The organism is Pseudonocardia broussonetiae (assembly GCF_013155125.1).
Taxonomy (GTDB): Bacteria; Actinomycetota; Actinomycetes; order Mycobacteriales; family Pseudonocardiaceae; genus Pseudonocardia; species Pseudonocardia broussonetiae.
This window is the reverse complement of record NZ_CP053564.1, coordinates 2,032,385-2,087,221: the sequence shown is the minus strand read 5'-3', so window position 1 is coordinate 2,087,221 and position 54,837 is coordinate 2,032,385. Positions and strand designations below refer to the sequence as shown.

Annotated in this window: 59 protein-coding genes (2 of these 59 only partly in view); 27 read left to right on the top strand and 32 right to left on the bottom strand. The window is 76.0% G+C overall.

Going from position 1 to position 54,837, the window contains the following annotated elements; all coding sequences use genetic code 11:
* From HOP40_RS10295 to HOP40_RS10275, 5 genes are all read left to right on the top strand, one after another.
* A protein-coding gene (locus HOP40_RS10295) for an SDR family oxidoreductase (protein ID WP_172157081.1) crosses the window boundary here: on the top strand, positions 1-621 show its 3' portion. Its footprint begins 198 nt before the window's first position; the window shows 621 of its 819 coding nt (coding positions 199-819); its start codon lies beyond the left edge, outside the window; it ends in the stop codon at positions 619-621.
* 52 nt (positions 622-673) lie between these two features.
* Positions 674-1,510 (top strand): mycofactocin-coupled SDR family oxidoreductase, encoded by an 837-nt coding sequence (locus HOP40_RS10290; protein WP_172157080.1) that lies wholly within the window; start codon positions 674-676, stop codon positions 1,508-1,510.
* Positions 1,511-1,522: 12 nt separating this feature from the next.
* On the top strand, positions 1,523-2,335 hold the full coding sequence (locus HOP40_RS10285; RefSeq protein WP_172157079.1) for a mycofactocin-coupled SDR family oxidoreductase: 813 nt from the start codon (positions 1,523-1,525) through the stop codon (positions 2,333-2,335).
* A complete protein-coding gene (locus tag HOP40_RS10280) occupies positions 2,332-3,273 on the top strand; it encodes an AAA family ATPase (RefSeq protein WP_240157612.1) in 942 nt (313 codons plus the stop codon). Before HOP40_RS10285 ends, HOP40_RS10280 begins: the two co-directional genes overlap by 4 nt.
* 179 nt (positions 3,274-3,452) lie before the next feature.
* Positions 3,453-4,232, top strand: coding sequence for a VWA domain-containing protein (locus HOP40_RS10275; protein WP_240157611.1), 780 nt, complete (start codon positions 3,453-3,455; stop codon positions 4,230-4,232).
* 6 nt (positions 4,233-4,238) lie between these two features.
* On the opposite strand, the gene HOP40_RS10270 is transcribed toward HOP40_RS10275, so the two are convergent.
* Complete coding sequence (locus tag HOP40_RS10270) at positions 4,239-4,469, bottom strand: hypothetical protein (protein ID WP_172157078.1); 231 nt, start codon at positions 4,467-4,469, stop codon at positions 4,239-4,241.
* A gap of 4 nt (positions 4,470-4,473) precedes the next feature.
* A complete protein-coding gene (locus HOP40_RS10265; protein WP_172157077.1) occupies positions 4,474-5,283 on the bottom strand; it encodes an alpha/beta hydrolase in 810 nt (269 codons plus the stop codon).
* Positions 5,284-5,422: 139 nt separating this feature from the next.
* Here HOP40_RS10265 and HOP40_RS10260 point away from each other — a divergent pair, with 139 nt between their 5' ends.
* The 5 genes from HOP40_RS10260 to HOP40_RS10240 are packed head-to-tail and all read left to right on the top strand — an operon-like array spanning position 5,423 to position 9,266.
* Positions 5,423-6,640 (top strand): PucR family transcriptional regulator, encoded by a 1,218-nt coding sequence (locus HOP40_RS10260; RefSeq protein WP_172157076.1) that lies wholly within the window; start codon positions 5,423-5,425, stop codon positions 6,638-6,640.
* A 45-nt stretch (positions 6,641-6,685) separates the two neighbouring features.
* Positions 6,686-7,618: a Rieske (2Fe-2S) protein gene (locus HOP40_RS35835; protein ID WP_172157075.1), complete on the top strand. Its 933-nt coding sequence runs from the start codon at positions 6,686-6,688 to the stop codon at positions 7,616-7,618.
* Between the two features lie 8 nt (positions 7,619-7,626).
* Complete coding sequence (locus HOP40_RS10250; protein ID WP_172157074.1) at positions 7,627-7,983, top strand: Rieske (2Fe-2S) protein; 357 nt, start codon at positions 7,627-7,629, stop codon at positions 7,981-7,983.
* Positions 7,984-7,996: 13 nt separating this feature from the next.
* The gene (locus HOP40_RS10245) at positions 7,997-8,779 is read left to right on the top strand and encodes a class I SAM-dependent methyltransferase (RefSeq protein ID WP_172157073.1); all 783 of its coding nucleotides are present in this window, start codon (positions 7,997-7,999) and stop codon (positions 8,777-8,779) included.
* A gap of 28 nt (positions 8,780-8,807) precedes the next feature.
* On the top strand, positions 8,808-9,266 hold the full coding sequence (locus HOP40_RS10240) for an NUDIX domain-containing protein (RefSeq protein WP_205347147.1): 459 nt from the start codon (positions 8,808-8,810) through the stop codon (positions 9,264-9,266).
* Between the two features lie 19 nt (positions 9,267-9,285).
* Here the strand turns inward: HOP40_RS10240 and HOP40_RS10235 are convergent, their stop codons facing one another.
* Positions 9,286-9,498 carry a hypothetical protein gene (locus tag HOP40_RS10235; RefSeq protein WP_172157070.1) on the bottom strand — a complete coding sequence of 71 codons (213 nt, stop codon included), beginning with the start codon at positions 9,496-9,498 and terminating at the stop codon, positions 9,286-9,288.
* 147 nt (positions 9,499-9,645) lie between these two features.
* Between HOP40_RS10235 and HOP40_RS10230 the strand changes: the two genes are divergently transcribed.
* Positions 9,646-10,635 carry an AIR synthase related protein gene (locus tag HOP40_RS10230; protein ID WP_172157068.1) on the top strand — a complete coding sequence of 330 codons (990 nt, stop codon included), beginning with the start codon at positions 9,646-9,648 and terminating at the stop codon, positions 10,633-10,635.
* Positions 10,636-12,054: 1,419 nt separating this feature from the next.
* Here the strand turns inward: HOP40_RS10230 and HOP40_RS10220 are convergent.
* A complete protein-coding gene (locus HOP40_RS10220; protein WP_172157065.1) occupies positions 12,055-13,254 on the bottom strand; it encodes an MSMEG_0568 family radical SAM protein in 1,200 nt (399 codons plus the stop codon).
* Positions 13,255-13,308: 54 nt separating this feature from the next.
* Here HOP40_RS10220 and HOP40_RS10215 point away from each other — a divergent pair, with 54 nt between their 5' ends.
* Genes HOP40_RS10215 through HOP40_RS10200 form a run of 4 tightly spaced genes read left to right on the top strand, consistent with a single transcriptional unit; the run spans position 13,309 to position 16,428 of the window.
* Complete coding sequence (locus HOP40_RS10215) at positions 13,309-14,715, top strand: YlbE family protein (protein WP_172157063.1); 1,407 nt, start codon at positions 13,309-13,311, stop codon at positions 14,713-14,715.
* Positions 14,716-14,768: 53 nt separating this feature from the next.
* Positions 14,769-15,437: a nitrile hydratase subunit beta gene (nthB, locus tag HOP40_RS10210; protein WP_172157061.1), complete on the top strand. Its 669-nt coding sequence runs from the start codon at positions 14,769-14,771 to the stop codon at positions 15,435-15,437.
* Complete coding sequence (nthA, locus tag HOP40_RS10205; protein ID WP_172157059.1) at positions 15,434-16,036, top strand: nitrile hydratase subunit alpha; 603 nt, start codon at positions 15,434-15,436, stop codon at positions 16,034-16,036. The genes nthB and nthA overlap by 4 nt, the downstream gene beginning before the upstream one ends.
* A complete protein-coding gene (locus tag HOP40_RS10200; RefSeq protein ID WP_172157057.1) occupies positions 16,033-16,428 on the top strand; it encodes a nitrile hydratase accessory protein in 396 nt (131 codons plus the stop codon). The genes nthA and HOP40_RS10200 overlap by 4 nt, the downstream gene beginning before the upstream one ends.
* Before the next feature lie 7 nt (positions 16,429-16,435).
* Here HOP40_RS10200 and HOP40_RS10195 read toward each other — a convergent pair whose 3' ends face one another.
* The 3 genes from HOP40_RS10195 to HOP40_RS10185 are packed head-to-tail and all read right to left on the bottom strand — an operon-like array spanning position 16,436 to position 20,108.
* Positions 16,436-17,575, bottom strand: a complete 1,140-nt coding sequence (locus HOP40_RS10195) for an MSMEG_0565 family glycosyltransferase (RefSeq protein ID WP_172157055.1) — start codon at positions 17,573-17,575, stop codon at positions 16,436-16,438.
* Positions 17,576-17,595: 20 nt separating this feature from the next.
* Entirely contained in the window at positions 17,596-19,131 is a 1,536-nt protein-coding gene (locus HOP40_RS10190) for a protein FdrA (protein ID WP_240157610.1), read from the bottom strand.
* A complete protein-coding gene (locus HOP40_RS10185; RefSeq protein WP_172157053.1) occupies positions 19,128-20,108 on the bottom strand; it encodes a carbamate kinase in 981 nt (326 codons plus the stop codon). Before HOP40_RS10185 ends, HOP40_RS10190 begins: the two co-directional genes overlap by 4 nt.
* Positions 20,109-20,229: 121 nt before the next feature.
* Here HOP40_RS10185 and HOP40_RS10180 point away from each other — a divergent pair, with 121 nt between their 5' ends.
* Positions 20,230-23,406, top strand: coding sequence for an ATP-binding protein (locus HOP40_RS10180; protein ID WP_172157051.1), 3,177 nt, complete (start codon positions 20,230-20,232; stop codon positions 23,404-23,406).
* Positions 23,407-23,438: 32 nt separating this feature from the next.
* Here HOP40_RS10180 and HOP40_RS10175 read toward each other — a convergent pair whose 3' ends face one another.
* The 5 genes from HOP40_RS10175 to HOP40_RS10155 form a co-directional block, all read right to left on the bottom strand.
* Entirely contained in the window at positions 23,439-23,942 is a 504-nt protein-coding gene (locus HOP40_RS10175) for an MSMEG_0567/Sll0786 family nitrogen starvation N-acetyltransferase (RefSeq protein ID WP_240157609.1), read from the bottom strand.
* On the bottom strand, positions 23,939-24,568 hold the full coding sequence (locus HOP40_RS10170; protein ID WP_172157049.1) for a hypothetical protein: 630 nt from the start codon (positions 24,566-24,568) through the stop codon (positions 23,939-23,941). Before HOP40_RS10170 ends, HOP40_RS10175 begins: the two co-directional genes overlap by 4 nt.
* Before the next feature lie 67 nt (positions 24,569-24,635).
* Positions 24,636-25,121, bottom strand: a complete 486-nt coding sequence (locus HOP40_RS10165) for an MSMEG_0572/Sll0783 family nitrogen starvation response protein (protein ID WP_172157047.1) — start codon at positions 25,119-25,121, stop codon at positions 24,636-24,638.
* Between the two features lie 43 nt (positions 25,122-25,164).
* On the bottom strand, positions 25,165-25,425 hold the full coding sequence (locus tag HOP40_RS10160) for a hypothetical protein (RefSeq protein WP_172157045.1): 261 nt from the start codon (positions 25,423-25,425) through the stop codon (positions 25,165-25,167).
* Between the two features lie 5 nt (positions 25,426-25,430).
* On the bottom strand, positions 25,431-26,759 hold the full coding sequence (locus HOP40_RS10155) for an FAD-dependent oxidoreductase (RefSeq protein WP_240157608.1): 1,329 nt from the start codon (positions 26,757-26,759) through the stop codon (positions 25,431-25,433).
* 149 nt (positions 26,760-26,908) lie between these two features.
* Here HOP40_RS10155 and HOP40_RS10150 point away from each other — a divergent pair, with 149 nt between their 5' ends.
* A complete protein-coding gene (locus tag HOP40_RS10150) occupies positions 26,909-27,493 on the top strand; it encodes a helix-turn-helix domain-containing protein (protein WP_172157041.1) in 585 nt (194 codons plus the stop codon).
* A gap of 37 nt (positions 27,494-27,530) precedes the next feature.
* Here HOP40_RS10150 and argH read toward each other — a convergent pair whose 3' ends face one another.
* From argH to HOP40_RS10120, 6 genes are read right to left on the bottom strand one after another with little or no spacing between them, the layout of a single operon-like run.
* Entirely contained in the window at positions 27,531-29,042 is a 1,512-nt protein-coding gene (gene argH / locus HOP40_RS10145) for an argininosuccinate lyase (RefSeq protein WP_172157039.1), read from the bottom strand.
* Positions 29,039-30,001, bottom strand: coding sequence for a 1-aminocyclopropane-1-carboxylate deaminase/D-cysteine desulfhydrase (locus HOP40_RS10140; protein ID WP_172157037.1), 963 nt, complete (start codon positions 29,999-30,001; stop codon positions 29,039-29,041). Before HOP40_RS10140 ends, argH begins: the two co-directional genes overlap by 4 nt.
* The gene (locus HOP40_RS10135; RefSeq protein ID WP_172157035.1) at positions 29,998-31,335 is read right to left on the bottom strand and encodes a class-II fumarase/aspartase family protein; all 1,338 of its coding nucleotides are present in this window, start codon (positions 31,333-31,335) and stop codon (positions 29,998-30,000) included. The genes HOP40_RS10140 and HOP40_RS10135 overlap by 4 nt, the downstream gene beginning before the upstream one ends.
* Positions 31,320-32,246 carry an XcbA family protein gene (locus tag HOP40_RS10130; RefSeq protein WP_172157033.1) on the bottom strand — a complete coding sequence of 309 codons (927 nt, stop codon included), beginning with the start codon at positions 32,244-32,246 and terminating at the stop codon, positions 31,320-31,322. The genes HOP40_RS10135 and HOP40_RS10130 overlap by 16 nt, the downstream gene beginning before the upstream one ends.
* Positions 32,243-33,028: a phosphosulfolactate synthase gene (locus tag HOP40_RS10125; RefSeq protein WP_172157031.1), complete on the bottom strand. Its 786-nt coding sequence runs from the start codon at positions 33,026-33,028 to the stop codon at positions 32,243-32,245. Before HOP40_RS10125 ends, HOP40_RS10130 begins: the two co-directional genes overlap by 4 nt.
* Before the next feature lie 53 nt (positions 33,029-33,081).
* On the bottom strand, positions 33,082-33,426 hold the full coding sequence (locus HOP40_RS10120) for a hypothetical protein (RefSeq protein WP_172157029.1): 345 nt from the start codon (positions 33,424-33,426) through the stop codon (positions 33,082-33,084).
* A gap of 77 nt (positions 33,427-33,503) precedes the next feature.
* Here HOP40_RS10120 and HOP40_RS10115 point away from each other — a divergent pair, with 77 nt between their 5' ends.
* Positions 33,504-33,902, top strand: coding sequence for an OsmC family protein (locus tag HOP40_RS10115; protein WP_172157027.1), 399 nt, complete (start codon positions 33,504-33,506; stop codon positions 33,900-33,902).
* Here HOP40_RS10115 and larC read toward each other — a convergent pair.
* From larC to HOP40_RS10095, 4 genes are read right to left on the bottom strand one after another with little or no spacing between them, the layout of a single operon-like run.
* On the bottom strand, positions 33,895-35,046 hold the full coding sequence (larC, locus tag HOP40_RS10110) for a nickel pincer cofactor biosynthesis protein LarC (RefSeq protein ID WP_172157025.1): 1,152 nt from the start codon (positions 35,044-35,046) through the stop codon (positions 33,895-33,897). The two genes, HOP40_RS10115 and larC, sit on opposite strands and share 8 nt — an antisense overlap.
* Positions 35,043-35,741 (bottom strand): nickel pincer cofactor biosynthesis protein LarB, encoded by a 699-nt coding sequence (gene larB / locus HOP40_RS10105; RefSeq protein ID WP_172157013.1) that lies wholly within the window; start codon positions 35,739-35,741, stop codon positions 35,043-35,045. Before larB ends, larC begins: the two co-directional genes overlap by 4 nt.
* Positions 35,738-36,583, bottom strand: coding sequence for an ATP-dependent sacrificial sulfur transferase LarE (larE, locus tag HOP40_RS10100; RefSeq protein WP_172157001.1), 846 nt, complete (start codon positions 36,581-36,583; stop codon positions 35,738-35,740). The genes larB and larE overlap by 4 nt, the downstream gene beginning before the upstream one ends.
* Positions 36,584-36,633: 50 nt before the next feature.
* Positions 36,634-37,437 (bottom strand): carbon-nitrogen hydrolase family protein, encoded by an 804-nt coding sequence (locus tag HOP40_RS10095; RefSeq protein ID WP_172156999.1) that lies wholly within the window; start codon positions 37,435-37,437, stop codon positions 36,634-36,636.
* A gap of 92 nt (positions 37,438-37,529) precedes the next feature.
* On the opposite strand from HOP40_RS10095, the gene HOP40_RS10090 reads away from it, so the two are divergent.
* Entirely contained in the window at positions 37,530-38,393 is an 864-nt protein-coding gene (locus tag HOP40_RS10090; protein ID WP_172156997.1) for an alpha/beta fold hydrolase, read from the top strand.
* Positions 38,394-38,397: 4 nt separating this feature from the next.
* Here HOP40_RS10090 and HOP40_RS10085 read toward each other — a convergent pair whose 3' ends face one another.
* Positions 38,398-40,887: a SpoIIE family protein phosphatase gene (locus tag HOP40_RS10085; protein WP_172156995.1), complete on the bottom strand. Its 2,490-nt coding sequence runs from the start codon at positions 40,885-40,887 to the stop codon at positions 38,398-38,400.
* A 67-nt stretch (positions 40,888-40,954) separates the two neighbouring features.
* Here HOP40_RS10085 and HOP40_RS10080 point away from each other — a divergent pair, with 67 nt between their 5' ends.
* From HOP40_RS10080 to HOP40_RS10055, 6 genes are all read left to right on the top strand, one after another.
* Positions 40,955-41,347 (top strand): hypothetical protein, encoded by a 393-nt coding sequence (locus tag HOP40_RS10080; protein ID WP_172156993.1) that lies wholly within the window; start codon positions 40,955-40,957, stop codon positions 41,345-41,347.
* A 3-nt stretch (positions 41,348-41,350) separates the two neighbouring features.
* Positions 41,351-42,004: an RNA 2',3'-cyclic phosphodiesterase gene (gene thpR, locus HOP40_RS10075; RefSeq protein ID WP_172156991.1), complete on the top strand. Its 654-nt coding sequence runs from the start codon at positions 41,351-41,353 to the stop codon at positions 42,002-42,004.
* A gap of 62 nt (positions 42,005-42,066) precedes the next feature.
* Complete coding sequence (locus HOP40_RS10070; protein WP_205347146.1) at positions 42,067-42,597, top strand: DUF1772 domain-containing protein; 531 nt, start codon at positions 42,067-42,069, stop codon at positions 42,595-42,597.
* On the top strand, positions 42,594-43,052 hold the full coding sequence (locus tag HOP40_RS10065; protein ID WP_172156989.1) for a hypothetical protein: 459 nt from the start codon (positions 42,594-42,596) through the stop codon (positions 43,050-43,052). The genes HOP40_RS10070 and HOP40_RS10065 overlap by 4 nt, the downstream gene beginning before the upstream one ends.
* On the top strand, positions 43,049-43,864 hold the full coding sequence (locus HOP40_RS10060) for a phosphotransferase (RefSeq protein WP_172156987.1): 816 nt from the start codon (positions 43,049-43,051) through the stop codon (positions 43,862-43,864). Before HOP40_RS10065 ends, HOP40_RS10060 begins: the two co-directional genes overlap by 4 nt.
* Entirely contained in the window at positions 43,861-44,373 is a 513-nt protein-coding gene (locus HOP40_RS10055) for a cupin domain-containing protein (protein ID WP_172156985.1), read from the top strand. Before HOP40_RS10060 ends, HOP40_RS10055 begins: the two co-directional genes overlap by 4 nt.
* A gap of 8 nt (positions 44,374-44,381) precedes the next feature.
* On the opposite strand, the gene HOP40_RS10050 is transcribed toward HOP40_RS10055, so the two are convergent.
* Both HOP40_RS10050 and HOP40_RS10045 read right to left on the bottom strand, forming a co-directional pair.
* A complete protein-coding gene (locus HOP40_RS10050) occupies positions 44,382-45,050 on the bottom strand; it encodes a response regulator transcription factor (protein WP_172156983.1) in 669 nt (222 codons plus the stop codon).
* The gene (locus HOP40_RS10045; protein WP_172156981.1) at positions 45,047-46,183 is read right to left on the bottom strand and encodes a sensor histidine kinase; all 1,137 of its coding nucleotides are present in this window, start codon (positions 46,181-46,183) and stop codon (positions 45,047-45,049) included. Before HOP40_RS10045 ends, HOP40_RS10050 begins: the two co-directional genes overlap by 4 nt.
* 111 nt (positions 46,184-46,294) lie before the next feature.
* Here HOP40_RS10045 and arsC point away from each other — a divergent pair, with 111 nt between their 5' ends.
* Complete coding sequence (gene arsC / locus HOP40_RS10040) at positions 46,295-46,645, top strand: arsenate reductase (glutaredoxin) (RefSeq protein ID WP_172156979.1); 351 nt, start codon at positions 46,295-46,297, stop codon at positions 46,643-46,645.
* Between the two features lie 10 nt (positions 46,646-46,655).
* Here the strand turns inward: arsC and HOP40_RS10035 are convergent, their stop codons facing one another.
* Complete coding sequence (locus HOP40_RS10035) at positions 46,656-47,621, bottom strand: alpha/beta fold hydrolase (RefSeq protein WP_172156977.1); 966 nt, start codon at positions 47,619-47,621, stop codon at positions 46,656-46,658.
* 426 nt (positions 47,622-48,047) lie between these two features.
* On the bottom strand, positions 48,048-48,482 hold the full coding sequence (locus tag HOP40_RS10030; RefSeq protein WP_172168146.1) for an Hsp20/alpha crystallin family protein: 435 nt from the start codon (positions 48,480-48,482) through the stop codon (positions 48,048-48,050).
* A gap of 168 nt (positions 48,483-48,650) precedes the next feature.
* Here HOP40_RS10030 and HOP40_RS10025 point away from each other — a divergent pair, with 168 nt between their 5' ends.
* Positions 48,651-49,076: a hypothetical protein gene (locus tag HOP40_RS10025; RefSeq protein ID WP_172156975.1), complete on the top strand. Its 426-nt coding sequence runs from the start codon at positions 48,651-48,653 to the stop codon at positions 49,074-49,076.
* A gap of 8 nt (positions 49,077-49,084) precedes the next feature.
* Here the strand turns inward: HOP40_RS10025 and HOP40_RS10020 are convergent, their stop codons facing one another.
* The 5 genes from HOP40_RS10020 to HOP40_RS36370 form a co-directional block, all read right to left on the bottom strand.
* The gene (locus tag HOP40_RS10020) at positions 49,085-50,407 is read right to left on the bottom strand and encodes an MFS transporter (protein WP_240157607.1); all 1,323 of its coding nucleotides are present in this window, start codon (positions 50,405-50,407) and stop codon (positions 49,085-49,087) included.
* Positions 50,408-50,507: 100 nt separating this feature from the next.
* Entirely contained in the window at positions 50,508-51,749 is a 1,242-nt protein-coding gene (locus tag HOP40_RS10015) for a PucR family transcriptional regulator (RefSeq protein ID WP_172156973.1), read from the bottom strand.
* Positions 51,746-53,374, bottom strand: a complete 1,629-nt coding sequence (locus tag HOP40_RS10010) for an AMP-binding protein (RefSeq protein WP_172156971.1) — start codon at positions 53,372-53,374, stop codon at positions 51,746-51,748. Before HOP40_RS10010 ends, HOP40_RS10015 begins: the two co-directional genes overlap by 4 nt.
* A 268-nt stretch (positions 53,375-53,642) precedes the next feature.
* Positions 53,643-54,287 (bottom strand): response regulator transcription factor, encoded by a 645-nt coding sequence (locus HOP40_RS10005; protein WP_172156969.1) that lies wholly within the window; start codon positions 54,285-54,287, stop codon positions 53,643-53,645.
* Positions 54,278-54,837, bottom strand: partial view of a GAF domain-containing sensor histidine kinase gene (locus tag HOP40_RS36370; RefSeq protein WP_172156967.1) — the end only. 1,387 nt of this gene lie beyond the right edge of the window; the window shows 560 of its 1,947 coding nt (coding positions 1,388-1,947); the start codon falls outside the window, past its right edge; its stop codon occupies positions 54,278-54,280. The genes HOP40_RS10005 and HOP40_RS36370 overlap by 10 nt, the downstream gene beginning before the upstream one ends.

Below are 54,837 nucleotides of genomic sequence, written 5' to 3'. Positions count from 1 at the left end.
GTCCGCGCCTGCGGGCGGCGCGCGCTCCCGCTCGTGGCCGACGTGCGCGACCCCGCCTCCGTCGAGGCCGCCGTCGCCGCGGTGGAGTCCACGCTCGGGCGGCTCGACGTGCTGGTCAACAACGCCGCCGTCGTCACCAGCGCACCGTTCTGGGAGCTGTCGGAGCAGCAGTGGGGCGCGGTCGTCGACACCAACCTGTCCGGCGTCTGGCGCACCACGAAGGCCGCGTCGGCCCTGCTGCGCCGCTCCCCCCGCGGCCGCGTCGTGCACATCGGCTCCACCGGCGGGGTGCGCGCCGTCCCCGAGTTCGCGCACTACGTCGCGGCCAAGCACGGCGTCGTCGGGCTGACGCGGGCGATGGCGATCGAGCTGGCCGCCGACGGCGTGACGGTCAACGCGATCCTGCCCGGCGCCGTCGACTCGCCGATGCTCGCCGGCCTCGCCGACGAGCTGGGCCTCACCCCCGACGACGTCCACAAGCGCTGGCTGCACGACCAGCTGCTCATGCAGGTCATCACGCCCGACGAGGTCACCGGCGCGCTGATGTGGCTGCTCAGCGACTCGGCCCGGCACGTCACGGGCCACTGCCTGGCCGTGGACGGGGGCGCGCTCGCCCGCTGACGGCCGAACCACCTGGCGTTCGAGTCCGACCACCGACGTTCGAGGAGGAGCGATGGGGAAGTTCGACGGCAAGGTCGTCCTGATCACCGGAGGGGCCCGCGGTCAGGGCCGCTCGCACGCAGTGGCGTTCGCCCGCGAGGGGGCCGACATCGCGTTCTGCGACATCGCGGCGCAGCTCGACTCGGTCCCGTACCCGATGGCGCGGCCCGAGGACCTCGACGAGACCGTCAAGCTGGTGGAGGAGCTGGACCGGCGCTGCGTCGCCGTCACCGCCGACGTGCGCGACCCCGGCCAGGTGCAGGGGTTCGTCGACCGGGCGCTCACGGAGCTCGGGCGCGTCGACGTCCTGCTGGCCAACGCGGGCGTCTTCACGTTCTCGACCATCGCGGAGATGAGCGACGACGTCTGGCGGGAGATGATCGACGTCAACCTCACCGGCGTCTTCCACGCGATGCGCGCGGTGCTGCCGGCGATGATCGAGCAGGGCTCGGGCCGCATCATCGCGACGTCCTCGACGGCCGGGAAGATGGGGTTCCCGAACGTCGGCCACTACGCCGCGACGAAGTGGGGCGTGATCGGGCTCGTGAAGTCGCTCGCGCAGGAGGTGGGCGGCAACGGCATCACCGTGAACGCGGTCTGCCCGACCGGCGTCGACACCACCATGATCCAGAACGAGGCGGCGTACCGGCTCTTCCTGCCCGACCTGGAGAACCCGACCCGCGACGACGCCGCCCCGGCCTTCCAGACGCTGAACGCGATCCCGGTGCCGTGGATCGAACCGGTCGACATCTCCAACGCGATGCTGTTCCTGGCCTCCGACGAGGCCCGGTACATCACCGGCGAGACCCTCGCGGTGGCGGCGGGCGCCACCGCGACCAACGCGGGCTGACGGGAGCGGATCATGGCTGGACGACTGGAGGGCAAGGTCGCGCTCGTCTCGGGGGCGGCGCGGGGGCAGGGCCGGTCGCACGCGGTGCGGCTGGCGCAGGAGGGCGCGGACGTCATCGCGTTCGACGTCTGCCGGCAGCTCGGATCGGTGCACTACCCGCTGGCGAGCCCGGAGGACCTCGCGGAGACCGTGCGCCAGGTCGAGGAGCTCGACCGGCGCATCGTGGCCCGCGAGGCCGACGTGCGGGACACGGCGGCGCTGCAGGCCCTCGTCGACGAGGGCGTCAGCCAGTTCGGCCGCCTCGACATCGTGTGCGGCAACGCCGGCATCGCCGGGTTCACCACGAACACGTGGTCGCTCACCGACGAGGAGTGGGAGGAGATGATCGGGGTCAACCTGACCGGGGTCTTCAAGACCGTCCGGGCGGCGGTCCCCGCGATGATCGAGGCGGGCAACGGCGGTTCGATCGTCCTCACCAGCTCCACGGCCGGGATCAAGGGCATGGCGCGCACCGCGCACTACGTCGCCGCCAAGCACGGCGTCGTCGGGCTGATGCGGGCGCTGGGCAACGAGCTGGCCCCGTACTCGATCCGCGTCAACACCGTGCACCCCACGGGGGTGAACACGCCGATGATCACCAATGACTACATCGGCGGCATGATCGCGGCGGACCCGGAGTTCGGCGCGAACCTGCAGAACGCGCTGCCGGTGGAGATGGTCGAGCCCGTGGACATCTCGAACGCGATCGTCTGGCTGTGCTCCGACGAGGCGCGCTACGTCACCGGCGTGTCGCTGCCCGTCGACGCGGGGTTCCTGCAGAAGTGACCACGACCCGCCCGTCCGCGCCGGGCCCCCGCTCCACCGGGGCCCGGCGCGACGACATCGCCCGCTCCGTCGTCGGCCGCCGTCGGGAGCTCGACCTCGTGCTCGCGGCCGTGTCGGCGGGCCGCGACATCATGCTGGAGGGCCCGCCGGGCACGTCGAAGTCGACGATGCTGCGGGCCATCACCGCCAACTGGGGCGTGCCGTTCGTGCTGGTCGAGGGCAACGCCGAGCTGACGCCCGCCCGGCTGGTCGGCCACCACAACCCTGCCCGCGTGCTGCGCGAGGACTACTCGCCCGACAACTTCGTCCCCGGCCCGCTGGTCGAGTCCATGCAGTCCGGCGGGTTCCTCTACATCGAGGAGCTCAACCGCGCCCCCGAGGACACCCTCAACGTGCTGCTCGCCGCGATGGCCGAGCGCGAGGTCGCGGTCCCGCGGGTCGGGCTGATCACGGCCCTGCCCACGTTCCGGGTGCTGGCGTCGATGAACCCGTTCGACGACGTGGGCACCGCCCGCATCTCCGACTCGGTCTACGACCGCTGGTGCCGCCTCGCGATCGGCTACCAGGACGGGGCCGAGGAGGCCGACATCGTCGCCGTGCGCACCGGCAGCGTCGACGCCGCGCTGGTGGCCGACGCCGTGGCGCTCACGCGGGCCACCCGCTCGCACCCCGACCTGCGCCGCGGCTCGTCGGTGCGCGGCGCGATCGACCTGGCCGCGATCGCCGTCGAGCTGGAGGGCCTGGGCAGCTACGACGGCGACCGGCCCCGGCGGATCCTCGACGCCGCGCTGCTCGCGCTGTCGGCGCGGATCGGCGTCGACGAGGCGGCCGACACCACCCCGGAGGCGGTGATCACCCAGATCTGGGAGGACCATTTTTTCTCGCGCCCCGGCGGGCCGCGCCGGGACCCCACCGCCTCGACGTCGACAACGCCGTAGAGCTGCCCGCCGCCGGCGGTGCGCCCCGCGGCCTGCAGCCGCTGCGGCGGCGCCCCAAGCAGCTGGCGCAGGCCCCGGAGCTGTTCCGCTCCGGCACCGGCCCGCCCCTGGTCGTCGACCTCACCGGCGACCGTGGCACCGGTGACCCCACCGGCGCCACCGGCGGGCAGGGCGTGCTGGTGACGCAGCAGGCGGCACGGCAGCGCGAGGTCGCCGAGCTGTTGGAGGACCGCGCGCCGGACCCGGAGGTGGCGGCGCTGGCCCAGCGCATCGCGCGGCGCCTGACGATCCGCCGGCGTCCTCGCGACCCGCAGGCCGAGCGCGGTTCCGGGCGGCTCGCGTCGGTGCCCTACCGCTACCGGTCCGACGACATCGACCTCGACCGCACCATCGAGGTCCTCACCGAGCGCCCGGTGCCCGAGGACACCGACATCGTCGTGCGGGAGCGGATGCGCTCGCGCCGCGACGTCGTGCTGGTCGTCGACGTGTCCGGGTCGATGCGCGGGGAGAAGGTGCGGATGGCGGCGGCGACCGTGGCCGCGCTCTCCGCCGACCTGCGCGACGACCGGCTGGCGCTGGTCGCGTTCTGGTCCGACGCCGCGCTGCTCACGCCGCTCGACCGGTACGTCCCGGCGTCCCGGCTGCTCGACCAGCTGCTGCGGATCCCCGCCCGCGGGCTCACCAACGTGCACTTCGCGCTGACCGTCGCGCACGCCGAGCTGGCCCGCTCGTCGGCCCGGCGGCGCACCGCGGTGCTGCTCACCGACGCCGTGCACAACGCCGGGCCCGACCCGCGGCTCCTCGCCCGCCGGTTCCCGGAGCTGCACGTGCTCCTGCAGACCGACGGCGAGCACGACGCACCGCTGGGGGCGGACCTCGCCCGGCTGGGCCGCGGCCGGTGCGCGCCCGTGGCCGGGCACCGGGACGTCGCGCCCGCCCTGAACCGGCTGTTGCGCTGAGGCGGCTCAGTCGGCGTCGTCCCGCAGTCGCAGCACCGTCCGCAGCACGTACTCCACGGCCGTCTCGTAGCTCCCGCCCCGCAGCTCCCCGCGCTGGGCGAGGTTGCGGGACGCGAAGTCCAGCTGCCGCTCCGGCCCGGCCCGGCGCACGACGACGGCGGCGATCTCGTCGAGGTCGAGGCCGGGGTGGTCGAGCCGCGCCAGCGCGAACTCGACCACCAGCTCCTCGTCCGTCACCCCCTCATCGTCGCGCGTTCCGGACCGCCCACGCCAGGACGTAGTCGGCGATCTCCTCCCACCCGGGTGCCGCCGGCATCAGGTGGGGCTTCCCGCCGAACTCGACGTACTCGGTCAGGGAGGCCTCCTGCGTGTAGTGCCTGGCGTTCGAGCGCTGCACGGCGGGCGGCATGATGTGGTCCTCGCTCGCCCCGACGAGCAGCAGCGGCGCGCGGCCCTCGTTGGCGTAGTCGACGTAGGTGCCGCCGTGGCCGGGGGTGAGGTTGGCGAGCGCGCTCTCGAACAGGATCCGTCCCGACACCGGCACGGCGTAGCGCTCGTAGAGCGCCCGCGCCCGGTCCTCGGGGAAGGTGTTGGTGAAGGCGTAGTTCCAGTGCTCGAAGTCGTAGGCGATCGCCTTGTGCCGGTTGGCCGGGTTCTTCAGCACGGGGAACGTCGACTTGATCTGGCTGATCGGCACGACCGGCACGCCCTCGGTGGGCGCCGAGTTCAGCGCGACGCCGGCGGCCCCGAAGCCGTGGTCGAGCAGGATCTGCGTGAACGCGCCGCCCGCCGAGTGGCCCATGATGATCGGCGGCGTGTCGAGCTCCTTGATCACCGACTCCAGGTGCTCGACGATCGCGGGCACCGTGACGGCCTCGACGGGTGACGGGTCGGTGTTGAGCGCCTCGACCTCCACCTCGAAGCCGGGGTAGGCGGGGGCGAGGACGCGGTAGCCCTTGCCCTCGTAGTGCGCGATCCAGTCCTCCCAGCTGCGGGGGGTGACCCAGAAGCCGTGGACGAGGACGATCGTGTCGGGTACGGGGCTGCTCATGGGGGACCTTCCGGAACGGGCGGTGGGGACCCGCTCAGCGTGGCGGCGGCCGGCCCCCGCCGGCGAGGTTCCGGCGGACACCGCGGGGGCGCCCGGATTGTCCGCACGGACAGCGGCCCGCGGGTCCTAGGCTCACCGGGTGCCCGACGCCCCGCGCGCGCTGGTCCTGGTCGCGCCCGCCCTGCTCGACCGGTTCGACGAGGTCGTCGACCGCATCGTCGAGCGCGTGCGCGCCGCGCTCCCCCTCTACCGCGACGAGACCTACGTCAGCGCTGCGGCGCTGCGGACCGCGGCCGTCGACAACGTCCGCTACCTGCTGCGCACCGACGACCTCCCCGACGGCGCCGACCTCGCCGCCGCCCACCGCACGGGCGAGCTCCGCGGACGGGCCGGGGCGCCGCTCCCCGAGCTGCTGACCGGGTTCCGGGTCGGCTTCTCCGAGTTCTGGGAGGTGCTCGCCGACGCCGCCATCGCCACCGGGAGGGTCGACGCCCGCGAGCTCGCCGCGCTCGCCACGCACGTGTTCCGCAAGGCCGACGAGTACTCCGCCGCGCTCACCACCTCCTACCGCGACGCCGCCGCGCACGCGCTGCGCCGCCACGAGCAGGAGCGGTCGGCGCTGGTGGAGGCGCTGACGACCGGCGCCGTCGGCGCGGTGTGGGAGATCGCCAGCGGGCTCGGCCTGCCCTCGACCGGCGCGTTCGTGACGGTCGCGGCGGAGGTGGCGTCCGTGGGCGTCGTCGCGCTGCCGGAGATCACCTCGAAGCTGCGCGCGGTCAACGTCTCGTCGGCGTGGCGGCTGCTGCCCGACGTCGAGGTGGGGGTGGTGTCGCTGCCGGGCCCGGACGCCACGGCGGCCCTGCGGGTCGTCGCGGGCGCCGCGCCGGGGCGCGTCGGCGTCAGCCCGGTCTACCCCGCGCTCGACGAGACGCCGCGCGCGCTCTACCTCGCCCGCATCGCCCTGCAGAGCGCGCCGGTCGGGCGGCCCTCGGTCCGGCACTTCGACGACACGCCGCTCGCCACGCTCGTCGCGGCCGCCCCGGAGGCGGCCACGCAGATCGCCCGGCGGGTGCTCGGCGAGATCCTCGCCCTGCGCCGCGACGAGCAGGACCTGCTGCTCGACACGCTCGAGACCTGGCTCGCCGTGGGCGGTTCGGCCACCGCGGCGGGCAAGCGGCTGTTCGTGCACCCCAACACCGTGCGGCACCGCCTGCGCCGCGTCGCCGAGCACACCGGGCGCGACCTGGAGCACCCGACCGCGCTCGCCGAGCTGTCGACGGCGCTGCACGCGCTGCGCCTGCTCCCCGGAGTGCGCCCCCCGTCGCACGATGAGACGGCCGTCACCGGATCCGGGTGAGATCGTCCCCTGACTGCGCGCCACCGCAGGAGGACGGGAGAGTCCATGTCGGACACCGAAGGACCCCTGGGGGTCACCACGTGGCACCGGCACCTGTTCGCCCGGGTGGAGCGGTGGCCGTGGCTGAAGTCGTTGGAGGAGTCGGTGTCGGCGGTGTCGCAGCCGCTGTACGACCGCCACCGCGACAACCTCCTCGTCGAGCTGATGCACGGCGGCCGCTGGGCCGGGCACTCGCTGCACGCCGCCCTGAGCGACCTGCCGATCGGCTTCTGGGCGGGCACGGTGGTGCTCGACGCGCTGGGCAAGGACGGCTCCGACGACGGCGGCGGCCTCGACGCCGCCGGCACGCTGAGCGCGGCCGGGCTCCTCGCCGCGGCCGGCACCGTCGCCACCGGCTTCACCGACTGGACCGTGAGCGACGGCGACGACCGCCGCACCGGCCTGTTCCACGGCCTGCTCAACCTCGCCGGCACCGCGCTGCAGGGAGCCTCGCTGGTCGCCCGCGTGAACGGCCACCGGCGTCCGGCGCAGGTGCTGGGCCTCGCGAGCATGGCCGTCACGGGAGCGGCCGGCTACGTCGGCGGTCACCTCGTGCAGGGGAAGGCGGTGATGGTCAATCGCGTCGCGACGACGACCGGGCCGACCCGCTGGGTGCAGGCCGTCCAGGAGGCCGACCTCCCCGACGGCGCCACCGCCGGCGTCACCGTCGACGGGCGCCAGGTGATGCTGCACCGCTCCGGTGACGTCGTGCACGCCATCGACGACGTGTGCAGCCACGCGGGCGCGCTGCTCTCCCGCGGCCCGGTCGTCGACTGCGTGGTGACCTGCCCGCTGCACGAGTCCCGCTTCGACCTGCGCGACGGCCGCATCGTCCGCGGCCCGGCGCACCACCCCCAACCGATCCTGCCCACGCGAATCCGCAACGGCTGGGTCGAGGTCCGCGGCTCCCTGCCCGTGGCCCGGCGCAAGAAACCCTAGGAGGAACCATGGCGTGGGAAGCGGTCGCGGACCTGGACCAGCTCGAGGAGGGCGACATGATGCTCGTCCAGCTCGCGGGCGAGCCGGTGTGCCTCGTGCGGCTCTACGAGGACGAGGTCGCCGCGGTGCACAACACGTGCACCCACCAGCAGCAGCCCCTCAACGAGGGCTACCTGCAGGAGGACGACACCCTGATCTGCCCGGCGCACAACTCGTGCTTCGACCTGCGCACGGGCGAGCCGAAGGGCGTGCCGGCCGTCGCCCCGATCCCGGTCTACGCGTGCAAGATCGAGGACGACGCCATCTGGGTCGACATGGACCAGCAGCTCAACGACGCCGCGATCCCGCACAAGCCCTACCACTGAGGCCGGTCCGGCCGTGGAGCAGTGGCGGACCGTCGACGAGGGCTGGGGCCGGCGGGCCGCCGACTTCGCGGCCCTGATGGAGCCCGCGGCCGTCCGGGAGTACCAGCACGTCCACGGCCTGCTCGGCATCGGCCCGGGCAGCGCCGTGCTCGACATGGCGTGCGGCTCCGGGCTGGCGATGGAGCTCGCCCGGCTGCGGGGGGCCGAGGTGGCGGGCGTCGACGCCTCGCCCCGGCTCGCCGCGGTCGCCGAGCTGCGCAACCCCGACAGCCGGGTCGTCGTCGGCGACATGGCCGCGCCGCACTTCGCCGCGGCCTCGTTCGACGCCGTCACCAGCTTCCGCGGCATCTGGGCCACCACCCCGGACGCGATCACCCAGGCCGCCCGGGTCCTCAGGCCGGGCGGGAAGGTCGCGCTCACGTTCTGGGGCGAGATGGCGCAGTCGCAGGGCGGCCCGCTGTTCGCCCCGTTCCGGCTGGCGACGCCGCCGCAGGTCGACCGCCAGTCCGACATGGTCGCCCTGAAGCGGCCGGGGGTGGCCGCCGCGTTCCTGACCTCGGCCGGCCTCGAACCGGGCGAGCTGTTCGACGTGCCGTTCGTGCTGGAGTTCGCCGACGCCGAGCACTACGCCCGCGGCCTGGCCTCCACCGGCCCCGGCTACGAGGCGGTCGTCGCGGCGGGCGCGGAGGAGTTCCGGGACGCCTGCCTGCGCGCGGTGCAGCCGTTCGTCAGGCCGGGGCTGCCGATCCGCGCGACACTCCAGCTGCGCGGGATCATCGGCACCGCACCCGCCTGACCGCTCGGGAGAACGCACCATGGACCGGATGGACCGGGTCGACACCATCGCGCGGCCGGCCGCCGCGGCCGGGGCCCTCTTCGTCGACGAGGAGGGGCGCGTGCTCATCGTCGAGCCCACCTACAAGCGGCACTGGGAGATCCCGGGCGGTGAGGTGGAGAAGGGCGAGAGCCCGAGCGAGGCGTGCGCGCGGGAGCTGAAGGAGGAGCTCGGCCTCGACCTGCCGGTCGGGCGCCTGCTCGTCGTCGACTGGGCCCCGCTCGTGCGCGAGGAGCGGGTCCGGTTCGTCTTCGACGGCGGCGTCCTCACCGACGAGCAGCTCGACGCCGTCGAGCTGGCCCCCGACGAGCTGGCGTCCTGGGCGTTCCTGCCGTGCGAGGAGCTGTTCGTGATGATGGAGCCGCGGCTGGTCCGCCGGGTCACCGCGGCGGTGGACGCCCGCGCCGCCGGCGTCACCCGCTACCTGGAGGACGGGCGCGTCGTCTGACGCACCACGTGCGACGGGGTCAGCAGGCGAACGACGCCCCGCCGGAGGAGCCGCGGTGCGCCGAGGGGTCGGCGTCCATCGCGGTGAGGACCATCATGAGGCGCTGCTTGGCGCGCTCGCGGCTGTCGGGGTCGGGGTCGAACGCCGAGCGCAGCCGCACGAGCGCCGAGGCGATGTCGTGCTCGCGGGAGGTCGTGTCCGTGGGTCCGACGCCGGTGACGTGGGTGCTCATCGGGCTTCCTTCCGCTCGGGTCTCGACTCTTCATCGTCGTTACCCACCGACGTGTTTCCGTAACCCTGAGCTGTCACCCGATCCAGTGACGCCTGGTTACGCACGGACAGATCCCGTCGGACGGCCCTTCTCTTATAGTGTATGAACATGGGTGCTCCTCCGGCCGTGACCGAGCCGCTGTCCGACATCGTCGCGTCCGTGCTGGCCAACCCCGGCCTGCACGCCAAGGCCGCCATCGGGACCCTCCTCGCCGAGGGCGGCGGGTTCAGCACCGACTGGGTCGGCGGGCCGGGCGACGACGGGGCCGTGCTCGACGCCGGCGGCAGCAGCGTCGTCGCGTGCGGGGAGGCGGTCTTCCCGCCGTTCGTGGTCGCCGACCCGCACGGTGCGGGCATCGCCGCCGTGCTCACCAACGTCAACGACCTCGCCGCGATGGGGGCGCTCCCGCTCGGGATCGTCGACACCGTCACCGGGCCGGAGGACGTCGTCCGGGGCGTGCTCGCCGGGATGCGCGAGGCGTGCGCGCTGTACCGGGTCCCCCTGGTCGGCGGGCACCTCACCGTGCACGACGGGCCGCCGTCGGTCTCCGCGTTCGGGGTCGGGCACGCGCCGGTGCCGCTGTCGGTGACCCGCGCCGAGCCCGGCCACTCGCTCGTCGTCGCCGCGGCGCTCGACGGACGCGCGCGCACCGACTTCCCGTTCTTCCCCGCGTTCCGCGAGCGCGGCGAGCGCTGCGCGGGCGACGTGCGCCTGCTCGCCGAGCTCGCCGCCGACGGCACCTGCGTGGCGGCGAAGGACATCAGCATGGCCGGGCTCGTCGGGTCGCTGGCGATGCTGCTGGAGTGCGCCGGGCTCGGCGTCACGGTCGACCTCGACGCCGTTCCCACGCCCGCGGGCGTGCCGCTGACCTGGTGGCTGAACTGCTTCCCCAGCTTCGGCTTCCTGCTGAGCGTGCCGCCGGGCCGCGAGGCCCGCTGCGTCGACGCCTTCGCCGCCCGCGGCATCCCCGCCGCCGTCGCCGGCACCTTCGACGACTCCGGCCTGCTGGCGGTGAGGGCGGGGGGCGAGACGCTGCCGGTCCTGCACCTGGACGAGGTCCGGATCACCGGCATCCCCCGCCCGCCCCACCTCGGGTGATCGCCGGAACCCTGCCGGTGCGCTCTGGGTGATCTCCAGTCCGGTGGTCTGCGGCTGCACCGCGGCGACCGGCCGATCTCTGTCGCGCCGCGGGTCGTGCGGCCGGTGCGGGCAGCGTGATCGTCGATAGTGCGACGCCACGGTCGCTGCGGGGGCCGCCAGGTCACACTCTTGGGGATCATCCGGCGGAGATCACCGAGACCGCACCCCCACGGTCGTCCCCACGACCCTGACGTGACGGTCTCGGCGATCTTGGCCGATGCGGCTGGGGCTGGGAGCGGGACCGGGGCTGGGGCCGGGGCCGGGGCGTCGCAGCCCGCCGCCGGTGGTCGAGGCCGGGACGGTTCCGACGATCTTGCGGCCGGGGGCGAGGGCGGGGGCGTCAGCCGGCCGCTGGTGGCGAGCCGTGGTGCGCCACCCATCGCGGAGGCCGACGACCCGGGCGAACTCATGATCGCCAGAACCGCGCCACCACGGTCGCTGCGAGGACCACCAGGTCACACTCCCGACGATCACCCGGCGGAGATCACCAAGACCGCACCCTCACGGCCCCTCCGACGACCCTGGCGTCACGGTCTCGACAATCTTGGCCGATGGGGCCGCTGTCCGGGGCCAGGGCCCGGGTTGGGCTGGTTCCGGGCCCAGGGCCGGGGCCGGGGGCGGAGGCCGGGGCGGGGGCGTCAGCCGGCCGCCGGTGGCGAGCCGTGGTGCGCCACGCGTCGCGGAGGCCGACGACCCGGCCGAACTCATGATCGCCGGAACCGCGCCGCCATGGTCGCTACAAGGACCACCAGGTCACACTCCCGACGATGACCCGGCGGAGATCACCGAAACCGCACCCTCACGGTCGTCTGGGCGACCTTGGCGTCACGGTCTCGACGATCTTGGTCGACGCGGCAGATGCGGCCGAGGGTAGTGGGGGGCGGTGGGGTTGGCAGGAGCGGCGCGGCGGCAGGGGCGGCAGGAGCGGGGGCGGCGGCGCGGCGGCAGGGGCGGCAGGGGCGGCAGGAGCGGGGGCGGCGGCGCGTCGGCAGGGGCGGCCGAGGCAGCGGCGGGAGCCGGCGGGTCGGCGGCGGGGGCAGCGGCGGGTCGGCATGGGCGGCCGAGCCAGCGGCGGGGGCGGCGGCGAGCCGCCAGGGGCGGCGGCGAGTCGGCGGGGGCGGGGCGCGGGCGGGGACGGGGGCGTCAGCCGGTCGCCGGTGGGCGAGCCGGGGCCAGGCGCTCGTCGCGCGGGGCGACGGACCCGGCCGAACTCAAGATCGCCGGAACCGCACCACCACCGTCGCCGCAAGGACCACCAGGTCACACTCTCGACGATCACCCGGCGGAGATCGCCGAGACCGCACTCTCACGGCCCTCCCGACGACCCTGATGTCACGGTCCCGACGATCTCAGGAAACGCCGGCGACCGGGCGAGCGTCAGGGACGGCTCCCGATCTGCAGCAGCGTCGGCCCCCCACCGACCCCACCGACCCCACCGGACGGCCCGCAGGGCGGGGCCGCGCCCGCCTGCTGCACCAGGTTGAGCGAGGAGCAGGCCTGGCAGCGGGCGCAGCCGGCCACGGCCGTGTCGGCCCCGAGCCCCCGCTCGGCCAGGAACGCCGCGACCTTGCGGTAGATCGGCTCCGTGTACTCCCGCGACGGGGCCGGGACGTCCTGCATCAGCGACCCGGCGACAGGGCGGAAGGGCACGACGAAGGGGTAGACGCCGATGTCGACGGCCCGCTTGCACATGGCGACGGTGAGGTCGGGGTCCTCGCCCATGCCGAGGATGACGTAGGTCGACACGCGGCCCTCGCCGAACAGCGCGACGGCGCGCTCCCAGGTCCGGAAGTAGCTGTCGATGCCGGTGCGGAACTTGCCGGGGGCCACCCGGGCGAGGACGGCGGGGTCGAACGACTCGACGTGCACGCCGACGGAGTCGATGCCCATGTCGTGCACGCGGTCGAGCACCGACAGGTCGCGCGGGGGCTCGAACTGCACCTCCACCGGCAGCCCGGACGCCTCCTTCACCGCCTGCCCGCAGCGGGCGACGTAGAGCGCGCCGCGGTCGGGGGCGACCGACGAGCCGGTGGTCAGCGTGGCGTCGACGGCGCCGTCGAGCTCCTTCGCCGCCACGGCGACCTCGGCCAGCATCTCCGGCGTCTTCTTCGCGACGGTCCGGCCGGCGGCCAGGGAGAGCCCGATGCCGCAGAAGCCGCACTGGTCGGCGTTGCCCCAGTAGTTGCAGGCCTGCACGACGGTGGAGGCGAGCGAGTCCAGGTGCAGCAGCGCGATCTGGTGGTACGGGACGCCGTCGGCGGTCTGCAGGTCGTAGAACCGGGGCCGGTCGGTGCCCGAGACCGAGGCGACCTTGCGGCCGTCGCGGTAGATGCTCTGCCCCTCGTCGTCGGCGAGCAGCCGGTAGGGCGAGGTGGTGCTCGGCGGCACGGTGACGGGCACGCCCTCGACCCAGAGCATCCCCGAGTCCGACGGCCCGGCACCCCCGGTCCGCGACGTCGCCAGCTCGGTGTCGATCCGCAGCCCGACCGCCTGCAGGTCCATGATCAGAGCGGCGACGGCCGCCGGGTCGGCGGCCCCCTCGGGACGGGGAGGAGCACCGTTGAGAACGTCGGTCATGCATCTACTATAGTAGAAATGCCTCGCTGCACCCACCCCGACGAGAGGCCACCCATGACGGTCACGTCCCTGCCCGACTCCGTCGCCGTCGTGAACGTCGGCCTGCCGATGTTCGCCGACGCCGTCCGGGCGCAGGGGCGGCCGGTGGAGCAGGTCGACTGGCGGATCCCCGCCGACGGCGACCCGGTCGCCGTCCGCGCCCTGACCTCCCTCTACGGAGTGCACGCCGCCACCGTCGACGCCGCCAACGCCGAGGTCCTGCGCCGGCTCGACGAGGGCGTGCCCCGGCTGGTCGGCACCGCGACCGTCGCCGACGTGCCCGGGTTCGAGGGACGCACGCTGCTGCACTGCGGCCCGCCGATCGCCTACGCGCAGGCGTGCGACCCGCTGCAGCGCTCGATGCGCGCGGCGACGGTCGCCGAGGGCTGGGCCGACGACGTCACCGCGGCCGACGACCTGCTGCACCGTGGCGCGGTCGCGCTCTCCCCCGCGAACCACCACGACACCGTGGTCCCGATGGCCAGCGCAGTGGGACCGTCGCAGCCCGTTCTCGTGGTCGACGACGCCGAGGGCGGCACCCGCGCGTTCTCGCCGCTCAACCAGGGTCCCGGCGAGGTGGCCTGGTTCGGCCGCGACACCGACGCCGCGATCGAGCGGCTGCGCTTCCTGGCGTCGACGGCCGGACCGGCGCTGACCGCCATCCTCGACGCCGCGGGCCCGCTGGACGTGCTCGCGATCGCCGCGCAGGGCATCACCATGGGCGACGACCTGCACATGCGCACCCAGGCCGCCACCAACCTGCTCACCCGCACCTGGCTGCCGCACGTGGCCGCCCTGCCCGACGCGCTGCGCGTGCCGTTCGCCGGCTACCTCGGCGGCAACCACCTGTTCTTCCTCAACCTCGCGATGGCCGCGGCGAAGTCGCTGCAGCTGCACGCCGGGCAGGTCGAGGGCTCCAGCATCGTCACGACGATGTCGCGCAACGGCACCACGTTCGGCATCAAGCTCTCCGGCACCGACGAGTGGCGGACCTGCCCCGCCCCGCCGGTCGGCGAGGCGCTCTACTACTCCGGCAACGGGCCCGAGACGAGCGCGCGCGACATCGGCGACAGCGCGGTCCTGGAGCTGACGGGGATGGGCGGGCCGGCGGCGGGCGGGTCGGCCGCCGTCGCGGCGTTCCTCGGCGGCTCGATGGCCGACGCCGCGGCCGCGACCGCGGCGTTCCGCACGATCTGCGCGGGCACCAGCAGCCGCTTCACCCTGCCGCCGATGGAGTTCGCCGGCACCCCGCTGGGCGTCGACGTCCGGCGCGTCGTCGAGACCGGGGTGACACCGAAGATCACGACCGGGATCCTGCACGCGAGCGCGGGCACCGGCCAGGTGGGCGCGGGGGTGGCGACGGCGCCGCTCGCGTGCTTCACCGACGCCCTGCTCGACCTCGCGGCCCGCCTGGACCGCTGAGCACCGACCGCTGAGCACCGACCGCTGAGAACCGAAGCGAAGGAGGACGAGCCATGGACGGGATCGCCGACATGGGCGGCACCGAGGGATGGGGCACCGCCACGGCCCCGCGCCGCGACGAGCCGCCGTTCGCCGAGCCGTGGGAGGGGCGGGCGTTCGCGATGACCGTGCTGTCGATGGGGCGCATCTCCGGGCGCAACCTCGACGCCTTCCGCCACGCGCTGGAGCGCCTGCCCCGCGTGGCCTACCTCGACGACGGGTACTACGGCCGCTGGCTCAACGCCGCCGAGCTGATGCTCACCGAGAGCGCGATCCTCGCGCCCGGCGCCGTCGACGCGCGGGCGCGCAACCTGCAGGGCGGCCACGTCGAGGAGCCGCCGGCCCCGGCGGAGCCGGCCAAGCCCGACTACACCCCCACCGGGCCCGGCTCGCTGCGCGAGGTGCCCGAGCCGCCGCGGTTCGCACCCGGCGACCGCGTGCGCGCGAAGGACATGAGCCCCGCCGGCCACACCCGGCTGCCGCGCTACGTGCGCGGGCACGTCGGCACCGTCGAGGCCGTGCAGCCGGGGCACCTGCTGCCCGACACCCATGCCCACTTCGAGGGCGAGAACCCGCAGCACGTCTTCACCGTCGCGTTCGACTCCCACGACCTGTGGGGGCCCGACGCCGAGTCCTTCTCCCTGACCATCGAACTCTTCGACAGCTACCTGGAGCCGGCATGACCACGTCCGCGGACCCCGGAACCGAGCGCCTGTCCCCGGCGCTGCGCACGGAGGCCCTCGAGCAGCTGCTCACCGAGCGCGGGCTCGTGGACCCGAAGGTGATGGACGGGTTCATCGCCAACTACGAGACGAAGGTCGGCCCGCTCAACGGGGCGAAGGTCGTCGCGAAGGCGTGGACCGACCCCGAGTACCGCGCGCGGCTGCTCGCCGACGGCACGGCCGCCGTCAAGGAGCTCGGCTTCGGCGGGCCGCAGGGCGAGCACATCGTCGTCGTCGAGAACACCCCGCAGCGGCACAACGTCACCGTCTGCACCCTGTGCTCCTGCTACCCGTGGCCGGTCCTGGGCCTGCCGCCGTCGTGGTACAAGGACCCGGCCTACCGGGCGCGGGTCGTGCGCGAGCCGCGCGCGGTCCTCGCCGAGATGGGCCTGGAGCTGGCCGACGACGTCGAGATCGTCGTGCGCGACTCCAGCTCCGAGGTGCGCTGGCTGGTGCTGCCCGAGCGGCCGGCCGGCACCGAGGACCTCTCCGAGGAGGAGCTGGTCCCGCTGATCACCCGCGACGCGCTCGTGGGGGTCGCGAAGGTCGCGGCGCCGTGACCGCGGGCACCACCCACCGGGAGGCCCCGCTCGCCTACGAGGGAGCGGCCGCCCCGCCGCGCTCCAACGGCGAGCTCGTGTTCACCGAGCCGTGGGAGTCGCGGGCGTTCGGCATGGCCGTGAGCCTGCACGACGCGGGCGCGTTCGCGTGGCCGGTGTTCCAGCAGGCGCTGATCGCGCGCGTCGCCGAGTGGGAGGCGGCGCACCCCGACGGGGTCGGCTACCGCTACTACGAGCAGTGGCTCTCGGCGCTCGAGGACGTCCTCGACGGCGACGGCACCGTCCCGCTCGCGCAGGCCCGCAGCCGGGCGGGCGAGCTCGCGGGGCGGCCCGCCGGGTACGACCACGAGCACGCCCCCGGCGAGGGCCACGGCCACGGGCACGGCCACTGACCCACCGTCAGCCCGGCACCGGCGCGGTCAGCTCCGCGTAGACCTCCCGGTGCCGGGCGGCGCTCGCCGCCCACGTGTAGCGGGGCAGCACCGCCCGCCCGCCCGCGACGAGCCGCTCCCGCAGCGCGGGCTCGTCGAGCAGGCGCCCCAGGGCGGCCGCGAGGGCCGCGGGGTCGCCGACCGGGGGCAGCAGCGCGTCGCGGCCGTCGGCCAGGTACTCGGTGAACACCGGCAGGTCGGACGCCACGACGGGCAGCCCCGCCGCCATCGCCTCCAGCACGACGAGCCCCCAGCCCTCCTTGACCGACGGGAAGCAGAGCGCGTCGGCGGCGTGGTACCAGCCGGCGAGGTCGGCGTCGGAGACCGTGCCGAGCAGCACGACGTCCTCGCCGAGGACCAGCCCGAGGCCGGGCAGCGCGGCGAGCGCGGCCTCGCGGTAGGCGGTGTAGTCCTGGAAGGAGTGCCCGCCGACGATCGCGAGCGTCGCCACCGGCCCCCGCTCGCGCTTGAGCCGGCCCAGCGCCTCGAACGCGTGCCGGGTGCCCTTGCGGGGCTCGATCCCGCCGACGCCCAGCAGCAGCGCGCGCCCCGCCGGGATCCGCGACCGCAGCTCGGCGACCCGCTCCGGGCCGGGCGAGGCGAACCGGGCGGGGTCGACGCCGTTGGGCACGACCGCGGCCTCGCGGCCGTACTCGTCGCGCAGGATCGCGCGCCATTGCTCGCTCACCACGAGCACCCGGTCGGGCTCGGCGATCGCGGCGCGCTGGCAGTCGACGAGCGCGCGCGTGGTGAAGTCGTCGACGTGGTGCACGGTGCGCACGACCGTGACCGGCGCCCCGGCGTCGCGCACGCGGACCGCGGCCCGGGCGGCGATGCAGTCCTGGGTGTGCAGCACGTCGAAGGCGCCCGCGAGCCCGGCCAGACCGGCCTCCAGGGTGTCGATCGCGGCGAACACGCGCTCGTCGAGCGTGGTGCCGGCGTGCGAGGGCCCGGCGAGGACGGTGTGCGGCACCGGCGTCGCGCGCGGCAGCCCGGCCGCGGGGTCGCCGAGCGCCACGAGGTGCACGTCGACGCCGTCGGCGTGCAGCGCCTCGGCGATGCCCAGGGTGTGCACGAACCCGCCGCGCGGCTTCGTCGAGTGCGTCACGAGCGCCACCCGCGGGCCGCTCACAGCGCCGTCCCGGCCAGCTCGGGCTCGCGGCGGGCCAGCGCGGCCGCGGCGAGCGAGGCGCGGGCCGCGGTGGCCGTGACCAGGCAGCCGGCGTCGGTGAACTCGGCGCGCTGGCGCTCGAGGCCCTGGGGGTCCTGCTCGGTGCCCAGGACGTAGACGACGACGGCCGGTCCGCCGCCGGCGACGATCCGGGCGCACTCGGGGGCCAGCTCGGCGGCCGGGTCGTCGTGGGCGCCGTACCCGAGCACGACGTCGAGGACGATCGCGGCGACGTCCGGGTCGTCACCCACCTCGCGCAGCAGCTCCAGGCGCGCCTGCGGGTCGATCATCGGGTGCGGGCGGCCCTTCGTGTACTCCTCCTCGCCCAGGTCGAGGCAGGTGTGCGCGCCCTGCGGCGCGGGCAGGCCCAGCCCGGCGCGCAGCGGGGTGTTGGAGTGCACGTCGCCCAGGACGTCGGCGAGCACGACGAGCGACTCGTAGCAGAGCGTGCCGCCGGAGAACAGGCCGCGCACCAGGGTGCGCCGCGCGGGCAGCCGGTCCGCCTCCGCCCGCACCGCGTCGACGAGGCCCGCGGTGACGTCGGGCGCGGGCGCCCCGGCGATCCGGGCCATCGCGACGGCCCCGGCCTCCAGCGTCCGGGTGACCGTGACGCCCGGCGGGGCCTCGAAGTCCTCCGGCACGCCGATCAGCGCGGCGACCAGCGGGGTGTCGCCCGCGGCCGCGAGGACCGCCCGGGCCACGTCGACGTCCGGCGGCTTGGACACCAGCAGGATCGCGTCGGTGCCCTCGTCGGCCGCGAGCCCGCGGACGGCGGCCAGCGCCATCCGGCCGCCGACGCGGGCGCCGAGGTCGCGCCCGCCCAGCCCGACGACCTGCGAGATCCCGACGCCCCACCGGTCGAGCAGCGCGGCCGCCTCCTGCGCGCCGGTGCCGGCCGCCGCGACGACCGCGACCCGCCCGGGCGCGACGACGTTGGCGAAGCCGAGGCAGGTGCCGCCGAGCATCGCGGTGCCCGCCCCGGGGCCCATGACGAGCAGGCCGAGCCCGACGGCGCGGTCCTTGAGCGCGATCTCGTCCTCGACGGGGACGTTGTCGCTGAACAGCAGCACGTGCAGGCCGGCCGAGAGCGCCTTGTGCGCCTCCAGCGCGGCGTAGTCGCCGGGCACCGACACCACCGCCACGCTGCTCCCGGGCTGGCGCCGCAGGGCCTCGTCGAGCGTCGCCGCCGGGACCTTCGCCGTCTCCGACGGGGTGCCGCGGGCGGCGAACAGCGCCTGGTCGCCCGCCTCCAGCGCCGCGTCGACGGCGTCCTGGGACTCGGCGCGGACGGCGAGGACGAGGTCGTTGGCGCCGGCGCCGGACAGGTCGTCGGCGGGGAAGCCCTCGTCCTGCAGCGTCTTCACGTTCGTCGGGGTCGCCATGGCCGCGCTGGCCCAGTCGACGCCCTCGACCGCGCGCAGGGCCCGGGTGCCGGACAGCTGCATGATCGAGTCGACGTAGGTCTCGGGGTGGACGGTGAGTGAGTGGATCACGATGCCGCTCCGACGCTCGCTGCGGTGGGGACGATGCGGGTGGGGACGATGCGGGTGCCCGCCGCGGCACCGCCGGCGAGCGACGCGCAGGCGTGCTCGACGTCGGTGACGACCGCGGTGCCGCCGGTGGCCTGGACGAACCGGGTGGCCGCCCGCATCTTGGGGCCCATGCTGCCCTCCGGGAACTGCCCGGCCGCGGCGTGCCCCAGCGCCTCGTCGGTGGTCATCTCGCCGACGTCACGGGCCCGCGGCGTGCCGAAGTCCAGCATCACCCGCGGCACGCCCGTGACCAGCATGAGGACGTCGGCACCGAGCGTGCTGGCCAGCTTCTCGGCCGCGAGGTCCTTGTCGACGACGGCGTCGACACCCCGCAGCACGTGCCCGGCCTGCACCACGGGGATGCCGCCGCCGCCCGCCGCGACGACGACCGACCCGCGGTCGACCAGGGCGCGGACGTCGTCGATCTCGACGATCCGGCGCGGCTCGGGCGAGGCGACGAGCCGGCGCCAGCCGCGCCCCGCGTCCTCCCCGACGGTCCAGCCGCGCTCGGCGGCGTGGCGGCGCGCGGTGTCCTCGTCGAGGAAGGGGCCGATCGGCTTGGTCGGCCGCGCGAACGCGGGGTCGTCGGCGTCGACCACCATGTGCGTGACGACGGCGACGACGCCGGGCAGGTCCCCGCCGCCCGCCTCGTGCAGCGCGAGGGTGATGAGGCAGCCCAGCTGGCCCTCGCTCATCGCGCCGAGCCAGTACAGGGGCATCTCCGGCACCCGGTGCGCGGCCTCCTCCTGCTGGATGGCGAGGTTGCCGACCTGGGGGCCGTTGCCGTGCACGACGACGACGTTCCAGCCGGCGTCGCGCATGCGGCAGACGGCCTCGGCCATGGCGCGGGCGTTGGCCGTCTGCTCGGCGTGGGTGCCGCTCTCGCCGCTGCGGGTGATGGCGTTGCCCCCGAGAGCGACGACGACGGTTCTGGGCATGGTGCGCGGAGCCCTTCGATGGCGTGGTTCTTCACGATAAGAGATCACTTTCCATCATAGTAGACGGATGCGCGGACAACCTCCCCCGTCAGCGCCGATCGGCCCGGGTAGAGTCCGCCAGGTGGGTCAGCCCCTGCGGCTCTGCCTGCTCGGCCCCTTCACCGTCGAGGGTGAGCTCTCCGGACACGTGCCCGTCGGGAAGGCCCGTCGGGTCCTCGCCGTGCTCGCCGCGCGCCGGGGCGAGTTCGTGCCGATCGAGCACCTGGTCGACGCGCTGTGGGAGGACCACCCGCCCGACCGGGCGGACCGCAACGTCGCCGCGCTGATCAGCCGTCTGCGCCGGGCGCTGGGCCGCGCGCTCATCGAGGGCTCCGCCGCCGGGTACCGGATGCCCGCCGACCTCGCCGCGGTCGACCTGCTGGAGGCCGCCGACCTCGTCGCCACCGCGGAGCTGGAGCTCGGCCGGGGCCGCTTCGCCCTGGCGTCGACCAGCGGGGAGCAGGCCGCCAAGCTCCTCGACGCCGACGTCGCACTGGCCGGGGAGCACGAGGACCGCTGGGTGCGCGAGCTGCGCCGCTCGGTCGGCGAGCTGCTGCACCGCGCCCGTACCGCGTGGGCGGCCGCGTCGCTGGAGCTCGGCGCCGTCGACACGGCCGCCCAGGTCGCCGCGGCCGTGCTGCACCTCGACCCCTTCGACGAGGGCGCGTGCCGCACCGTCATGCTCGCCCACCAGCGCGCGGGCCGGCCCGGCAACGCCCTGCTGGCCTACCGGTCGCTGCGCGAGTCGCTGGCCGAGCACCTCGGCATCGACCCCTCCCCGGCGACGCAGGCCCTGCACCTCGCCGTCCTGCGGGCGGAGAACCGGCCGGCGGCCCCGCCTGCGCCGGCCGCCCCCGCCGCGCCCGGGCTCGTCGGTCGCGACGCCGAGCTCGGGCGGCTGCGCGACCTCTGGGCGTCCGCCGCGGCCGGCACCCCGGTGCTGACGGTGCTCACCGGCGAGGCGGGGATCGGCAAGACCGCGCTGGCCGCCGCGCTCACCGCGGAGGTCCGCCACGCCGGCGCGCAGGTCGTCGAGGCCACCTGCTTCGAGGCCGAGCGGTCGCTGTACCTGCAGCCGCTCGTCGACCTCGTCCGGGCGGTCGTGCACCGGACGCCTCCCGCCGAGGTCCGCGAGCTGGCCGGGGCGCGGCTGGGGACGCTGGTGGAGCTCGTCCCCGAGCTGTCGGACCTGGTCGGACCGGTGCCCTACGAGCGGGCCGCGCCGGAGGTCGAGCACCGCCGCAGCGTCGACGCGGTGAGCGGGTTCCTCACCCGGCTCGGCGCCCGGGCGCCGGTGCTGCTCGTCGTCGAGGACGTCCAGCACGCGAGCCAGTCCACGGTGGAGGCGCTGCACGTGCTGGCCGCGCACTGGCAGGGCAGCCGCGTGCTGCTGCTGCTCACCGAGCGCACCGACGAGTCCCCGGTCGTCACCGCGCAGCTGCGCGACCTCGCGTCGTGGATCCCGCTGGGGCCGCTGACCCGCGCCGACGTCGCCGTGCTCGTCGAGCGCTGCGGGCGCGGGCACGACCCCGGGCGGGTGTGGTCGTGGACGGGCGGCTCGCCGCTGTTCCTCTCCGAGCTGCTGCGCCTGCCCGTCGACCCGGCCGCCCCCGACGACCCGCCCGCCGTCCCCCCGACGCTGCACGACGCCGTCGCCGCCCGGCTCGACCACGCGGGCGACGCCGTCGCGCACCTGCTCGCCCAGTGCGCCACGCTCGGCACCACCGTCGTGCTCGACGACGTGGCCGCGCTGTCCGGGCTCGACGTCGAGGACTGCGCGTCGCGCGCGGACCGCGCGATGCGCGCGGGCCTGCTCACCGTGCAGGGCGACACGTTCCGCTTCGCCAACGACATCGTCCGGCGCGTGGCCTACGAGTCGGTGCCCGAGCCCGTCCGGGTCAACCGCCACCGCCGCGCGGCCCGCCTGCTCGCCGACCGGCCCGAGGCCGCGGCCCTGCACCTGGCGGCCGCGCACGACCCGCGGGGCGCGGCCCGGGCCTGGCTCGCCGCCGCCGACGCCGCCGACGTCTCGTTCGCCCACACCGACGCCGAGCGGCTGCTCGACCGCGCCGTCGAGGCCGCGACGGCCGGCGGCGACACCGCGCAGCTCGTGGCGGTGCACCTGCGGCGCGGGCAGGTCCGGCGCGACCTGGGCCGCCCCGGCGACGCCCACGAGGACCACGAGCGCGCGCTGGCGCTGGCGCGCGAGCTGGGCGACCTCGAGCTGGAGGCGCAGGCGCTGGAGCAGCTGGGCTGGACCGCGTTCTACGCCCGCGACGCCGCCGTCGCCGTCGACTTCGCCGAGCAGGCCACCCACCTCGCCGAGTCGGCGGCGGCCGCCCCGCGCGCGCTGCCGACCGCCACGCTGCTGCTGGGCCGGGTCCGGCACTGGGACGGCGACTACGCCGGCGCCGCCGCGGCCTACGACGAGGTCCTCTCGGCGTCGGGCGAGGACGCGACCACCGCCATCGCACTGGCCTACCGCGGCGCGCTGCTCCAGCACCAGGACCGCTTCGACGAGGCCCGCTCCGTCCTGGCCAGGGCCGCGGTGCTGTGCCGGCGCACCGGGGAGTTCCGGCCGCTGCTGCAGACCCTGTTCTTCACCGCGCTCGCCCGCGGCGACACCGGCGACTTCGCGGGCGCCCTGCGCTCGCTGGACAACGCGCGCCGCCTGATCGACGCGGAGAACCTCGGCTTCTACCGCGCCGGCATCGAGACGACGACGTCGTGGATGTGGCAGGAGCTGGGCCAGGTCGAGCGCGCCCGCGAGCACGCCGTGCGGGCCGTCGAGCTCGCGCACCGCGGCGGCGGGGCGCTGGAGCTCGAGCAGGAGCTCCACGCGCTGCTCGCCGTGGCCGACTGCGACCTCATGCTGGGCCGCCCCGACGACGCCGCCGCCGCGGTCGAGGAGGCCGGCCCGATGCTGGAGCGCTCGCTGCCCTTCCGGCCGCGGGCCACGATGCGCCTGGTCGAGATGCGGGCGCGCTGGGACGCCTCGGAGGCCGAGCGCCTGCTCGACGTGGCCCGGCGCCACTCCTCACCCAAGTACGAGGCGCTCGCCCTGCACCACCTCGGGCGGCCCGAGGAGGCCGCGCGGATCGCCACCGGCACGCGGTCGGACCTGCTGACCGCGCAGCTCGGCGCGCCCGCCGACCGCGCGGCGGCGCTCGACCGGATCGCCGCGGCCCTGCCCGCCGCCGCGCGCGAGTCGTTCGCCGCCGGGGGGCGCCTGGTGCTGCCGGCGCCGCGGACGCGCTGACCCCGGATCCACGGGCACGGCCGGTGCGCGGCTCAGCGCAGCCCGATGTCCATCCGCACGTGCGGGATCCCGACGTAGAGCTGCGGCTCGGCGAGCCGCTCCCACCCCAGCCTGCGGAAGAAGACCTCGTTGGGCTGCTGGACGAGCGCGACCATCCGGTCGCCCCCGCGCGCGGCGGCCGTGGCCACGGCGAAGCGGACGAGCGCGATGCCCAGCCGCCCGGCGCGGCGGCCGGGCAGCACCGCGAGCCGGTCGCCCTTCCACCGCCCCGGCCCGATCGGGTAGAGCCGGACGCTGCCCGCCGGGCGGCCGTCAACCAGGCCGAGGACGTGCAGCGTGAGGGGGTCGTCGTCGCGGTCGTCGCGGTCGGTCCCGGCGAAGACGCTCTGCTCCTCGACGAACACCGTGCGGCGGACCGCGTGATGGGCGTCGAGGTCGGCGGCGTCGGCGACGAGGCGGCAGGACTCCCGCGCCACCGGGTCGACCGGCGGCGGGGACGGGACCGGAGGAGGGGCCAGCGGCCGGGCGGTGGTCACGGGCTGCCCCCGATCTCGGCGCGGACGCGGTGGAACTCCGCGATCCAGGGCTCGCGGCGGGTGAACGACCCCCCGCGCGGCGGCAGCACCCCGGGCTCGATGACGTCGATCCGGTAGGGCTCCGGCGACCAGGCGTCGACGCTCGCGCGGATCTCGACGCCGGAGGGGATGTGCAGGTGGGTGCAGCAGGCGACGCCGCTGGCCCCGCCCGTCACGTCCTCGATCGCCTCCGGGCCGCCCAGCACGGCCCACGCCTCCCCGGCCGCGCGCGAGCGCTCGATGGCGCTGCGGTGGCCGGCGCGGACCTCCTCGGCGATCAGGTCGCGCTCGCGCATCCCGCACGCGACCCCGACGAGCAGGGTCGCCGGCACGGCGCTGGGACGGCGCCCGCACTCGGCCAGGAACGCGTCCGGGTCGGTCATGGCCGCGACGAGCGCAGGCAGGTCGGCGCGGCGGCGGCCGAGCTCCGCCGCCAGCGCGCCGATCGTCTCCACCGCCCCGGCGTAGGACGGCGGGTCGGTCATCAGGGTGGGGAACAGGGCCTCGCCGGCCGCTCTCCACCGGCTGCGCCACGCGTCGACGTCGGCGGGTCCGGGGGCGGCCAGGGGGGACGCGAACGGGTTCACGGCGGCACCTCCGACGCCGGGCCGGGACCCACCCGCGACGGGGTCGGTCCTGGCCCGGCGGTCACGGCTAGAGGGTCCAGGTCTGCAGGACGAGCGCGCCCTCGCGGCGGGCGGTCAGGGTCGCGTCGAGCACGTCGAGCGGGTGCATCGGCTTGACGCCGTCGATGAGGTCGGTCTCGCGCATGCCGTAGAGCGCGGCCATCGCGAAGCGGCAGGCGTAGACCTTGCCGCCCTCCTTCATGAACGTGCCGAGCTGGTTGTTGAAGTTCATGTGGCCGGGGAAGGCCTCGGCGCCCACGGTCGGGAAGCCGCGCGTCGCCGACGCCATGAGCACGCCGGGGCCGTAGAGCACCATGCTGGTGTCGAAGCCCTTCCGGTTGATCCGGGTGGCGGTCAGCATGTTCACGAAGCCGACCGAGCCCTCGTAGGGCACGGTGTGCATGAAGATGTAGGCCTTCTCGCCCTCGTTGGCCTGGATGTCGTCGAACAGCTTCTCGTCGTAGTCGACGATGACGTCGCCGGTGTTCGGGCGCTCGCCGATGATCTGAGCCACGGTGGTTCTCCTTCTGTGCGGGTGGGTGGTGGAGCTGTCGCGGTCAGACCGCAGGTCCTCGCGACCGGGGCGGTGGCGCCCAGGTCTGGCGGTGGCTGCCGGGCATGGCGCGCATGATGCGGCTGCGGACCGGCCACGGGAGCAGGGCGTAGACGGGGGCGAACACGCGCAGCCAGAAGAGCTCCTTGAGCCCCTTCGGCGGCCGCGGCGGCGGCGAGCCGAGGGTGCGGGCCAGCTTCTGGTGCGCGGCCACCAGCAGGTAGTGCTCGGAGTTGCTGCGCAGCCAGCCGAAGAAGGACGCCATCGCCGCTACTTCGCCTTCGCCGCGGCGACGCCGTTGGTCGCCGCCACCACGATCGGCTCGTTGAGCGCGCCGATGGCGGGCGAGTAGACGTTCTCCATCGTCGACAGGTCGTGCAGCGTCATGCCGAACCGGATCGCCTGGGCGAGGAAGTCGGCGCGCTCCTTGATGCCCTCGCCGCCGCCGATCATCTGCGCGCCGATCAGCCGCAGCGTGCCCGGCTCGGCGAGCAGCTTGACCTTCACCGGCTGCACGCCCGGGTAGTAGCGGGCGCGCGAGATGCCCTGCGCCTCGCCCTTGACGTAGGGGATGCCGAGCGCGGTGGCCGTGGCCTCGCCGAAGGACGCGCCACCGATCACCCACTTCCCGGCCGGGGTGCCCCAGGGGACGTAGACCGCGCGGTAGGCGCGGTCGCCGCCGCCGGCGTTGGTGCCGGCCGTCTTGCCCTGGGCGTAGGCGTGCGAGCCGGTCAGCCCCTGCAGCGGCGTGCGGGTGAGGCCGTGCGGGATCTCGACGACGTCGCCCGCCGCCCAGACGTCGGGCGCGGAGGTCTTCATCCGCTCGTCGACGATGATCGCGCCGGTGGAGCCGAGGTCGAGGCCCGCGGCCTTCGCCAGCGCGGTCTCGGGCGTCTTGTGGGTGGAGATGACGACGAGGTCGGCGGTGATCTCCCCGCCCGACGTGCGGACGGCGCGGACCTTGCCGTCGGCGTCGCCCAGGAACTCCTCGAGCGTGGTGTTGAAGTGCAGGTGCACGCCGAGCTCGCGCCAGGACTCCTCGACCGGGGCCATGATGTCGGGGTCGGCCATCATCGACAGGGCGTAGGGGTTGGGGTCGATCAGGTGGGTCTCGACGCCGCGGTGGGCCAGCGCCGTGACCATCTCCAGGCCCAGCGGCCCGGCCTCGACGACCACCGCCGCCTTGGTCTCGGAGATGACCTTGTCCCACTCCATGGCCTTGCGGATGTTCTTGACGTAGTAGAGGCCCGAGAGGTCCCCGCCGGGGACGCCGGGGTCGGCGTAGTTCCAGCCGGTGGCGATGACGAGGGAGTCGTAGCGGACCGCGCCCTCGCCCGCCACCGTGACGGTGTGCGCGGCCGGGTCGATCGCGGTCACGGCCGTCTCGTAGCGGACGTCGATGCCGGCGTCGACGTAGGCCTGCTTGCCGGCCAGGAACAGCCGCTCGAAGTCGGGGATCTCGCCGCCGTGGACGTAGGGGATGCCGCAGGGGCTGTAGGCGACGTCCTCGAACTCGGTGTAGACGATCACCTCGGCCCCGGGGTCGGCGGCCTTCACCCCACCGGCGGCGCCCAGTCCTGCGGCGCCCCCTCCGATCACGACAGTTCGCCGCGGTGCTGCTGACACGTCGGGACCCTTTCGCTGCAGCGCCCTACCCTGGGCAGGTTCCGAGACGCAGAAGTTTTCCTATCAGGAACAGATTTCTACGATACTAGAACGCGGTGTGCTGTCAACCACGTGGAGGACCGATGCCCAGCGATCCGCTCGCCGCCGTCGCCGTGCCGGAGGCGCCGTCGGCGTGGGAGGACGTGGTGGGGTCGATCGGGCCCAAGGTCCGGGCGCTCCGCCTGGAGCGGGGCATGACGCTGCAGCAGCTGGCCCGCGCCGCGGAGGTCTCCACGGCGTCGGTGCACAAGGTCGAGCGCGGCGACATGGTCCCCACGATCACGACGCTGCTCAAGATCGCCGGAGCCCTGGGCGCGCCGATCCGGCACTTCGTCGAGGACGACGACACCGCCCCGACCGCCGTGCTCACGCGCTTCGCCGACGGGATCGCCGCCGGCCCCGTCACGATCACCGGGTCGCCCGACCGCTTCCGGGCGCGCGGCACCGTCGCCCGGCTCGAGCCCGGCGAGCAGCGCCCCGGGCTGCGCCGCGCGGGCGAGACGCTGCTGATCGTGCTGGAGGGCCGGCTCGACGTCGAGGTGGCCGCCGACCGCTACGAGGTCGCCGCGGGCGAGGCCCTGCACTTCCCGTCCGGCCTGGAGCACCGCTGCGGCAACTCCTCCGACGCGCCGGTCGAGGTCGTCGCGGTCGACGTGCCGGAGAGCTGACACCCGCTCACCCGGCACCCGCTCGGCCGGCACCCGCTCACCCGGCGCCCGCACGCGCCCGGGCCAGCAGCTCGTCCTCGGCCGCCGCGAACCCCGCGGTCCGCGCCGCGGCCGCGGCGCCGATCCCGTCGAGGGTCACGCGCAGGTCGGCGACCATCGCCGCCACCGCGTCGGGCGCCGCCCCGCCCTCCGCGCGCCGCGACGCCACGATCGAGCGCGGGTCGAGCACGTCGGAGAGGTCGACGTCGGCGAGGCCCCAGTCGCGCCCGGTGTGGGCCCGCGCGGCGTCGTCGAGCATCCCGCCGGTGATCGCCGCCCCCGGGACGCCCGCCTGCGCCGCCGCGCGCACCGTGTTGCCGACGACGACGTACGCGGTCCGGTAGTCGACCCCGACGAGCCCCACGAGGTGCTCGGCGAGGTCGGTGGCCTGGGTGTAGCCGCGGTCGAGCTCCTCGCGCATCCGGTCGGGGTTGACCCGCAGCGTGCGCACGACCCCGCCCATCAGGCGGGTGATCCGCAGGCCCAGGTCGAGCGCCCGCGGCACCTCCCCGTAGGCGAAGATCAGGTTGTCGCTGCGCGCCGACGGGCTCTTGGTCACCGCGAGGAAGCCGGTGAGGCGCCCGATCACGACCCCGGACGCGCCGCGCACGATCGCCAGCGCGTAGGGGTTGCGCTTCTGCGGCATGAGGATGCTGGAGCGGCTGTAGGCGTCGGCCAGGTCGACGAAGTCGAACTCGCTGGAGGAGAAGATCTCCAGGTCCTCGGCGAGCTTCGAGAAGTTCGACAGCAGGCTCGCGGTGGTGGCGAGGATGTGCACCAGCCCGTCGACCTGCCACATGGCGTCGCGGGTGTGCGGGATGACCGACCGGAAGCCCAGCGCGGCCGCGATCGGCGCGCGGTCCTCCAGCAGCCGGGTGCCGTTGACGCACCCCGCCCCGCCCGGGCTCGTGTCGATGCCGTCGAGCTCGTCGAGCAGCCGGCGGGCGTCGCGCACGGTGGGGTAGACGAACGAGAGCAGGTAGTGCCCGAACGTCGACGGCTGGGCCTGCTGCAGGTAGGTCTGGTCGGGCAGCAGGGTCGCGGCGTGCTCCTCGGCGCGGTCGACGAGGTCGAGCGACGCCCGCACGGCCTCCTCGACGAGCTCGGCGAGCGCCGCGCGCAGGTGCAGCCGCAGCGCGACGCGGGCCGCCTCCCGCCGCGGGCGCCCGGCGTGCAGCCAGCCGGCGACGTCGCCGATGCGGGAGACGAAGTAGCGCTCGCGGGAGTTGTAGGGCTCGCCGTAGGAGGGGTCGTAGGGGAAGTCCTCGGGCGCGATGTCGCAGACGTCGAGCAGCAGCGCCAGCAGCGTGCGCTCGGCGTCGGGCGGCACGATCCCGCGCCGCGCCAGGTCCAGGACGTGCGCGAGGTCGGCCAGGTTGAGGCCGTGGTGCAGGAACGCCGCGTCGGCGTTCTCGATCTCGAAGCCGGACTCGATCAGCTCCGGCGCGGGGCCGGAGCGGGGGAAGCCCTCCGGCCGGGACCGGCGGGCCCGGGCCTGCGGGATCGTCATGGGGTCGTTCCTCTCTGAGCCGTCTCGATGTGCGCCACGGCGGGCACGGTGCCGCCGGTGTGCCACCACAGGACCGGGTCCGGCGGGTGGGCGAGCAGCAGGTCGACCGCGGCGGAGAACGCCTCGGCGCCGTAGGTGGTGTCCAGCAGCCAGCCCTCGGTGTGCAGCGCGAGCCGGGCGCGCTCGTCCTCGAGCGCGGTGGTGCGCCCGAAGCCGGGGCCGCGGGCGTCGACCAGGCGGAGCTGCGCGGGATCGGGCGGCACGGTCCCCCGCAGCGCCGCGCACTCGCGCGCGAGCGCCAGCACCGAGGCCCGCACCGACTCCGGTGGCCTGCTCACCGACACCCCGACCACCGGGACGTCGAGCCCGCACTCCGCCATCCCGGCCAGCAGCCCGGCGACGCTGCCGCCGGAGCCGACCGGCAGCACGACCGCCGACGGCCGCCGGCCTGCCAGCTGCGCGGCGAGCTCGGCCGCGGCGTCGGCGAAGCCCAGGGCGCCCACGGCGGTGGACCCGCCGCGCGGCACCGCGACCGCGGGCGTCCCGGACGCCGTCAGCTCGGCGGCGCGCTCGGCGGCGAGCGCGTCGACCTCCTCGCGGTCGGACCGCCCGGTCGGCCGGACGCACGCCCCCGCCGCCCGCGCGAGCGCGACGTTCGGGGCGCCCTCGGGGTCGCCCCACAGCACGATCTCGCAGCGCATCCCGGCGACGCGGGCGGCGAGCGCGGCGGCGGCGCAGAAGTTGGACCCGGGCCCGCCGCCGGTGACGAGCACCTGCGCGCCGGCCAGGCGGGCCGCGCCGACGAGGTGCTCCAGCGGCCGCGCCTTGTTGCCCGCGACGCCGAACCCGACGAGGTCGTCGCGCTTGACCAGCAGCGGCCCGCAGCCGAGCGCCGCGCTCAGCCGCGGCGCCTCCACGAGCGGGGTCGGCAGCACGGCCAGGGGGAACCGCGGCGTCATGCCCGCCCCCGCGCGAGCGCGGCCCGCGCGAGCACGGCGTCGACCATCGCGCCGCAGGCGTCGACGGCGCCGGCCGCGCCCCAGGCGCGCACCTCCGCGGCCGTCGCGACGCCGCGCGCGGCCAGCGCGGCGGCGGGCTCGGCACCCTCGTCGCGCAGGACCTCGTGCAGCACCTGCTGCGCGCGGTGCTTGCCCAGCCGCACCGACAGCCCGGCGAGGACCCGCTCGCTGTCGAGCCCGCCGAAGCGCTCGACGGTCGCCGCCATCGCCTCCGGGTGCACCTCCAGGCCCCCGAGCAGGCCGCGCGCGAGCCGCAGCGCCGCCGCGGTCAGCTGGCACACCTCGGGGAGCGCGACCCACTCCGCCTTCCACGACCGGCCGTCGCGCTCGTGCCCGCCGACCATCCCCTCCAGCAGCACCGCCGACGACGAGCGGGCCAGCCGCGCGAGCGTGTCGAGGTGCTCGCCGGTCTCGGGGTTGCGCTTGTGCGGCATCGTGATGCTGCTGACGGCCCCGGGCGCGGCCGGCTCGGCCAGCTCCCCGATCTCCGGGCGCGCCAGCTCGTAGACCTCCACGCCGATCCGGGCCAGCGTGCCGCAGACCATCGCCAGGACCGTGCCGAACTCCGCGACGCGGTCGCGCGCGGTCAGCCACGACATCCCCGGGTCGGCCAGCCCGACCCCGGCGCAGAAGCGGCCGCGCAGCGCCGGGCCGTCGGCGCCGAAGAAGGCCAGCGCGCCGACGGCGCCCGCGAGCTGGCCGACGCACCAGCGGGCGCGGCCCTCGTCGAGGCGGTCGAGGTGCCGGCGGACCTCGTCGGCCCACGACGCCACCTTGAACCCGAACGTGATCGGCGCGCCGGGCTGGCCGTGGGTCCGCCCGGCCATGACGGTGTCGCGGTGCTCGGCGGCCAGGGCGAGCAGCAGGTCCTCGCACGCGAGCAGGTCGCGCCGGACGAGGTCGCCGACGTCGCGCAGCACCGTGCCGAACCAGGTGTCGGTGAGGTCCTGCACCGTCGCGCCGACGTAGACGTGCTCGCGCAGGTCCTCGGGCAGGACCCGGGCCAGCCCGCGGATCAGGCCGAGCGTCGAGTGCGAGGTGGCGCGCGTCTGCTCGGCGACGAACCCGAGGTCGAGCGCCTCGACCCGGGCGGCCGCGGCCAGCCGGTCGGCCGTGCCGGGCGGCACGACGCCGGAGGGCTCCTGGGCGCGGGCCAGCGCGACGAGGATGTCGAGCCAGCGCTGCAGCATCGCGACCTCGTCGAACAGGGCGTCGGTCTCCGGCGAGCCCCACAGGTGCGCGTACAGCCGCGAGGTCGTCAGCCGGGTCGCCACGTCGGCGCCTCCCGCTCGACGAGCCCCTGCAGCGCCGTCCGCACCATCTCCAGCGACGCCCCCCACGGCACCGACGTCCAGCCGTCGCCGGACTCGACGTGCTCCTCCTGCAGGCAGCACTTGGTCAGCACCGGTTCGGGCGGGCGCGTGCCGGGCAGCCCGGCCTTGGGGCAGAAGTCGACGGTCGGCGGGTCCTCGCCGTAGAAGTGCCGGTGGATCTGGCGCGAGCGCGCGCAGCCCAGCAGGGTCCAGTCGGCGCGCTCGGGGTGCTCGTCGAGGTAGGACACGCGCGCGCCGGGCACCTCGCCGCCCGAGCCGCGGCACGGGAGCAGGTAGTGCGGGGCCGGGGCGGCTGCGGCCAGGTCGGCGAGCCGGACCGACCGCGCGACGAGCTCCACGGGCGCCAGGTCCTCCAGCACCGCGACGACGCGCGCGGCCTGGTCGGCGAGCTTGCCCGGCTCCGGCGGCACGACGTCGCGCACCACGACCCGCAGCGCGGCGGGCTCCAGGATGAAGTTGACGTGGGCGTAGCGCCCCTCCACCACCACGACGCGCGCGCCGGGCGCGTGCTCGCGGGCCGCGGCGGCCAGCGCGGTGGGGATGCCGGTGTCGACGTCGGGATCGACGACGTAGGCGCACTCGTCGGGCCCGGCGAGCAGCCGCACGTCCACGACCGGCGCGAACAGCGGCTCCGGCGACGCCCGCTCGACCTGCAGCACGGCGGTCGGGCCGGGCACGGCCGGGTCGTGGCGGGCGACGACGAACCGCGTACGGCGGTAGGCGTCGCGGCCCAGGAAGTGCGCGCGCAGGGACTCCGCGTCCAGCGCGACCTCGCGCGGGACCGTCGACACGGCGACCCCGCGGTAGCGCAGCGGGACGAAGTTGGGGCCCGCCGGCGCGGCCGCCGTCACGCGGGTTCCGCGCCCGCCGCGCCCCGCACCGCCGGCGACGCGGTGTCGGACCGGAGCCCGAGCCGCAGCGTCTCGACCGACAGGACGTCGCCCGGGGTGATGTTGCCGAGGTTCACCTCGGCCCCGAACCGGCGGATGAACCACGCCTGCTGGCTCGCCCGCGGCGCCTCGAACACCACCCGCTCGACGCCCACCGCGGACGCCACGGCCTCGACGACGTCCGGGCGCACGCGCCCCTGGTCGTCGAACGTGCCGACGGTGCCGCTCTGCCGGCCCTCGGTGACGACGAGCGTCGCGCCGGCGTCGAGGTCGGAGCGGCACTCGGCCGGCCACGTCCGCGCGGCGTGCAGCTCGCCCGGGGCCTTCGACCCGACCTCGGCGAGCACCGAGAAGTCGCGCGCCGCCCGCGCGATCAGCGCGGCCTTCTCCGGCAGCGACATGGACACGGTGCCGCGGGAGACCTCGACGCGGGCGAAGCCGCGGTCGCGCGCCCAGGCCAGGCACTCCGCGGCGCGTCCCTGCGCCCAGGCGATCTCGAGCAGCGTGCCGCCCAGGCACAGGTCGACCCCGGCGGCGGTCAGCGCCGCGACCTTGCGGGGAAGGGCCGCGTCGACGTACGCGGTGCCCCAGCCGATCTTCCAGATGTCGATCAGCGCGCCCGCCCCGGCGAGCACGTCGTCCACCGCGGACGGGCCGGCGCCCCCGTCGAGCACGTGCGTGAGACCGGTGCCGCGCGGACGGGCCGACCGCGTCGGGAGGTCGAGGAAGTCGGTGTCGGACACGAACCCACCCTAGATCCGATAAGGAACGGACTTCTACTATCCGATACGTGACGTCAGCCCGTGACCAGGTCCAGCATCGTCGTCCGGCCCCGCGGTGCGCGCCGTCGCGGAGCGCCGCGGTCGACGACGTCCACCGCCAGCAGGAACGCCTGCCCGGCCCGCTCCGGGCAGACCCAGTGGTGCCGCTCGGCGAACGTCGACCACTCCACGGGCGGTACCAGGCGCTCGCGGGGATGATCGAGCTCGTGCCAGGTCACGGCGAGCTCCATGAGCTCCAGCAGCGCGTCGGTGTCGGTGTCGACGGTCAGCAGGCGGTCGTGGTGGGCCCGGCGCGGTCCGGCCGGACAGGCGTCCCGGCAGGTGACCAGCCGGAGCGGGGCGTGGGCTACTGCGGTCATCAGCGACTCCCGGCTCGTGTGATGCGCAGCACTCTGGACCGCCCCGGTTGCACCGGTGTTGCACGGGGGGCGCGGGCGTGAGCGCGACCGAGCGGAGCGTCTCGGCGCGCTGGGCGGGCGGGCTGCGGGCCGAGGTCGACGCGGGCGGCTTCGAGGTCGTCTCCGACGAGCCGGAGTCGGTCGGGGGCGCCGGTTCCGGGCCCCAGCCGACCGAGCTGCTGCTGGCCTCGATCGCCTCCTGCTTCACGATCGCGGTGGCCTGGACCGCCGCGAAGCGGAAGGTCGAGCTCGAGGGCCTGGCCGTCGACGTCACCGGCACCTACGACGGGCCGCGCTTCCGCGCGTTCCGGATCGAGGTGCACGCCGACTCCCCCGCGGGCCCCGACCTGGAGAAGCTCGTCGAGGCCGCGAAGCGGGTCTGCTACGTCACGCGCACCCTGGCCGAGCCGCCCGAGATCACGTTCAGCGTCACGTGAGGGCGCGCGCCGCCCGCGCGGCGACCTCGCGCAGCGGGAGGTCCAGCGCGGCGGCCGCCGCGACGAGGTCGTCGTGCTCGGGCTTGGCCCCCCACGGGCCGTGCTTGACGCGCACGGCGTGCCCGCCGACGTCGACGGTGCTCGTCCGCCGGGGCAGCGCGCGCCGGTCGACGGTGCGCCGGCGGACCCCGAGGCTGCCGGTCTCGCGCAGCAGCAGCGTCTCGCACGCCGCGGCCCGCTCCGGCGCGACGAGCAGGTGGACGGTGTGACCGGGCCGCGACTTCTTCATCGTCACGGGCGTGATCCACGCGTCGGCGGCGCCGGCGGCGAGGGCGCGGTCGAGCACGTGGCCGAGCACCTCGCCCGGCACGTCGTCGACGGTGGTCTCCAGGAGCGTCATCGGCATGACCTCCCCGGCCGCCCCGGGGTCGGGGGCCGTGCCGAGCAGCGCCTGCACGACGTTGGCGCGGCCGGGGTCGTCGCGGCCCCCGGCGCCGTAGCCGACAGCCGACACGGTCATGTCCGGCACCGGCCCGAACCGCGTGCCCAGGGCCAGGAGCAGCGCCATCCCGGTCGGCGTCACGGTCTCGCGGTCGCCGCCCGCGGTGACGGGCGCGCCCGCGGCGGCCACGAGCGCCGCGGTGGCCGGGGCGGGCAGCGGGATGACGCCGTGCGCCGTCCGCACCGTCCCGGTGCCCATCGGGAGCGGGCCGCAGTGCACGGCGTCGACGTCGAGCAGGGCGAGCGCGGCCGCCACCCCGACCGCGTCGACGACGGTGTCGACGCCCCCGATCTCGTGCAGGTGCACCTGGTCGACCGGCACGCCGTGCAGCCGCGACTCGACCTCCGCGATCGCGGTGAGGGCCCGCCCCGCCGTCTCGGCGACCCCCGCGGGCCGGGCCCGCGCGACGATGTCGAGCAGGTCGGCCGCCCGCCGCTCGGGCGGCTGCGCCTCGACCCGGACGGTCGCGCGGGTGGCCCGCAGCGCCCCGCGCCGGACCTCGGTGACCTCGAGGTCCCAGCCCGTCAGCCCGGTGGAGGCGACCGCCTCGCGCACGCCGTCGACGGGAGCGCCCAGGCCGATCAGCGCGCCGAGCAGCATGTCGCCCGAGACGCCGCCGACGGGGTTGAGCCAGACGATCACCGGTCGGTCCCCCGGGAGACGGCCGCGGCGAGCCGGTGGGCGGCCATCGCGGCGCCGAAGCCGGAGTCGATGTTCACGACCGTCACGCCGGCCGCGCACGACGTGAGCATGGCCAGCAGCGCCGTCACGCCCTCCAGCGCGGCGCCGTAGCCGACCGAGGTCGGCACGGCGACGACCGGGCGGCTCACCAGCCCGGCGACGACGCTGGGCAGCGCCCCCTCCATCCCGGCGATGCAGACGACGGCGTGCGCGGACTCGATGCGCTCGCGCACGGCCAGGAGCCGGTGCAGCCCGGCGACCCCGACGTCGGCGACGGCGTCGACCGTCAGCCCGACGGCCGTCGCGACCGCCGCGGCCTCGGCGGCCACCGGCCCGTCGGAGGTGCCGGCGGAGACGACGGCGAGCCGGAACCCGAGCGGCGCGGCGGGCCGCCAGACCAGCAGCCGGGCGTCGGGGTCGTGGTGCCCGCCGGGCACGGCGGCCAGCACCTCGCGCGCGGTGTCGGGCCCGACGCGCGTCACGAGGACGGGGCCGGAGTTGGCCGCGAGCAGCGTCGTGACCACGGCGGCGACCTGCCCGGGCGCCTTGCCCGGCCCGTAGACGACCTCGGGCAGGCCGGAGCGGGCCTCGCGGTCGGTGTCGGGGCGGGCGAAGCCCAGGTCCGTGAAGCCGGGGTCGGAGGGCCCGCCCGTCATCGCGCGCCGACGGTCGGCACCCCGAGCAGGACGTTCATGCCCCCGCTGCGGAACCCGTCGAGATCGAGCGCGCAGAACGCGAACCCGGCACCCCGGACCGCGGCGACGACCTCCGACCGCAGGTCCAGCGCCCGCCCGAGCTCCGCGGCCGGCACCTCGACCCGGCCGACGGTCCCGGCGGCGTGGGCGCGGACGCGGCACTGCGCGAACCCGAGCGCGGCCAGCGCGTCCTCCGCCCGCTCGACGCGCGCGAGCACGTCGGCGGTGACGGGGTCGCCGTACGCGACCCGCGACGACAGGCAGGCCGCGGCGGGCTTGTCGGCGGTGTCGAGCCCGAGCCGGCGGCTGATCGCCCGCACCTCCGCCTTCGTCAGCCCGACGTCGACCATCGGCGCGATCGCGCCGCGCTCGGCGGCCGCGCGCTGGCCCGGCCGGTGGTCGCCGAGGTCGTCGAGGTTCGTGCCGAGCGCCACGACCGAGCCCGCGAAGGCCGCGAGCGGCGCCACGGCGTCGAACAGGGCGCTCTTGCAGTGGTAGCAGCGGTCGCCCGCGTTGGCGACGTAGCGGGGGTCGGAGAACTCGTGCGTGCGCACCTCGACGTGGGCGAACCCGCGGTCGGCCGCGAACGCCGCGGCCCGGCGCCGCTCCGACTCGGGCAGGCTCGGCGACACCGCCGTGACGGCCAGGGCGCGCGCGCCCAGCACCTCGTGCGCGAGGGCGGCGAGCAGCGCCGAGTCGGCCCCGCCGGAGTAGGCGACGACGACGCCGGACTCCTCGGCGAGCCGGGCGCGCAGGTCGTCGGCCCGGCGGTCGACGTCGGCGGGCGGGGCGGTGCGCGGCATCGGGTTCCCTTCACGCGGGGCGGGGCCGGACGACCCGAGCATAGGTCGGGTCACCGGTAGGTCTCCGGCCGTCGTTCGACGAGGTGGTGCAGCACCCGGCGCACCTCGCGGACGCGGTCGGGCACGTCGACGTCGGCCGTCGCGATCCCGGCCTTGCCCCAGGTGCGGGCCAGGACGTCGCCGTCCGGGCCGACCACCTTCGCCTGGCCGAGGAAGCGCGTGCCGCCGTGGCTGCCGGTCTGGTTGGAGGAGACGAGGACGACCTGGTTCTCCGCGGCGCGGGCGCGGTCGTAGAGGTCGAACAGGCGCGACTGGCGGTCGTCGTTCATGCGGGGGGCGCGGTGGGTGGTGCTGGTCGGCCAGGCCGACAGGCAGGCCAGGACCTGCGCGCCGTCGAGGGCGAGCGAGCGCGCCGACTCCGGGAACGTCTTGTCGTAGTCGATCAGCATGCCGATCCGGCCGACGGGCGTGTCGAACGCGTCGAAGGAGCAGCCCGGCGCGTAGACGGCCGCCTCGCCGGGCGGCAGGTGCACCTTGTGGTGCGTGCCGAGCACCCCGTCGCCGTGCAGGCACACGGCGGCGTTGTGGCAGCCCCCGCCGGTGCGCTGCCGGAACCCGACGCAGACCACCAGGGGCCCGGCCAGGCGCGCCACCCGCTCCAGGACCGGGTCGTCGAGGTCGAGCACGATCGACGGGTCGCCGGCGCCGGGGACGTGCCCGCCGAGCGCGCCGGCGGGCAGCACGAGCAGGTCGGCGCCGTCCCGGCGGGCGTGCTCGATGAGCGTGCCGACGCGGCGGAGGTCGAACTCGAGATCGGGCCCGAAGGCCGCCGCGGCCGCGGCCAGCCGGGGCATCGATCCATCATAGGAGACGATCTCACCGATAGTGGATCCTCGGCGCGGCAGTTCGCGCGATGAGTTCCGGCCCCGCCGGACGTCCACAGGGCATGACGACGACACACGTCCTGCAGACCCCCGAGGTCGACCTCGCCTACGACGTCCACGGCCCCCTCCCCACCGCCGACGGGCGGCCCGTCCTGCTCGCGATCGGCCAGCCGATGGACGCCACCGGCTTCGCGACGCTCGCCTCGCACCTGCCCGGCCGCACCGTCGTCGCCTACGACCCGCGGGGCCTGGGCCGCAGCGTGCGCAAGGACGGACGCGTCGAGATGGTGCCCGAGGTGCAGGCGGGCGACGTCCACGCGCTGATCGAGGCGCTCGGCACCGGGCCCGTCGACCTGTTCGGCAGCAGCGGCGGTGCCGTCGCCGGGCTCGCCCTGGTCGCCGCGCACCCCGGCGACGTGCGGACCTTCGTCGCGCACGAGCCGCCGGTCATCGCCGCGCTCCCCGACGCCGACGCCGCGCGGCGCGCCCAGGCCGGGTTCATGGAGGCCTACCGGGCCAAGGGCTCCGGCGCGGGCATGGCCGCGTTCATCGCGATGACGTCGTGGCCGGGCGAGTACACCGACGAGTACTTCGCGCAGCCCGCCCCGGACCCCGCCGCCTTCGGCATGCCGAGCGAGGACGACGGCTCCCGCGACGACCCGCTCCTGTCGGACCGCTCGCTCGCCGTCTCCGACTTCCGCCCCGACGTCGACGCGCTCCGGGCCTCGCCGACCCGCATCGTGCTCGCGGTCGGTGAGGAGACCGGCGACACCTTCACCGCCCGCACCGCCCGCGGCGTCGCCGCGATGCTCGGTCAGGAGCCGGTGGTGTTCCCCAGCCACCACGGCGGGTTCCTCGGCGGCGAGTTCGGCTACGCCGGCAAGCCCGCGGAGTTCGCCGCGCGGCTGGACGAGGTGCTCGGCTGAGCCGTCACCCGGCGCCGAGGTCGCCGGCCCCCGACACCGCGAGGATCCGGGCGAGCGCCCCGCCCGGGCGCATCGCCACCCGGGCGGTGAGGCCGCGGTCCCGCGCGCGCTCGACGGTGTCGAGCAGCAGCGCGACGCCCGCGCTGGCGACGTAGCCGGCGCCGTCGAGGTCGACGACCAGGTGCGAGCCGGGGTCCGCGGCGTCGACGACCGCCCGCAGCCCGTCGCGCAGCGCGGTGGCGCCGAGCAGGTCGAGGTCCCCGGTCACCACCACGCACGGCCCGGTCGCGTCGGCGCGGACCTCCATCCGCGCGTCCTGCCGGGACGGCCGCTGCCCCGTCCATGTCCGCTGCCCCGTCCAGGTCCGCGCCGGCGGCGCGTCGGGCGTCGGGGGCACCCGGAAGGACACGCGGGTGCCGCCCCCGCCCGGGGCCACCTCCACGTCCCGGGCCAGCGCGTGGATGACCGCGAGGCCCCGGCCCCGGTGGCCCGGGTCGGTCGGCGGGGGCCGCCAGGTGCCGGAGTCGCCGACCTCCACGGCGACCGAGCCGTCGCCGCGGCGGGCGAGGGCGACCGCGACCTCGCCCGGGCCCCCCGGGTAGGCGTGCTCGACGCCGTTGGCGACGGCCTCGCCGAGCGCGATCTGCAGGTCGTAGAGCTGCTCGTCGTGCAGGCCGCAGGCGCTCCCCCAGCGCTCCACCTCCCGGCGCAGCGCGCCCAGCTCCTCCGCCACGGCGGGCATGCGCAGCGACCACGGCGCCGGGGTCCGCCGGCACAGCACCACGGCGACGTCGTCGGCCGGCCCGGTCGTGCCCAGCAGGTCGTCGAGCAGGCCGTCGACGACCTGGTCCAGCGGCCGGTCGCCCGACCGGCCCCCGGCCTCGACCAGCCGCGCCAGCCCGGCGTCGAGGTCCTCGTCACGGCGCTCGACGAGCCCGTCGGTGTAGAGGGCGACCACCGCACCGACCGGCAGTTCGAACCGGTGCTCGGGGAACGGCTCGGGCGCGGCCGTGCCCACCCCCAGCACGGACCCGGACCGGCCCTCGAGCAGCCGGGCCCCGTCGGGCGCCACCACCAGCGGCGCCGGGTGCCCGGCGCTCGCCCACGTCAGCGCCCCGGTCGCCCGGTCGACGAGCACGCAGGCCGCGGTCGAGGCGCGGGCGGCGGGGACGCGGGCCGAGAAGGCGTCGAGCTGGTGCAGCGCCTGCGACGGGGAGTCGCCGCGCAGCAGGGCGGCGGAGAGCGCGGTGCGCAGCTGCCCCATCAGCGCGGCCGCCTCGGCGCCCTTGCCGACCACGTCCCCGACGACCATCGCGACGCGGCCGTCGTCGAGCTCGACGACCTCGTACCAGTCGCCGCCGGCCTGCACGCCCTCGGTGCCGGGGAGGTAGCGGGCGGCGAAGGCCAGCTCCGCGAGCTCGGGCAGCCCGACGGGGAGCAGGCTCCGCTGCAGCGCCTCGGCGATGTCGTGCTCGACCTGCTGCAGGCGCGCGCGGTCGAGCGCCTGCGCGCACTGCGCCGCCAGCGTGCGGATCGCCCGGCGCTCCTCCCGCGAGAAGTGCGGCGGCGCCCCCTCGAAGACCATCCCGATCGCGCCGGTGGCGCCGTCGTCGAGGAACATCGGCACCGCGACGTCGACCTCCGGGGCGCCGGGGGACGCGGCGAAGCTGCGGTCGCGCCACGCCAGCTCCGAGCGCCGGGCCAGCCACACCGGCTCCTCGGTGCGGACCGCGTAGGACAGCGGGTGCGCCGCGTCCAGCGGCAGCGGCCCGGGCGCCGGGCCGGCCGAGCCGGACAGGTCGAGGCGGTCCCCCGTCCGGACCGCGACGACCGACGCCGACGCCCCCAGCGACGCCGCCGCCTCCCCGATCGCGGCCACCACCTCGTCGGGCGTGCGCGACCGGGACAGCGCCGCGACCATCGCGCTGAACCGCTCCGCGGTGCGCCGGGCCTCGCTCTCGACCTGCAGCAGCCGGGCCCGCTGCACCGCCTGCGCGCACTGCGCGCCCAGGGCCGTGACGGCCTCCCGCTCGGCGGCGTCGAGCGTGCGGTCCTCGGTGAGGCCGACGCCGAGCGCGCCCACCAGCTCGTCGCCCGCGAGCAGCGGCAGCCCGAACACCCCGCGGTAGCCGTAGCCGTCGAGCATCTCGACGAGGTGCGGGTAGCGCTCCCGCCACGCGGCCGCGCTCTCCGTCCACACCGGGGTGCGGGTGCGCGCGGCCTCCGCGACCGGTGCCGGGGCGTCGAGCGGCATCGTCGTCCACGCGTCCCGGGCGCCCTGGGCCCAGCCGCCGAGCGTCATGGCGTCGAGGCTGTCGCGGCCGCGCAGCTCGAACACCGCGACCGAGGACGTGCCCAGCAGCCGCTCGTACTGCTCGACGGCGACCTCCGCGACCTGCAGCGGTGTCGCGGCGCCCGACAGGGCGGCCGTCGCGTCGGTGAGGAGCCGGAGGAGCTCCAGCTGCCTCCGCAGCTCGGTGAGCTCGTCGTCCACCCGCACAGCCTGCCGTCGACGGGGTCGTCGCGCCACTCCCGGTCCCCGGGACCGATACCGTGGCGGCGTGGGTGCCCGCGACCCGATCCCCGACCCGAGCTGCGTGCTGGTGTGGCGGCCGGACGGTTTCCCCGCCGCCGACGGCCCCGTCCACCGGCCGTCGGTGTGCTGCCTGCGCTCCACCACCGCCGGGACGCGGGCGGTCGTCTACCGCGCGGGCGCCGACCGCGGCATCGCCGGCGTCCTGGACTTCCTCACCGACGCCGAGCCCGGCGACGGCCGCGCCTGGACCGGCCGGGGCGTCCTGCACCTGCTGGACCCGTTCGTGCCGCGGGCCGACCTGCTCGCCGACGAGCACCTGCGGCCGGTGTTCGTCCACATCCAGGGCCGGCGCACCCTGCCCGCACCCGCCGCGCGGCGCCTGCGGGACCTGCTGCCGCCGCTGCCCCCGCCGGGGTAGGCCGTGCGGTCCTTCGTGGCGCTGCTGCCCCCGCCGTCCGCGCTCGACGAGCTCGCCGACGCCGTCCGCGCGCTCCCCGACGAGCCGCGGCTGCGGTGGACCCCGCCCGCGCAGTGGCACCTGACGCTGGCGTTCCTCGGCGAGGTCGACGAGCCGACGTGCGACCGGCTCGTCGAGCGGCTGGCCCGCGCGGCGCGCCGCCACCCGCCCGTCGAGCTGGCCCTGGCCGGCGGCGGCCGGTTCGGCGACCGGGTCCTGTGGACCCGCGTCGACGGCGACCGCCCGGCGCTGCGCCTGCTCGCCGGCTCCGTCCGCGCGGCCGCGCGCCGCACCGGCCTGCCCGTGGAGGACCGGCCGTACCGCCCGCACCTCACGCTGGCCCGGGTCCGCCCGCCCGCGCCGGACCTGCGGCCCTTCGCCGAGGCGCTGGCGGGCTTCGCCGGCCGTCCGTGGACGGCGTCGGCGCTGCACATGGTCCGCAGCGACCTCGGCGCCGGGCCGGGCGGCACCGCCCGCCACGAGGTCGTCGCGAGCTGGGAGCTGACGGGCGGGCGCGGGAGTCGCGCGGCGGAGCGGTCCGGCGGGGCGGGCGGTACGTCGAGGAGCGACCCCGGGTCGCGCCCGCGCTCGGCAGACCGGGCGCGTGGACGTCCCTAGCGTCGTTCGGCGACGGCGTCCCACCCCGGGACGCCGCACGCCGACGACGGAGGTCCGCACCGATGTCCCGCCCGACACCCACCACGATCGTGCTCGTCGCCCTCGTGTGGACGGCGATGCTGTCCTTCGGCGGCGTGGCCGCCGAGACCGTGATGCTCTACCCGAACATCTTCGGCGACGCCCCGGCGTCGCTGGAGCGGGCCCGCGAGTTCCTCGTGGCGGGCGGGCCGGGCGACTACTTCCCGCCGCTGGGCGCCTCGGTGGTCGTGACCGGCCTGGCCGCGGTCGCCCTGACCTGGCGCGACCCCGGCCTGCGGTGGTGGGTCGCCGCCGCGGTGGCGGTGTTCGTCGCCTGCGAGTTCCTGTTCTCCGTGCTGTTCTTCTGGCCCCGCAACGAGATCATGTTCGTCGACCCCGTGGGCACCCACACCCCCGAGCACCTGCGCCAGGTGGCCGGGGAGTTCGTCGCCGGCCACCGGGTCCGCCTGGCCGGGGGCGGGGTGACCGCGGTGCTGGCGTTCGTCGCGCTCCTGCGCCGCGTCCGCGCCACCGCGGTGCCGGCGGCCGTCACGCCGGTGGGGGTCGGCCGGTGACCGCGCGCCTCGGCTTCTCCTGGCCCGCGCTCGTCGGGCTGGCCGCCCTGGCCGCCCCGCGGGTCGTGCTGCACGACCTCGGCGTGGTCGAGGAGGGGACCCTCCTCACCGGGCTGCTCGTCGTCGTCCCGCCGGCGTGCTGGGTGGCGGCGGTGCTGTGGTGGCGGCCTCCGCGCCCGTTCGCGACGGTCGTGGTGGTCGGCGCGCTCTACGGCGTGCTCCTCGCGGCCGGCCACCAGCTGCTGTGGGACGCCGCCCTCGGCGGACGCACCCCGCCGCTCGGCGGGGCGCTCGCCGGGACCGGTCCCGCTGTCGCGGAGGTGCTCCTGCGCGCCGCCGCGGTGGTGTCGAGCCTCGTGACCGGCACGCTGGTCGGCGTCGTCGCCGGCGCCGTGGCGCTGCTGCTGCGCCGGGTCGCCGGGGAGGACCGCTCCGGGACGGGAGGGCGGGCGTGAGCGCCCGGGCGCGGGCCGCGGCCGCGGTGGCCGAGCACGCGCCCGGCCACGGCGGGGAGGAGTGGGCCGACCTCGGGGGCGGGCTGGACCACCGCGCGTTCCGGGTCGGGGACCTGGTCGTGCGCGTCGCGGCGCCGGACGCCCGCGCCGCGGTGGTGCGGGAGGCAGCGCTGTTGCGGCTGGTCGCGGGCCGCCTCGCGGTCCCGGTGCCCGAGCCGCGGTTCGCCGACCCGGCGCGGGGCGTCATCGCCCACCGCTTCCTGCCGGGCCGGCCGCTGCTGGGCCGGACCCCGCCCGCCGACGCCGCGACGCGCCTCGGACGGGACCTGCGCGCGCTGCACGACATCGGCCGCGGCGAGGTCGGGGACCTGCTCCCCGTCGACCCGGCCGACCCCCACGAGTGGCTCGACGGGCTCACCGGACCCGACCACCTGCTGCGGGCCGTCCGCGCCGACGTGCCCCGGCCCGCCGACCGGCTGGTGCCGGCGCACGCCGACCTCGGGGCGGAGCACCTGCTGGAGGACGGCGGCCGGCTGACCGGGATCATCGACTGGTCCGACGCCGCCGTCACCGATCCCGCCCTGGACCTCGCCCGGCTGCTCCGGGACTTCGGCCCGGCGTTCCTCGACGCGGTGCTCGACGCCTACGGCGAGGACGGTCCGGAGCTCCGGCACCGCACCGCGTTCTTCGCGCGGTGCGCGGCGCTGGAGGACCTCGCCCACGGGCGCGACACCGGCCGGGAGGAGTACTCCCGGGCCGCCGAACGCGGTCTGACCTGGTTGTTCCCCGACCTCGGAGGAGTCCGACGATGAGCATCCCGCCCCCCGGTCCCGACCGCGTGCTGCGCATGCCGACGGGCGAGACGATCACCGTCCTCGTCTCCGGTCGCGACGGCGACGGCGGCGTCTTCGAGATCGACGCCCTGCTGCCGCCCGGCCTCGCGGGCCCTCCGCGGCACCGCCACCGGTTCGAGGCAGAGACGTTCACCGTCGTGGAGGGGCGGCTGCGCGTCGTGGTCGGCTCGGACACGGTCGTGCTGTCCGCGGGCGAGTCGGCGACCGTCCCGCCCACCGTGACCCACGCGTTCGCCAACCCCTTCGACGAGCCCGCCCGGATCCGTATGCGCGAGACGCCGGCCGGCCCGCTCGAGGAGCAGTTCCGGGTGCTGGCCCGGGCCGGGCGCGTCCCGCCGCTCGGCGGGCTCGCGGCCGTCAACGTGCGGCACGACCTGTCGTTCTCCCTGCACGGCGTGCCGGACGTGGTGCAGCGGCCGGTGTGGCGGGCGCTGGCCTGGCTGCACGACCGGACGCGGTCCTCGTAGGACTCCCGTCAGCCGTCGTTCTCGCCCGGCCGCACCAGCCCGCTCTCGTAGGCGATGACCACGAGCTGGGAGCGGTCGCGCGCGGCGAGCTTGGTGAGCAGGCGGCTGACGTAGGTGCGGGCGGTGTCGGGGCTCAGGTGCAGCACCGCGCCGATCTCGGCGTTCGACCGGCCGGCCCCGACGTGGGCGAGGACCTCCCGCTCGCGCGCGGTGAGCCCGGCGAGCCGTTCGGGCCGCGCGACGGGTGACCGCGCGGCTGCGGCGAGCACGCGGCGGGTGACGGCCGGGGAGAGCAGCGCGTCGCCGCCGGCCACGGTGCGCACCGCGTCGCGCAGGGCGTCGGGGGCGGTGTCCTTGAGCAGGAAGCCCGCCGCCCCGGCGCGGATGGCCTCGAAGAGGTGCTCGTCGTCGTCGAAGGTCGTCAGCACGACCACGCGGACGGCGGCCAGCGCGGGGTCGGCCAGGATCCGCCGCGTGGCGGTGAGGCCGTCGGTGCCGGGCATCCGCACGTCCATCAGCACGACGTCGGGGCGCTCGGCGCGCACCACGGCGACGCCCATCGCGCCGTCGCCGGCCTCCCCCACGACCGTGATGTCGGGCGCGCGCTCGAGCAGCGCCCGCAGCCCGGCCCGGACGAGGTGCTGGTCGTCGACCAGCACCACGCGCAGCGCGGTCACCGGGCCCCTCCGGACGGCAGCGAGGCGTGCACGCGGAAGCCGCCACCCGGGGCGTCGCCGGCGACGAGGGTGCCGCCGAGCAGCGCCACCCGCTCGGCCATGCCGTGCAGGCCGTGGCCGCGCTCGGTGACGGGCCCGCCGCGCCCGTCGTCGACGACCTCCACCACCAGCCCGGCAGGCGACGCGTCGACGACGACGGTGACGCGGTGCGCCCCGGCGTGCCGCAGCGCGTTGGTCAGCGCCTCCTGCACGATCCGGTAGGCGGTGGTGCCGACGACCGCCGGCACGCCCGCGGTCGCGCCGCTCACCCGCAGCTCCACCGGCAGGCCGCTGCGGGTCACGCCCTCGGCGAGCGCGCCGAGGCGGTCGAGGCCCGGCGCGGGCTCCCGCGTCCCGGACCCGGCGCGGAGCGTCCCGAGGGTGGCGCGCAGCTCCGTCATCACGCCCCCGGTCACCTCCCGGATCGTGGTGACGGCACCGCGCGCGGCGTCCGTCGCGCCGTCGTCGATCGCCTCCTGCGCCACGGCGGACTGCAGCGCGATCACCGACACGGCGTGGCCCAGGGTGTCGTGCAGCTCCCGCGCGACCCGGACGCGCTCGGCGTCGACCTGCCGCGCCGCCTCCCGCCGCCGCTCCTCCGCGGCCGCGTCCGCCTGGCGCCGCAGCTCCGCCCGCAGGGACCGGCGGCTGCGCACGGCGTCGCCGAGCGCGATCACGGCCACCACGGTCACGGCCTCCGACCCGAGCTGCAGGCCGAGCACGAAGCCGGGGTCGTCGCCCTCGGCGAGCCGCGCGGCCACCGACACCGCGAGCAGCGCGGCGGCGACGCCCGCCGCCGCGCGCACCCGCCCCCGCTCGGCCGCGAGGTACAGGGCGGCCGCCACCGGCGCGGCCAGCCCGATCGGCGGCAGGTCCAGCCAGTAGTAGGCGACCATCCCGGCCGCCGTCGCCACGAGCACCGCCACCGGGCGGCGGCGCCCGCCCAGCAGGAGCGCGCCGAACCCGACGGCGAAGGCGCCGGCCAGCGCGACCCGCGCGGGCGGGCCCCCCTCCGCCACCACGGCCGCCGCGACCAGGCTCGTCACCGCGACGGCCAGCAGGGCGTCGGAGCGGGTGGGGGCCGTGTCCTGCACGAGGGACGAGGGTAGGACGTCGACGCGGTCCGGCGCTGTCGCCGGGGAGCGCGGCCGGCGGCGTCGCCGCTACGTCGGGAGGCGACACCCGGCCTGGCTACGCTCGACGCCGTGGAGACACCGACGGTCTGGCACAACCCCCGCTGCTCGAAGAGCCGCGGCGCGGTCGCCCTGCTCACCGAGCGCGGCATCGAGCCGACGCTGGTCCGCTACCTCGACGACGGGCCGGACCGCGCCGCGCTGGAGGACGTGCTGCGCAAGCTCGGCACCGACGACCCGCGCGCGATCACCCGCACGGGCGAGGCGCGCTACCGCGAGCTCGGACTGGCCTCGGCCGACCGCGACGCGCTGCTCGACGCGCTGGTGGCCGAGCCCGCGCTGCTCGAGCGGCCCATCGTCGTGCTGGGCGACCGGGCCGTGGTGGCCCGGCCGCCCGAGCGGGTGCTCGACCTGCTCGGCTGAGGCCGAGCCGTCAGGCGAAGCGGCGCACGAACTCCGCCGCCGCCGCGTTCACCACGGCCGGGTGCGAGGCGCTCATGAAGTGCTGCCCGCCGTCGACGACCCGCAGCTCGGCGTCCGCGGAGCCGGTGAACATCCGGATCTCCTCCTCGGCGTTGGCCACCGAGTAGACCTCGTCGGCCGTGCCCTGCAGCCACAGCACCGGGCAGCGGACGTCGCCGAGGCGGGCGTGCAGGCCGTCGCGGTCGCGGAGGTTGATCGTGGCGGTCCGCAGCCGTCGGCGTCCGTCGTCGCCCGCGTAGTGGCGCTGGTGCGCCGCGTACCAGAACGCGCGCTCGTCGTCGGCGACGTCGGCGCCCAGGCCCGCGCCGAGCACGGCGTCGACGAACTCCTCGGCGACCACCCAGTCGTCGCCGACGGGCTCGGCGAGCGCGTCGATCGACGGGGTGCAGAACTCGATGCCGTCCCAGCAGCCCAGCTCGCGGCTGCGCTGGCTCTCGTGGTCCATCGACGTGCCGAGCGGGACGATCCCCCGGACCACGCCGGGCGCGAGCAGCGCCATCCGGGCGGCGACCCACCCGCCCTGCGACGTGCCGAGCACGAACGCCTGCTCGATGCCCAGCTCGCGCAGCACCTGCAGGTTCGCGACGGCGCTGTCCCAGTAGGTGAAGTGCTCCCAGGTGGCGCGCGTCAGGCCGTGGCCGTACAGCTCGATCGCGAGCAGGTTCGCGGCCCCGCCGAGCTCCTGGTCGGCGAACTGCGGGCGGTAGAGGTCGACCGAGGTGCTGAAGGAGTTGACGAGCACGAGCGTCGGCAGGGCGGGGTCGTAGGGCTTCCCGAACCGGTAGCCGACGGTGGAGGTGCCGAGGTGCGGCACGGTGAGGGTCTGGGTGCCGAGGGTCTGGGTGCCGAGGGTCTGGGTGCCGAGGGTCTGGGTGCCGAGGGTCTGGGTGCCGAGGGTCTGGGCGTCGTTGCTCATGCACCGACCCTAGGTCGCGGACAGGGGTAGGCCCCGCCGGCGAGCGGGTGGTCGTCGGCGGGGCGTTCCCGGTCGTGTCGGTCGTCGCGGTCGGTGGCCCCCGCTGCCGGGCCTGGCGGCGCAGCGGCACGCCGGTGGGGCCGGGCGGGACGGGTGGCTGCGGCGGCCGGTACCCGTCGTCCCGCTCCGGGAGCCGGGCCGTCCCGACCAGGACCGGCGTAGCAGGGGTGCGCCGGTCCGGGCGGGCGGCGGCCCGGTCCGGGAAGTTGGCCGCGACGATCGCGTCGAACTCGGTGCGCAGGAGGTCGTCGTCGGCGCAGACGACGTCGCCGAACGCCGCGGCGCCTCCCTCGCGCTCGCTCACGTCTCCGCTCACGTCACTGCCCTCGCTGGTGTCGCTGACTCCGTCTGGTGTCGCCGCCTCCGTCAGGCGTTGATCTCCCGCTGCTCGTTCTCCGCGCCGGCGATGCTGATCCGGCGGGGCTTCGCCTTCTCGGCGATCGGGATCCGCAGGGTCAGCACGCCCGCCTCGTAGGAGGCGTGCACGTGGTCGGTGTCGAGGGTGTCGCCCAGGAACAGCTGCCGGGAGTACACCCCGTGCGGACGCTCGGCCACCTGCATCTCGACGTGCTCTCCGGTCGCCTCGGGCCGTCGCTCGGCCTTCACGGTCAGCACGTTCCGCTCGACGTCGAGCTCGATCGCCTCGGGCGACACCCCGGGCAGGTCGAACGCGACCACGAACTGGTCGCCGGCGCGGTAGGCGTCCATCGGCATCGCGGCGGGCCGGGACCAGGTGCCGGGTCCGAACACCTGGTGGGAGAGCCGGTCCAGCTCGCGGAACGGGTCGGTGCGCATCAGCATCGCCATCCACTCCTTCCCTCATCGACGACTGGGGCGCGATGCTCCGGAGCAGACCTGGAGGTGGTGGGTCGGCTCCAGATACTTGTAACGATAGCTGCAGATTTGCTCTGGTGCAAGAGGTATTCTTCGGGTATCCAGCGGTAGTGGTTCCGGACGTGGGAGGCGACGGTGAGCTTGACGAACGTGTGGGTGCAGACCCAGGGCGACGGGCTGGTGCGGGCCGACCAGGTGGTCGGCATCGACGCGCACCGGACCCCGGCGGTGGCCGGCAAGCCGTCGCGCTGGCTGCTCGACGTGGTGCTGTCGGCCTCGATCGGCAGCGGCAGCCGCGAGGGCTGGACCGCCACCGTCCTGCACCGCACGCTGGTCCAGACCTCCGACGACCCCGGCGACGCCCCCGCCGCCCTGGCCCGGCTGCTCGCGCAGCTCGACGCGGTCTCCGCGGCCGGCGTGATCACCACCCACCGCACCGACACCGCCGACCAGGAGCCCGGCGGCGGGGGCCTCGTCGCCGGGGCGGGGCGCGTGCGGTTCCGCTTCGCCCCGTTCGCCGACCCGGCCCCCGGTCACCACACGGGGGCCGAGTACCTCTGAGGGTCGCCCTACCGGCGGATCAAGGCGACCACGTCGGAGCGCCGCACCAGCAGCACGGCCCCCAGGGAGACCGCGGAGAGCACCGCGACGTAGACGGCGACCGACCACGCCCCGCCGGTCCGGGCCACCAGCGCCGTGGCGACGATCGGCGCCAGCGCCCCGCCGAGGAGCACGCCGAGCTGGAAGCTGATCGACGCCGCGCTGTAGCGCACCCGGGCGTCGAAGAGCTCGGCGATGAACGTGGCGAACGAGCCGTAGGACAGCGCGTAGCACAGGGCGCTCACCAGGTAGGCGAGCACGACCAGGAGCAGGCTCCCCGAGTCGATCGCGGCCAGCAGCGGGAAGATCCACAGGGCCATGGCCACCAGCCCGGCGCTGATCATCGTGCGCCGCCCGAACCGCTCGCTCAGGTGGCCGCACCACGGGATCGCCACGAAGCACAGCGCGGCCGAGGCCAGCACCGCACCCAGGATCTGCGGCCGGGTGAAGTTCCCCGAGGCCGTCGCGTAGGCGAGGGCGTAGGTGTTGACGACGTAGAAGTAGGCGCCGCTGCTCACGATGGCCAGGGTCGCGAGGACGATCTGCCGCGGGTAGCTGCGCAGCGCGGTCAGGATCGGCAGGCGCTCCGGCCCGTCGGTGGACGCGACCTCCCGGAACGCGGGGGTCTCGGCGATGCTGGCCCGCACGTACAGGCCGACGCCGACGAGCATGGCGCTGAGCAGGAACGGGATCCGCCAGCCCCAGCCGAGGAACACGTCCTCCGGCAGCTGCGAGACCGCGAGGAAGGCCAGCGTCGAGAGCAGCAGCCCCGCGGGCGCACCCGCCTGCGGCAGGCTCCCGAAGAACCCCTGCCGACCGGGCCGGGCGTGCTCGACCGCGGTCAGCACCGCCCCGCCCCACTCCCCGCCGACGCCGAAGCCCTGCAGGATCCGCAGGGCGACCAGCAGGATCGGGGCGGCGACGCCGATCGTCTCGTAGGTGGGCAGCAGGCCGATGAGGAAGGTCGCCACGCCCATCAGCGTCAGCGAGAGCACCAGCATCCGCTTGCGCCCGATCCGGTCGCCGAAGTGGCCGAGCACCACTCCCCCGACGGGCCGCGCGGCGAAGCCCACCGCGAAGGTGCTGAAGGCCAGCAGGGTGCCGGCGACCGCGCTGTCGGACGGGAAGTACAGCGGTCCGAAGATCAGGGCCGCGGCCGCGCCGTAGAGCAGGAAGTCGTACCACTCGATGGTGGTGCCGATCAGCACCGACAGCCCGATGCGCCGCATCTGGCGCGCGTCCTGCGCTGCGACCGGGGCGTTCGTCGGGTCCGCGGGGGGTGTGACAGCCATGGCGTCCTCGGCTTTCCTAGGCGATGCCGGGAACGTAGGCAGTGCGTGCGCCCGGGGCGTTGTCGTCGACGCCGAGCGGCGCGCGAGGTGCTTGTGCACTTCACAACGGCCGGTCGGAGCCGTCGGCGGCGTCCCCGTCGTCGGGCACCAGGCGCGCCACCTCGCAGGCCCACCACAGCTCGGCCAGGCAGCGGGGGTTCTCCAGGTCCGCGGCGACGACCTCCTCGAACCGGCGGAGCCGGTAGCGCAGCGTGTTGGGGTGCACGCCGAGGACCCGGGCCGTCCGCACCGAGTTGCGCCCGTGGTCCAGGTAGGCGCGGACGGTCTCCTCCAGCTGGCTGCCCACGTGCCCACCGGCCCGCAGCGGGCCGAAGTACCGCTCCACGAGCATGGCGCCGAGGCCGTTCTCCTCGACGATCGCGACGCGCAGCCCGAGGTCGTCGGGCGTGAACACCCCGACCGACCCGAAGCGCCCCGCCGCGCGGCGGACCCGCCGCGCCACCTGGAACGACGCCGCGATGCCCGCCATCGGCGCCCGCCTGCCGAGGCCCACGACGGCGGGCAGGTCCTCCAGCACGGGCGGGCGCGGCACGATCCCGACGACCTCCTCGCCGTCGACCACCGCCAGGCCGGGGCGGCCGTGGCGCCGGCTCGACGACAGGATCTGCAGCCGGAGCGCCTCGGCGGACGTCCCGCCCGTGGGCAGGGCGCAGACCGCGAGGTACTCCTGCTCGGGCACCAGGCCGAACGCCGAGACCAGCTCCCGGTGGTGCTCCGGGTCGGTCGTGCCGCGCAGCAGCCCGAGCAGGAACTCCGCCGCCCGCTCCTGCTCCAGCCGGACCCGCGCGAGCTCGAAGTCGCGCCGGACGTGGAAGACCTGCGACGCCCCCGCGTCGGCGGTCTCCCACAGCAGGCACGCCGCCTCCAGCACGGTCGGCGTCGCGACGCCCTCCGCGCGGCACAGCTCGATGAACCCGTCGCGGATGACGCGGTGGGCCAGGCGGTAGCCGTCCATCATGTCGCCGGCGACCATCCCCTGCTCGGCCCGCTCGCGCCCCACCCAGGCCTCGTCGACCTCGTCCGGGGTGGGCGCCCGGCCCTCCCGCAGCGTCGTGGCGGCCCGCCGGACGTTGCGCCGCGCCGAGGAGGTCAGGCACGACTCCGGCACGATGCGGGTCCCGGGCCGGTACACGCTGAACCGCTCGTGCAGGGCCGTCACCTGCCGGCCGACGAACTCCTCGGCGTGCTCGGCGAGCAGCAGGCCCGCGTCGCCGAGCGCGGACACCCCGCCCCCGTCCACAGGGCCGGCCGCGTCGTCGGTGGCGGGGTGCGTGTCGGTCATGAGTCCCTCTCCCTCGTCCCGGCCGGGCGTGCGCCCACGACGTCACCGCGGCGCGTGGTGCGCCCGACGTCCACGGTCAGCGCGGTGATCCCCCGGCGCCGCAGGTCCGCCTTGCGGATCTTCTGCGACGCCGTCCTCGGCAGCTCCGCCACCAGCTCCACGTACCGGGGCACGGCGAAGTGGGGCAGGCGCCGCCGGCAGTGCGCGGCGACGTCGTCGGCCGTGAGACCGGGCCGGCCGGGGACGACCACGGCCATCACCTCGTCCTCGGCGAGGTCGGAGGCCACCGCGAAGACGGCCGACTCGGCGACCCCGGAGTGGGTCTCGATCACCGACTCCACCTCGAAGGACGACACGTTCTCCCCCGACCGCCGGATGGCGTCCTTGCTCCGGTCGCGGAAGTGGAACCAGCCGTCGTCGTCCCGGGTCATCAGGTCGCCCGTGTGGAACCACAGGTTCCGCCAGGCCGCGACGGTCGCGGCCGGGTCGCCGCGGTAGCCGCTCGCCGCGATCCACGGCGAGCGGGGCCGGACCACCAGCTCGCCGACCTCCCCGGGACCGACCGGCCGGTCGTGCCGGTCGACCAGGCGGCACTCCCAGTCGGGCAGCTCCCGCCCGCACGCCCCGTCGGGGAAGGCATCGCCGGACAGCACGCCCAGGGGCATGCCGACGTCGCTGAGCGCGTAGAAGGTCTGGACGGTCGTGCCGAACCGGGCCTCGAACTCCGCGCGCCGCACCGGCGCGGGCACCACGAGGGCGCGCCGCAGGACGTGGTTACGGTCACCGGGGGACGGCTCCGCGGACATCAGCAGCGGCGCCATGATGCCGAGCAGGCTGGTGACGGTGGCCCGCACCTCGCGCACCCGCGGCCAGAACGTCCGGGCGCTGAACCGCTCGTCGACGACGCTGTGGGCACCCACCAGCAGTGCCGGCAGCAGGCTGACGAACAGCCCGTTGGCGTGGAACAGCGGCAGCGTCACGTAGCCGGTGTCGCTCTCCTCGTACCGGGTCACCGCGTGGGCGCCCTTCGCCAGGCCCAGTGCGGTGTGCACCGTCCACTCGACGCCCTTCGACCGCCCGGTCGTCCCCGAGGTGAACAGGACGACCGCGACCGCGTCCGGCTCGCCCCGGTGCGCCGGGACGGCGCCGTCCTCCAGGACGTCCGCCCACGTCGTCTCCGCCGCGTCGACCGGCCCCGCTCCGACCACCACGCGCCGGGCCGCCGGGCAGGTCGCCGCGAGCTCCGGGTACAGCTGGGCCCGCAGCGGGGCCTCGACGACGACCACGCCCGGGTCGCAGGTCGCGAGCATGTGCCGCAGGATGTCCCCGCGCATGCCGGTGTTGAGCGGCACGAGCGTGGCGCCGAGGCGCAGGCAGGCCAGCCACGTCGAGACGTACTCGGGCAGGTTGCCGACCATGACCGCCACGCGGTCGCCCGGTCCGACACCACGGCGCGCCAGCCCGCAGGCCGCCGCCGTCGCCGCGTCGAGCACCGCGCGCCGCGACAGCGCGGGAGCGGAGCCGAAGGTGATGGAGTCCCGGTCCGGCGCCTCGCGCGCCAGGGCCTCCAGCCGGTCCCAGATGACCGGCTCGTCCCAGATCGTCGACTGCTGCAGGTGCGACATGCTGCCTTCCCGGGTGGACGCCGATGGGCACCGGCCGCGGGTCCGTCCAGCGGGGAGGGGCGCGCGCCGCGTGCGCGTCGACCGTAGGGACGGACCGCCCGGCCGGGCCTGGCCGATCGACCGGTCCACCGGTCCCCCCGTTGTCGATTCCACAACGGAGCGCAGCGCGGTGTCCGACACGATCTTCTCCCACCGGTGGTTTGAACAAATGTGACAGAGGTGCACCGCTCGATCAAGCACGTCCGGTCGTCGCCGGACCGTCGACGGCCTACGCGCGCAGGAAGCGCAGGACCGCCAGCACCCGCCGGTGCTCGCGGTCGCCCGGCGCCAGGCCGAGCTTCGTGAAGATCGACGTCACGTGCGCCTCGACGGTCTTGACGGCGAGGTGCAGGTCGGCGGAGATGGCGGAGTTGGAGTGCCCGCGCGCCATCAGGCCGAGCACGGCCCGTTCCCGGTCGGTGAGCGCGCCCAGCGGGTCGTCCTCACGGCGCCGGGCGACGAGCCGCGTGACGAGCTCGGGGTCGATCACCGTGCCGCCGCCGGCGACCTTGCGCAGGTCGGCGCCGAAGACCTGCAGGTCGGAGACGCGGTCCTTGAGCAGGTAGCCGACCCCGCCGTCGAACCCGGTCATGAGCCGCAGCGCGTGGTGCACCTCCACGTACTGCGACAGCAGCATCAGCCCGACCGAGGGCGCCGCGGCCCGGATGGCCGTCGCGGCCTCGATGCCCTCGTCGGCGAAGCCCGGCGGCATCCGCAGGTCGAGCAGCGCGACGTCGGGCGGGTCGCGGCGCACCAGGTCGACGAGGCCGTCGCCGTCGCCGGTGCGGCCGGTCACCTCGAAGCCGATCTCGGTGAGGATGCGGGCCAGCCCCTCGCGGAACAGGACGGCGTCGTCGGCGAGCATCACCCGCACGGGATCACCGTCCGCAGCCGGGTGCCGGTGGGCCCGGTGTCGACGACCAGCCGGGCGTCGAGCGCGGCGAGGCGGTCGGCGAGCCCCTCCAGGCCCGACCCCGGCCGCGCCCGGGCCCCGCCCGTCCCGTCGTCGCCGACCTCCAGCTGCAGCCCGTCGGCCGTCAGCTCCGCGGTGACGGTCGTGATCCGCGCCCCGGCGTGGCGGGCCGCGTTCGTGAGGCCCTCGCTGACGACGAAGTACGCCGTCGCCTCCACCGCGGGCGCCAGCCGCCGGTCGACGGCGACGCGCAGCCGCACCGGGACGGCGGACCGGTCGGCCAGGTACCCGAGCGCGGCCTCGAGCCCGTCCTGGGTGAGCACCGCCGGGTGCAGCCCGCGCGCGGTCTCGCGCAGCTCGGCGGTCGCGGTCAGCAGCTGCTGGCGCGCCGCCTCGGCCCGCTCGGCCAGCGCGGCGGCGACGCCCTCCGCGGCCTGCACGAGCCCGCCCAGCTCCAGCGCGACCGTGACCAGCCGCTGCTGCGCCCCGTCGTGCAGGTCGCGCTCCATCC

Coding starts and splice junctions, on each gene's coding strand:
- HOP40_RS10055 (WP_172156985.1), top strand. CDS start 43,861: ATGAGCATCCCGCCCCCCGGTCCCGACCGCGTGCTGCGCATGCCGACG.
- HOP40_RS10265 (WP_172157077.1), bottom strand. CDS start 5,283: ATGAGCAGCCCCGTACCCGACACGATCGTCCTCGTCCACGGCTTCTGG.
- HOP40_RS10095 (WP_172156999.1), bottom strand. CDS start 37,437: ATGCCCCGGCTGGCCGCGGCCGCGGCGGCCTTCGGGCCCGATCTCGAG.
- HOP40_RS35835 (WP_172157075.1), top strand. CDS start 6,686: ATGTCGGACACCGAAGGACCCCTGGGGGTCACCACGTGGCACCGGCAC.
- HOP40_RS10030 (WP_172168146.1), bottom strand. CDS start 48,482: ATGCTGATGCGCACCGACCCGTTCCGCGAGCTGGACCGGCTCTCCCAC.
- nthA (WP_172157059.1), top strand. CDS start 15,434: ATGACCACGTCCGCGGACCCCGGAACCGAGCGCCTGTCCCCGGCGCTG.
- larB (WP_172157013.1), bottom strand. CDS start 35,741: ATGACGGGCGGGCCCTCCGACCCCGGCTTCACGGACCTGGGCTTCGCC.
- HOP40_RS10015 (WP_172156973.1), bottom strand. CDS start 51,749: ATGACCGACACGCACCCCGCCACCGACGACGCGGCCGGCCCTGTGGAC.
- HOP40_RS10250 (WP_172157074.1), top strand. CDS start 7,627: ATGGCGTGGGAAGCGGTCGCGGACCTGGACCAGCTCGAGGAGGGCGAC.
- nthB (WP_172157061.1), top strand. CDS start 14,769: ATGGACGGGATCGCCGACATGGGCGGCACCGAGGGATGGGGCACCGCC.
- HOP40_RS10070 (WP_205347146.1), top strand. CDS start 42,067: ATGTCCCGCCCGACACCCACCACGATCGTGCTCGTCGCCCTCGTGTGG.
- HOP40_RS10035 (WP_172156977.1), bottom strand. CDS start 47,621: ATGAGCAACGACGCCCAGACCCTCGGCACCCAGACCCTCGGCACCCAG.
- HOP40_RS10185 (WP_172157053.1), bottom strand. CDS start 20,108: ATGCCCAGAACCGTCGTCGTCGCTCTCGGGGGCAACGCCATCACCCGC.
- HOP40_RS10090 (WP_172156997.1), top strand. CDS start 37,530: ATGACGACGACACACGTCCTGCAGACCCCCGAGGTCGACCTCGCCTAC.
- argH (WP_172157039.1), bottom strand. CDS start 29,042: ATGACGATCCCGCAGGCCCGGGCCCGCCGGTCCCGGCCGGAGGGCTTC.
- HOP40_RS10140 (WP_172157037.1), bottom strand. CDS start 30,001: ATGACGCCGCGGTTCCCCCTGGCCGTGCTGCCGACCCCGCTCGTGGAG.
- larE (WP_172157001.1), bottom strand. CDS start 36,583: ATGCCGCGCACCGCCCCGCCCGCCGACGTCGACCGCCGGGCCGACGAC.
- HOP40_RS10160 (WP_172157045.1), bottom strand. CDS start 25,425: ATGGCGTCCTTCTTCGGCTGGCTGCGCAGCAACTCCGAGCACTACCTG.
- HOP40_RS10285 (WP_172157079.1), top strand. CDS start 1,523: ATGGCTGGACGACTGGAGGGCAAGGTCGCGCTCGTCTCGGGGGCGGCG.
- HOP40_RS10235 (WP_172157070.1), bottom strand. CDS start 9,498: ATGAGCACCCACGTCACCGGCGTCGGACCCACGGACACGACCTCCCGC.
- HOP40_RS10215 (WP_172157063.1), top strand. CDS start 13,309: ATGACGGTCACGTCCCTGCCCGACTCCGTCGCCGTCGTGAACGTCGGC.
- HOP40_RS10150 (WP_172157041.1), top strand. CDS start 26,909: ATGCCCAGCGATCCGCTCGCCGCCGTCGCCGTGCCGGAGGCGCCGTCG.
- HOP40_RS10010 (WP_172156971.1), bottom strand. CDS start 53,374: ATGTCGCACCTGCAGCAGTCGACGATCTGGGACGAGCCGGTCATCTGG.
- HOP40_RS10240 (WP_205347147.1), top strand. CDS start 8,808: ATGGACCGGGTCGACACCATCGCGCGGCCGGCCGCCGCGGCCGGGGCC.
- HOP40_RS10290 (WP_172157080.1), top strand. CDS start 674: ATGGGGAAGTTCGACGGCAAGGTCGTCCTGATCACCGGAGGGGCCCGC.
- HOP40_RS10230 (WP_172157068.1), top strand. CDS start 9,646: ATGGGTGCTCCTCCGGCCGTGACCGAGCCGCTGTCCGACATCGTCGCG.
- HOP40_RS10220 (WP_172157065.1), bottom strand. CDS start 13,254: ATGACCGACGTTCTCAACGGTGCTCCTCCCCGTCCCGAGGGGGCCGCC.
- HOP40_RS10020 (WP_240157607.1), bottom strand. CDS start 50,407: ATGGCTGTCACACCCCCCGCGGACCCGACGAACGCCCCGGTCGCAGCG.
- HOP40_RS10120 (WP_172157029.1), bottom strand. CDS start 33,426: ATGACCGCAGTAGCCCACGCCCCGCTCCGGCTGGTCACCTGCCGGGAC.